50 protein-coding genes and 2 pseudogenes are annotated in these 51,101 nt (G+C 48.5%); 44 read left to right on the top strand and 8 right to left on the bottom strand.

All coding sequences use genetic code 11. The annotated features are described in order from the left end of the window. The 7 genes from AZ66_RS31190 to coaD all read left to right on the top strand — a co-directional run. The coding region (locus tag AZ66_RS31190) for a hypothetical protein (protein ID WP_231586708.1) at positions 1-211 on the top strand (211 nt) is incomplete at its 5' end. Between the two features lie 116 nt (positions 212-327). Then, a complete protein-coding gene (locus AZ66_RS31185; RefSeq protein ID WP_044353497.1) occupies positions 328-1,044 on the top strand; it encodes a hypothetical protein in 717 nt (238 codons plus the stop codon). Continuing rightward, positions 989-1,519, top strand: coding sequence for an accessory gene regulator ArgB-like protein (locus AZ66_RS02820; RefSeq protein WP_044353496.1), 531 nt, complete (start codon positions 989-991; stop codon positions 1,517-1,519). The genes AZ66_RS31185 and AZ66_RS02820 overlap by 56 nt, the downstream gene beginning before the upstream one ends. Further along, positions 1,503-1,631, top strand: a complete 129-nt coding sequence (locus AZ66_RS33255; RefSeq protein WP_269433049.1) for a hypothetical protein — start codon at positions 1,503-1,505, stop codon at positions 1,629-1,631. Before AZ66_RS02820 ends, AZ66_RS33255 begins: the two co-directional genes overlap by 17 nt. A 504-nt stretch (positions 1,632-2,135) precedes the next feature. Next, positions 2,136-2,720 carry an NAD(P)H-dependent oxidoreductase gene (locus AZ66_RS02815; protein ID WP_044353495.1) on the top strand — a complete coding sequence of 195 codons (585 nt, stop codon included), beginning with the start codon at positions 2,136-2,138 and terminating at the stop codon, positions 2,718-2,720. 239 nt (positions 2,721-2,959) lie between these two features. Beyond that, complete coding sequence (gene rsmD, locus AZ66_RS02810; RefSeq protein ID WP_044353494.1) at positions 2,960-3,550, top strand: 16S rRNA (guanine(966)-N(2))-methyltransferase RsmD; 591 nt, start codon at positions 2,960-2,962, stop codon at positions 3,548-3,550. A gap of 75 nt (positions 3,551-3,625) precedes the next feature. Then, positions 3,626-4,141 (top strand): pantetheine-phosphate adenylyltransferase, encoded by a 516-nt coding sequence (gene coaD, locus AZ66_RS02805; protein WP_021256607.1) that lies wholly within the window; start codon positions 3,626-3,628, stop codon positions 4,139-4,141. Between the two features lie 53 nt (positions 4,142-4,194). Here the strand turns inward: coaD and AZ66_RS02800 are convergent, their stop codons facing one another. After that, a complete protein-coding gene (locus AZ66_RS02800; protein ID WP_044353493.1) occupies positions 4,195-5,463 on the bottom strand; it encodes a nucleoside recognition domain-containing protein in 1,269 nt (422 codons plus the stop codon). Positions 5,464-5,509: 46 nt separating this feature from the next. Between AZ66_RS02800 and AZ66_RS02795 the strand changes: the two genes are divergently transcribed. After that, complete coding sequence (locus tag AZ66_RS02795; RefSeq protein ID WP_231586707.1) at positions 5,510-6,664, top strand: YlbL family protein; 1,155 nt, start codon at positions 5,510-5,512, stop codon at positions 6,662-6,664. Between the two features lie 224 nt (positions 6,665-6,888). On the opposite strand, the gene AZ66_RS02790 is transcribed toward AZ66_RS02795, so the two are convergent. Next, positions 6,889-8,151 carry a nucleotidyltransferase gene (locus tag AZ66_RS02790; protein WP_044353492.1) on the bottom strand — a complete coding sequence of 421 codons (1,263 nt, stop codon included), beginning with the start codon at positions 8,149-8,151 and terminating at the stop codon, positions 6,889-6,891. Positions 8,152-8,408: 257 nt separating this feature from the next. On the opposite strand from AZ66_RS02790, the gene AZ66_RS02785 reads away from it, so the two are divergent. The 12 genes and pseudogenes from AZ66_RS02785 (at position 8,409) to ftsY (ending at position 21,223) form a co-directional block, all read left to right on the top strand. Beyond that, positions 8,409-8,924, top strand: coding sequence for a YceD family protein (locus AZ66_RS02785; RefSeq protein WP_044353491.1), 516 nt, complete (start codon positions 8,409-8,411; stop codon positions 8,922-8,924). A 48-nt stretch (positions 8,925-8,972) separates the two neighbouring features. After that, positions 8,973-9,146 (top strand): 50S ribosomal protein L32, encoded by a 174-nt coding sequence (gene rpmF, locus AZ66_RS02780; protein WP_019424932.1) that lies wholly within the window; start codon positions 8,973-8,975, stop codon positions 9,144-9,146. 269 nt (positions 9,147-9,415) lie between these two features. Next, positions 9,416-10,036: a transcription factor FapR gene (gene fapR / locus AZ66_RS02775; RefSeq protein WP_028531217.1), complete on the top strand. Its 621-nt coding sequence runs from the start codon at positions 9,416-9,418 to the stop codon at positions 10,034-10,036. After that, complete coding sequence (gene plsX, locus AZ66_RS02770; protein WP_044353490.1) at positions 10,020-11,018, top strand: phosphate acyltransferase PlsX; 999 nt, start codon at positions 10,020-10,022, stop codon at positions 11,016-11,018. The genes fapR and plsX overlap by 17 nt, the downstream gene beginning before the upstream one ends. A 10-nt stretch (positions 11,019-11,028) precedes the next feature. After that, complete coding sequence (locus tag AZ66_RS02765; protein ID WP_021262506.1) at positions 11,029-12,015, top strand: beta-ketoacyl-ACP synthase III; 987 nt, start codon at positions 11,029-11,031, stop codon at positions 12,013-12,015. Between the two features lie 81 nt (positions 12,016-12,096). Then, entirely contained in the window at positions 12,097-13,026 is a 930-nt protein-coding gene (fabD, locus tag AZ66_RS02760; RefSeq protein WP_044353489.1) for an ACP S-malonyltransferase, read from the top strand. Positions 13,027-13,149: 123 nt separating this feature from the next. Further along, positions 13,150-13,896 carry a 3-oxoacyl-[acyl-carrier-protein] reductase gene (gene fabG / locus AZ66_RS02755; RefSeq protein WP_044353488.1) on the top strand — a complete coding sequence of 249 codons (747 nt, stop codon included), beginning with the start codon at positions 13,150-13,152 and terminating at the stop codon, positions 13,894-13,896. Positions 13,897-14,098: 202 nt separating this feature from the next. Continuing rightward, the gene (acpP, locus tag AZ66_RS02750; protein ID WP_021262503.1) at positions 14,099-14,335 is read left to right on the top strand and encodes an acyl carrier protein; all 237 of its coding nucleotides are present in this window, start codon (positions 14,099-14,101) and stop codon (positions 14,333-14,335) included. Positions 14,336-14,457: 122 nt separating this feature from the next. Then, positions 14,458-15,696, top strand: coding sequence for a beta-ketoacyl-ACP synthase II (gene fabF / locus AZ66_RS02745; RefSeq protein WP_021262502.1), 1,239 nt, complete (start codon positions 14,458-14,460; stop codon positions 15,694-15,696). A gap of 12 nt (positions 15,697-15,708) precedes the next feature. Then, positions 15,709-16,407, top strand: coding sequence for a ribonuclease III (gene rnc, locus AZ66_RS02740; RefSeq protein WP_021256596.1), 699 nt, complete (start codon positions 15,709-15,711; stop codon positions 16,405-16,407). 210 nt (positions 16,408-16,617) lie between these two features. Beyond that, positions 16,618-20,191 (top strand): annotated as a pseudogene (smc, locus tag AZ66_RS02735) (chromosome segregation protein SMC). A 15-nt stretch (positions 20,192-20,206) separates the two neighbouring features. After that, a complete protein-coding gene (gene ftsY, locus AZ66_RS02730) occupies positions 20,207-21,223 on the top strand; it encodes a signal recognition particle-docking protein FtsY (RefSeq protein WP_044353487.1) in 1,017 nt (338 codons plus the stop codon). A gap of 141 nt (positions 21,224-21,364) precedes the next feature. Here the strand turns inward: ftsY and AZ66_RS02725 are convergent, their stop codons facing one another. Both AZ66_RS02725 and AZ66_RS02720 read right to left on the bottom strand, forming a co-directional pair. Further along, positions 21,365-23,134: a SulP family inorganic anion transporter gene (locus tag AZ66_RS02725; RefSeq protein WP_044353486.1), complete on the bottom strand. Its 1,770-nt coding sequence runs from the start codon at positions 23,132-23,134 to the stop codon at positions 21,365-21,367. Between the two features lie 156 nt (positions 23,135-23,290). Further along, on the bottom strand, positions 23,291-23,626 hold the full coding sequence (locus AZ66_RS02720) for an ArsR/SmtB family transcription factor (protein ID WP_021256592.1): 336 nt from the start codon (positions 23,624-23,626) through the stop codon (positions 23,291-23,293). Between the two features lie 287 nt (positions 23,627-23,913). On the opposite strand from AZ66_RS02720, the gene AZ66_RS02715 reads away from it, so the two are divergent. The 4 genes from AZ66_RS02715 (at position 23,914) to AZ66_RS02700 (ending at position 27,616) form a co-directional block, all read left to right on the top strand. Next, positions 23,914-24,894: an ABC transporter substrate-binding protein gene (locus AZ66_RS02715; protein ID WP_044353485.1), complete on the top strand. Its 981-nt coding sequence runs from the start codon at positions 23,914-23,916 to the stop codon at positions 24,892-24,894. Positions 24,895-24,987: 93 nt separating this feature from the next. After that, a complete protein-coding gene (locus AZ66_RS02710) occupies positions 24,988-26,001 on the top strand; it encodes a FecCD family ABC transporter permease (protein WP_044353484.1) in 1,014 nt (337 codons plus the stop codon). Between the two features lie 126 nt (positions 26,002-26,127). Next, entirely contained in the window at positions 26,128-26,997 is an 870-nt protein-coding gene (locus tag AZ66_RS02705) for a FecCD family ABC transporter permease (protein WP_331436881.1), read from the top strand. Positions 26,998-27,079: 82 nt separating this feature from the next. After that, positions 27,080-27,616 carry an RNA 2'-phosphotransferase gene (locus AZ66_RS02700; protein WP_044353483.1) on the top strand — a complete coding sequence of 179 codons (537 nt, stop codon included), beginning with the start codon at positions 27,080-27,082 and terminating at the stop codon, positions 27,614-27,616. 75 nt (positions 27,617-27,691) lie between these two features. On the opposite strand, the gene AZ66_RS02695 is transcribed toward AZ66_RS02700, so the two are convergent. Beyond that, positions 27,692-28,927, bottom strand: a complete 1,236-nt coding sequence (locus AZ66_RS02695; protein WP_021262494.1) for an MFS transporter — start codon at positions 28,925-28,927, stop codon at positions 27,692-27,694. Between the two features lie 339 nt (positions 28,928-29,266). Continuing rightward, entirely contained in the window at positions 29,267-29,953 is a 687-nt protein-coding gene (locus AZ66_RS02690; protein ID WP_044353482.1) for a FadR/GntR family transcriptional regulator, read from the bottom strand. A gap of 215 nt (positions 29,954-30,168) precedes the next feature. Here AZ66_RS02690 and AZ66_RS02685 point away from each other — a divergent pair, with 215 nt between their 5' ends. The 10 genes from AZ66_RS02685 (at position 30,169) to trmD (ending at position 39,199) form a co-directional block, all read left to right on the top strand. After that, positions 30,169-31,584 (top strand): FAD-binding oxidoreductase, encoded by a 1,416-nt coding sequence (locus AZ66_RS02685; protein WP_044353481.1) that lies wholly within the window; start codon positions 30,169-30,171, stop codon positions 31,582-31,584. Next, positions 31,581-32,948 carry a (Fe-S)-binding protein gene (locus AZ66_RS02680; protein WP_044353480.1) on the top strand — a complete coding sequence of 456 codons (1,368 nt, stop codon included), beginning with the start codon at positions 31,581-31,583 and terminating at the stop codon, positions 32,946-32,948. Before AZ66_RS02685 ends, AZ66_RS02680 begins: the two co-directional genes overlap by 4 nt. A gap of 111 nt (positions 32,949-33,059) precedes the next feature. After that, on the top strand, positions 33,060-34,016 hold the full coding sequence (locus AZ66_RS02675; protein ID WP_156159877.1) for a GNAT family N-acetyltransferase: 957 nt from the start codon (positions 33,060-33,062) through the stop codon (positions 34,014-34,016). 571 nt (positions 34,017-34,587) lie between these two features. Beyond that, positions 34,588-35,223 (top strand): PAQR family membrane homeostasis protein TrhA, encoded by a 636-nt coding sequence (gene trhA, locus AZ66_RS02670; RefSeq protein WP_044353479.1) that lies wholly within the window; start codon positions 34,588-34,590, stop codon positions 35,221-35,223. Between the two features lie 153 nt (positions 35,224-35,376). After that, a complete protein-coding gene (locus AZ66_RS02665) occupies positions 35,377-35,736 on the top strand; it encodes a putative DNA-binding protein (protein ID WP_044353478.1) in 360 nt (119 codons plus the stop codon). A 19-nt stretch (positions 35,737-35,755) separates the two neighbouring features. Then, complete coding sequence (gene ffh / locus AZ66_RS02660) at positions 35,756-37,138, top strand: signal recognition particle protein (RefSeq protein ID WP_021262488.1); 1,383 nt, start codon at positions 35,756-35,758, stop codon at positions 37,136-37,138. A 71-nt stretch (positions 37,139-37,209) separates the two neighbouring features. Continuing rightward, positions 37,210-37,482, top strand: coding sequence for a 30S ribosomal protein S16 (rpsP, locus tag AZ66_RS02655; protein ID WP_005551911.1), 273 nt, complete (start codon positions 37,210-37,212; stop codon positions 37,480-37,482). A 23-nt stretch (positions 37,483-37,505) separates the two neighbouring features. Next, positions 37,506-37,736: a KH domain-containing protein gene (locus AZ66_RS02650; protein ID WP_005551913.1), complete on the top strand. Its 231-nt coding sequence runs from the start codon at positions 37,506-37,508 to the stop codon at positions 37,734-37,736. A 154-nt stretch (positions 37,737-37,890) separates the two neighbouring features. Beyond that, on the top strand, positions 37,891-38,409 hold the full coding sequence (rimM, locus tag AZ66_RS02645) for a ribosome maturation factor RimM (RefSeq protein ID WP_044353477.1): 519 nt from the start codon (positions 37,891-37,893) through the stop codon (positions 38,407-38,409). A gap of 1 nt (position 38,410) precedes the next feature. After that, positions 38,411-39,199 carry a tRNA (guanosine(37)-N1)-methyltransferase TrmD gene (gene trmD, locus AZ66_RS02640; protein WP_021262485.1) on the top strand — a complete coding sequence of 263 codons (789 nt, stop codon included), beginning with the start codon at positions 38,411-38,413 and terminating at the stop codon, positions 39,197-39,199. Between the two features lie 142 nt (positions 39,200-39,341). Here trmD and AZ66_RS02635 read toward each other — a convergent pair whose 3' ends face one another. Beyond that, positions 39,342-40,121 carry an alpha/beta fold hydrolase gene (locus AZ66_RS02635; RefSeq protein ID WP_052648351.1) on the bottom strand — a complete coding sequence of 260 codons (780 nt, stop codon included), beginning with the start codon at positions 40,119-40,121 and terminating at the stop codon, positions 39,342-39,344. A gap of 401 nt (positions 40,122-40,522) precedes the next feature. Here AZ66_RS02635 and thpR point away from each other — a divergent pair, with 401 nt between their 5' ends. The 10 genes and pseudogenes from thpR to AZ66_RS02590 all read left to right on the top strand — a co-directional run bounded on the left by thpR (position 40,523) and on the right by AZ66_RS02590 (position 49,128). Beyond that, positions 40,523-41,101, top strand: coding sequence for an RNA 2',3'-cyclic phosphodiesterase (thpR, locus tag AZ66_RS02630; RefSeq protein ID WP_044353476.1), 579 nt, complete (start codon positions 40,523-40,525; stop codon positions 41,099-41,101). A gap of 136 nt (positions 41,102-41,237) precedes the next feature. After that, positions 41,238-43,025: a hypothetical protein gene (locus AZ66_RS31180; protein WP_156159875.1), complete on the top strand. Its 1,788-nt coding sequence runs from the start codon at positions 41,238-41,240 to the stop codon at positions 43,023-43,025. Further along, positions 43,009-43,146, top strand: coding sequence for a hypothetical protein (locus AZ66_RS32355; protein ID WP_156159874.1), 138 nt, complete (start codon positions 43,009-43,011; stop codon positions 43,144-43,146). Before AZ66_RS31180 ends, AZ66_RS32355 begins: the two co-directional genes overlap by 17 nt. A 140-nt stretch (positions 43,147-43,286) precedes the next feature. Further along, the gene (gene rplS, locus AZ66_RS02620; protein WP_005551919.1) at positions 43,287-43,628 is read left to right on the top strand and encodes a 50S ribosomal protein L19; all 342 of its coding nucleotides are present in this window, start codon (positions 43,287-43,289) and stop codon (positions 43,626-43,628) included. A 121-nt stretch (positions 43,629-43,749) separates the two neighbouring features. Then, positions 43,750-44,376 (top strand): signal peptidase I, encoded by a 627-nt coding sequence (lepB, locus tag AZ66_RS02615; RefSeq protein WP_021256573.1) that lies wholly within the window; start codon positions 43,750-43,752, stop codon positions 44,374-44,376. A 32-nt stretch (positions 44,377-44,408) separates the two neighbouring features. Continuing rightward, positions 44,409-45,287, top strand: coding sequence for a ribosome biogenesis GTPase YlqF (ylqF, locus tag AZ66_RS02610; RefSeq protein ID WP_021262481.1), 879 nt, complete (start codon positions 44,409-44,411; stop codon positions 45,285-45,287). A gap of 144 nt (positions 45,288-45,431) precedes the next feature. Further along, positions 45,432-46,091 (top strand): ribonuclease HII, encoded by a 660-nt coding sequence (locus AZ66_RS02605; protein WP_044353475.1) that lies wholly within the window; start codon positions 45,432-45,434, stop codon positions 46,089-46,091. Positions 46,092-46,224: 133 nt separating this feature from the next. Continuing rightward, positions 46,225-48,231 carry a hypothetical protein gene (locus AZ66_RS02600; RefSeq protein WP_044353498.1) on the top strand — a complete coding sequence of 669 codons (2,007 nt, stop codon included), beginning with the start codon at positions 46,225-46,227 and terminating at the stop codon, positions 48,229-48,231. A 143-nt stretch (positions 48,232-48,374) separates the two neighbouring features. Then, positions 48,375-48,659: pseudogene (locus tag AZ66_RS32350) on the top strand (EscU/YscU/HrcU family type III secretion system export apparatus switch protein); the annotation flags it as partial. Next, positions 48,649-49,128, top strand: a complete 480-nt coding sequence (locus AZ66_RS02590) for a YraN family protein (RefSeq protein ID WP_231586706.1) — start codon at positions 48,649-48,651, stop codon at positions 49,126-49,128. The pseudogene AZ66_RS32350 and the gene AZ66_RS02590, both read left to right, overlap by 11 nt. 9 nt (positions 49,129-49,137) lie before the next feature. Here AZ66_RS02590 and AZ66_RS02585 read toward each other — a convergent pair whose 3' ends face one another. Continuing rightward, complete coding sequence (locus AZ66_RS02585; RefSeq protein ID WP_044353474.1) at positions 49,138-50,685, bottom strand: YifB family Mg chelatase-like AAA ATPase; 1,548 nt, start codon at positions 50,683-50,685, stop codon at positions 49,138-49,140. Positions 50,686-51,101 lie beyond the last annotated feature (416 nt).

The raw sequence follows: 51,101 nt of genomic DNA, 5'->3' as shown, positions 1-51,101 counted from the left end.
GTTTTTTCATTGGGTATACTGGATAAAAAGGAAGGGTGGTCAAATGAAGGTGCTTGGGATTCCAGTAGATGGTGTAAAGACCGGCGAGAATGATCCTTATGTCGAACTCGATGTAAAAGATGTGTATAAGATAAAGGAGAATGAAAAAGGAATTGCGGTGTTTTACACAGCGTTTGGGGAGTTTTTTGGATTGGCATTTTCAAATGATTGATCTAAGCTCTAGGTCATCTAGGGCTTTTTTTGTTGGTTCATAATGTCAATTAACATTACCATACTCTCAGATACTATCTTATAATAATCTTATATTACTATAAAGGGTGGTGCAAAGTGAGTCAGTCTTTAACTTACATATTATTTAGTACCCTCGATGCTGCAGTTGTTAATGCTTTGATCCTAAAGATATATAAGCAGCCTTTATTAAGGTACAAGTATAAAATACTTGTTTTATCCGTAGCATTAGTAATATGTTCATTTTTAATGAGGACTGTAATTAAATTACCTGCTTTGGATTTGCCCTTGCAATATATCATATTTGTAATGTTTTACTATTCCGTGTTGGAATACCGGCTGCATTATGCAGCATTTATTATCGGATCAGGATTATCGGCATACATATCGATCCAAATGATTGCATACTACTGTTTGGCCGCCATAGGGATAGCTGATAAATCAGTAATATTTGCATATACGGGGTTCCCTGTTAACGCTATTCAATTATGTTCTATTGTTGTTGGTGCAGCCATTGCCTTATTCCTATGGATGACGGGAAGAGGATTTTCATTCATCATCGTGCCGCCTCATGATACATTCAGAATTAAGTATTCGGAGTATAGTCATCGAATTGTTGTTATTTCGGGAATAATATCGGCAGTAACGATATTCCTGACTTTATTAATAATCCTGTCTCAGAATTACATATTGCTCATGATACTTTCATTAGCAAGCTTTGGCATTGCTTACTATTACTCGGATCGGGGAGATTACGAAAGTGTTAGAAGCGATATCGAGATACATTGCAATAAAATTGAAGAAGAACAACCCTGAAAGTGATGTTGATGTAGAGGTTTTAGAATATGGAATTGCAATGAAATTAAATAAATATGGAGTAATCTTGATCACAGTTACTTTAGGGACTATCTTCGGACATCTATATGAATCTATACTAGCATTAGTGGCATTAGCTGCTAGTAGAAGGTTTTCTGGTGGGGCACATTTTTCTTCACTAACTGCGTGTATGATCATATCCTCATTATTTTGTGTGATAACGCCTATGATACTCCTATCGAAAACGACTGCTGTTGTTTTGACTTTGGTATCCGTTTGTATCTATTATTTTCGAGCTCCAAATTGGTTTGAGGAACTTACTGTCCCCAAAAATGATATACTGTATAAGTACATAGCAATGTTGATAGCAAGTGGTAACTTAATCCTGCAATCTAGTGTGATAGCGATTGTTTTCTTTGTACAAGCCTTAACATTACTACCGAAAGGAGGTGTCAAGGATGAAAAAGAACATTGAAATGTTTCTCATGAAACGATTGGAGAAAAGTGCTGAAAAAGAAGCGAAAAAAAGCAAAGATCGTTTTCGGTGCGAAGAAACTCCCAACAGCTTTGAAGAACGTAAAGCATGAAAATTAAAATGGTACTCTGAAAAGTTCATCATATCCGGCAATATAATGCTTTAGCAGCCGTATACATCACTTCAGTGAAATTAGTGACGGTGAAGAGCATAGTTGGATATTGCTTGGACAGAGCATCCCTTTTTTGGCAAGTCCCCATTAAATCCTCACCAAGATAATCTCGCTGAATAAATCAACATGTAAAGAACGTCTAAAATCTTAATGTAATAAGGGTTTTGCGCAAATTAAAACGGGTGCCCTATTGCTAGGACACCCTCATGGGAGAGGAGAAACCGGACGAAGAGCTTATGGGGAAACGTAAGTCTTCTCCGCGGTTGTCTACGACATTCGATGATGTCGATACTTTAATGATTGCCCGATTGGGCAGAAATATACATGTCGAAAAAAAATTGTAGGGCTCGATAAATGATGCCGCTTTCTCACATCCTATAACCAAATGGACCTGCCCGGCTGTATAAGCAGGGTTGATGGTCACATAGGTAGGAGGAGATCGAGTTGAGGCATCTGATTATATACGCACATCCCAATCCGAACAGCTTCAATCATGCCATTATGGAAATGGTACAAGCTGAATTGGAGGATCAGGGACATGCCGCATTGGTTCGCAACTTGTATGAAATGGAGTTCAATCCGGTGCTGTCGGCCAAAGACTTCGAATTGTTCGGACAGCATGAGCTGCCCCCTGATATTGAGGAGGAGCAGGGTCATATTACGTGGGCAGATCATATCATCATGATTTATCCAATCTGGTGGGCAAGTATGCCTGCTATTATGAAGGGGTACATCGACCGTGTGTTTTCGTATGGCTTCGCCTATAAATATGGTGCTGACGGCATAGAGAAGCTGCTGTTAGGGAAGTCGGCGCTGCTCTTGTCCACACATGGCAACACGCATGAGCAATATGAGCAGAGCGGCATGTATGAGGCCATGCAGAAGACGACAGACAGCGGCATTTTTGAATTTGTCGGCATGAAGGTGCTTGTACATCGGTTCTTTGCCTCCGTGACGACAATTGACGATGAAGCGCGCAAGCATATGCTTGTTAGTGTAAAGGAACTGCTGCAGAAACTGCATCGATAAGTTGACATTAATAGGTAAGGCTTCTTATCGGGAACCCTATTTCCGGATAAGGAGCTTTTCTTTTTATAGAGGGATCGTGTGATTAAGAATGCTAAGTCTGAACGAGGACACGTTTTCCTTTTTCAAATTAGGAGAAAATGTGGTACGATAAACGTCGAAATACAAGAAGTTTACCGTTACATACCATCATGATTATACGGATAAGCCGCGCTGAGGCGCATAAGAATGGGTGGAGTGAATTGAGAGTTATTTCAGGAACAGCAAGAGGTCGCTCGTTGAAGCCGGTACCCGGCATGGGGACGCGGCCGACGACAGATAAAGTCAAGGAAGCCTTGTTCAGCATGATCGGGCCGTATTTTGACGGCGGCTGTGTGCTGGATCTGTTCGCAGGAACAGGCGGACTTGGCATCGAGGCACTAAGCCGTGGTGCGGAACAAGCGATATTCGTGGACAAGGATCCCAAGGCTGTCGAAGTTGTGAAGCACAACGTTCAGGCGGCAGGGGTCGCGGAGCAGAGTGAAGTATACCGCAATGATGCCAAACGGGCGATTAAGGCATTAACGAAGCGTGATATTTCATTTGAACTTATTTTTCTTGATCCGCCTTATCGATTGAAGGATGCGGACGAACTGCTGGAAGGCATGTGGAATGACGGGTTAATCTCGAAGGATGCGACGATTGTCGTTGAGCATGACTCGAAGCACGAATATCCCGAAGAGATCGGTCCTCTCTACGTATGGAAGAAAACAGAGTACGGAGAAATTGGAATTACGGTATATCGGGTCAAGGAACAGACAGAGAAGGAAGCTGAGCTTGAACAGGACGCATAAGCTTCTAACCATATGTGGAAATGAAACGTGCAGAAGAATTTAATCTGCTGTAGGGCATAAGGAGGATCCATTGTCATGACGGAACATACAGAGCAAGTGCATGAGCCGCGCATTGCGGTGTATCCGGGAAGCTTCGATCCGGTTACACTTGGGCATCTTGATATTATACAACGAGCGGCTAAGCAATTTGATAAGCTCATCGTAGCGGTGTTGAACAATTTGTCGAAGCAGCCAACGTTCAGTGTAGAGGAACGGAAGGAGCTTCTTGGGCAGATTACTCAGCATATCCCGAATGTGGAAATTGACAGTTTCCGTGATTTGCTGGTCAATTATATGGAGCAGAAGCAGGGCCATGTGATCGTGCGCGGCATTCGCTCTGTCACAGACTTCGAATATGAGCTGCAGATGGCTTCCACGAATCAGAAGCTTAACCCACGAGTGGAGACGATCTTTATGATGACGAATCCGAAATATTCCTATCTAAGCTCAAGCATGGTCAAGGAAATTGCGAAATTCAATGGTGACGTCAGCGAATTGGTGGCACCTGAAGTAGAATTGGCACTGCGTGATAAATACAAAGATACAAAGTAAGCAGCAGGTCCATGTCGCCAGTATGAATCAACGGTCGATATGGACTTTTTTGTTTAGCCTCGGGTGAACAGCCGTCCAACGGTTTGTGCCAGTACGAATAAAGTGAATAGGAATAGACAGGCTACGGGAATGAGCATGGAAGCTTGAGCCCATATTGGCAAATGACTAATGAAAGTCAATAACGGAAGCAGGCTGCTTGCTTCCGCGATCACAGGCGCATCATAGGCATTTGATGGGGTGGTTGTGAGCGTACATAATGCTGACATTGCTGAATCTGATGATTGGAGCAGGGAATGAAGTGGCGACCATAGCATATAAGTAAGCAGAAATGCACATAAGGCATGAAGCAGACGGGATAGTATAAAATGGCCGAAGCGAAGATCCGTCGTCTTCATAATGCTGTGAACTTGAAGAAGAGCACTGATGCCGCTCCAGGCAATAACGGAACTGAGCAGCGCTGCTTGAAATACAGGAGATGAGAACGCTGCTGAACCGAGCGTATACGCTGCTAAATTTACTTCAAGCAATCCGTTCAAGATATACTTGCCAAGCTCCTGCGGAATTGCGATGCGCAGCACTTGAATGATAACGGAGAATATCATCATATAGCCGCCGACCATCATTAAGGTTTGGACAGCTGAAGTAACGGACTCGCCCAGCATTCTGCCGAAGGGACGGCCATCTTGACGATGGGCGCCTTCCATCTGCCCAATGATCCGTTGGTAGAATTTCTGGTGAGATTTCGATAGTGAAGCAGATGTGCGTAATGGTTGCGACTCAGGGCGCATGCGATGAATGAAGCGCAATAGAAGTGTAGTTAGGATAGAGGAAGCCCAGTGAATTATTGCGATGATTAGCCCAAGCTCAGGCTTCTGCATAAACCCAACACCTACGACTGCTATAATAAAAAGGGGACTGCTCGTATGGGACAGACAGAGCAGCCGCTCAGCTTCCTGACGAGATAGAACCTGTTGATTGCGCAGTTGGGCAACAGCCTTGGCTCCTGCTGGATAGCCGGCCGTCCAGCCGACCGCCCACGCCCAGCCGCCAACTCCAGGCAGACGGAACAACAAACGCATAAGGGGATCCAACAAGGAACCAAGTCCATGGACGAATCCATAGGCATAGAGCATTTCAGACAATACTAAGAACGGCAGTAATGCCGGGAATATAATGTTCCACCATATTTTCAAGCCTTGAAGTGATGCTTGGAATGCTTGATCTGGATACGATACAATGCAAATAACGAGAAGAACTGCCGTACTTCCCATCAACAGCGTCGTTAACGGGTGTTGGGATAGCGGCGTTCGAAATGAAAACATGATGTTCACCTCTTGCAACAGTATTGGAAGTAGGGTACTTCCACATATGTACGTACCAAAGACAGGCTTTAGACCAGTTTGTACAACGAAGCAGGGGCGAGCGGAAGCAGCAGGAGGGAATGCAATAATGGAAGAAGAAGCAATACGTGACAGCCAAGGCTCGAAGCGTTGGCGATTAGGCAGTTGGAAATGGTTCTTTGCAGCACTTTTGTTCTTGTATGTCATGGTGTATATGCCGACACCATATGTAATATATACACCGGGCAGTGCCGAGCAGGTGAAGCCGATGGTAAGTGTCCAAGCTGGAGACGATACAGAAGAAGGGACATTTATGCTTACCACGGTGCGCCGCACATATGCGAACCTTGCATTGCTATTATGGAAATCATTTGACCCGCACGCCGAGTTTGGGAAGAAGGCGGATTCCCTACAAGGAAGAAGCGAACAGGAGTATGTTACTGAGCAATTGTTCAACATGAGTGATTCCCAGCTAGGTGCGGTACTGGCTGCCTATAATCAGTTGAAGATTCCGTACCAATTGAAGTCCGAAGGCGTGTATGTTATTTACAACTACCCGAACCTTGCGCACAATGAGTTCGAGACCAATGATCGTATCATCGAAGTCGATGGTAAGCCGGTCAATGATTTCGAAACATTACAAGCGGTTATGAAGGGCCGCAAAGCGGGAGAAACGGTGCAGGTCAAGGTCGAGCGTGACAAGAAAGAGAAACTTGTAAAGGCGACATTGGTGGAGCTCATGGATCCGAATAAGAAAGAGGAGAAGCGAGTTGGCTTTGGTCTTCGATACGGACAACGCAAGGAAGCTATACCTGAGGATATAGGGAAAACCATAACCTTCAAAGACAGTGACATTGGCGGTCCATCCGCTGGGCTTATGTTTACCTTAGAGCTGATAAACCGCTTAACCCCAGGAGACTTAACTGAAGGCTATCGGATAGCAGGAACAGGAACGATTGAACCTAGCGGGAATGTAGGCGTGATTGGTGGCATTCAATTTAAGGTTGTGGCTGCTGATCGTGAGAAGGCGGCACTGTTCCTTGCTCCAGAAGGCAATTATGCGGAAGCGAAGGCGAAGCTCGAAACGATGAATACGAAGATGAAGCTGGTATCGGTACGTACGGTGGGCGATGCACTGGACGCAATTCAGAAGTTTGGCGCCGAGCAGAAGGCTGCTCAGTAATCGTATAGAGTCAAGCGAAGGGCTCGTGGAATAGGTAGCGGCGAGCTCTAATAGCATGAAGCACAGCTTGTCTGATCATGGAGTGGGCAACTATCATGCTGCCGATAAGAGGGTATACAGGCTGATATCTTCTCAATATGAAATAAGGGCTAGATAGACAAAAGATCGAGGTGGGGGACAGATGCTCCCATGCTCGATCTTTTGTGCTTATTCTTCCCTTAGTTTCATTGATGTCGCCGAGGTGACTCGTAATAGTCCCGATAAGCATCACGAGCATTCCAACGCCCAAAGGCGTTCGCATACAGCGATGTTGCTCGGATATCAGCTTCCAGGCCGCAATAACCTCCGAGATTGATGTTATCGCGATTCACGCTTAACACAATCGGCAGTTCTGCGCTTTGCTTCATTCGCTTCAGCAGGGCGCGTCCTCTGTCCGTGAACCCAAGAACTCTAATGTACCAGGGCCCTTTCTTCAAGCCATCGGATCCAAAATGGAACTTGTCATGGTGAAGCAAAATATGCGCTAGCATCCGCTGGAGCTTCGTTCGGGTATAGCGCTTCGTCTTGAGCTGCTCAAGCAGGGATTCCACGCGTTGTGCTGTCATTTGGCCGAGTGCCTGTTTCACTCGGTGCTCGAGCCCTTCCGTGACCTCTAGATGACGTGAAATGGCTTCAGGAGACAACTGATGAAGCCGATATATCAGCTCACGCGTATAACAATCCCAGCTCATTGGTGCTCTGCCGAAGCGATGCTCCTGTTCAAGAATACGCAGTGTGCTTGGCGGCAAATATTGTGCACATGTCTCGAGAGTGCCTTCTTCCGTCCATAATCGTCTAATAGCAGTTGCGCTCGCGATTGAGCCTTCTGGTGCTTCCGTATCATGGTAGCCGGCCTGTGAGCGAGCAATCGTGTGCGGTTTGATAGTGCTATTCAATCGGCGTAGTGCCATTACATAGTGCAGGCCTAGGGAATTGTTGGGCTGCGCCATCCAGCCTGCAGCCTGGGATGAAGAAGGGCTGGTGCGGCTTGCCGTCATTGCTTGTCCTGCTGCCGCGGCATAAGCAGCTGGGTAGGTTAAACCTGCCTTCAGATGCTCCTGCAGCTGATCTGTGAAGCCCGAAGGCTCGTTGACGAGGATATCTGCTGCACGTAAGAACGGTTCTACATCACCAAGCTCGCTGCCGAAGCAGAGAGCGTCAACTACGCCTGTTGCTTGCAGGGTGGCAACTGCGCCGTAGGCGAACCATTCCGCAGGCTGAACAGCATAGGCAACAGGCAATTCAAGGACAAGGTCGACGCCATTTGCAAGTGCCATATCCGTTCGTGACCATTTATCAGTCAAGGCTGGTTCGCCACGCTGTAGGAAATGTCCGCTCATGACAGCGACCACCGCATCGCAATTTGAAACTTTTTTCGATTGCTGGAGATGATATACATGACCGTTATGCATCGGATTGTATTCAACGACGATTCCGAGCGTTCTCATTCACGTCTCTTCCTTTCAGGCGCTGAATGCGGTAATATGGTATCTCAATAGTATCTTTAGTAGATGCAATGAATGCTTATTGACGGATCTCTTTCCCAGACAATCCGCGGGTAATGATAATCAAATCATACCATGATTGAATGGTTTTCCATAGGAAGGGGAATCGCGCTCCGGCTCTGGCAAACTGTCAAACGAATTTGGTTGACAAAGCATGACGTTAATCGCTATAATTAATTTTGTTTGTTTGGAGTGATAGTATGGAATTTCGATTTCGAGACATAGTTGCTGGTAGAGGGGAAACGCAGATTGATACGGCATTTCGTGCCGATGAGGTAGCGCGTGAGCGCTCTGATGTTGCCATTTCTGAACCGGTTCATGTCGAACTGTCGGTAAAGGCGGAAAGTGATGGGTTCGCTCGAGCTCATGGCAAGCTGACCGCTAAGATGGAACTGCAATGCTCGCGTTGTTTAACATCGTTTACCGAGACGTACGTTATTCCGTTTGATGAGCAGTTCAAGCTGAAGGACTCTACTGATCTTCCCGCTGAAGGAGATGAGGAGGACGTCACTACGGTGGCGGACGACCTTGTCGACTTGAAGCCTTACGTGGAAGAGGCGCTCTTAATGAACTTGCCGTATGCGCCGCTATGCGACGAGGCGTGCAAGGGTTTGTGCCCGACTTGCGGCACGAACCGCAACGAACATCCATGCGGATGCTCGAATGAGCGAATCGACCCGAGACTGGCGGGGTTACAAGATTTCTTTAAGAAATAGAAAGCTGACAGTAGAAATAACACGTAACTTGGGTAAGGAGGTGTAAACATGGCAGTACCTCAAAGAAGAACGTCGAAAACACGTCGTGACAAGCGCCGTACGCACTTCAAATTGTCCGTACCGGGCATGGTAAAATGCGAACAATGCGGTGAGTTGAAATTGGCGCACCATGTATGCAAAGTGTGCGGAACATACAAAGCTAGAGAGATTATCAAACAATAATCGTATATCTATGCGGGAAAAGTAGTACTTCGTGATCTCACGGGTGCTACTTTTTTTGTTCTCTTGTCCTGGATAATACTAGGAGGAATAGAGTGGGTATAAAAACTGGTGCTTTCCTTTAGAACCATTTTTATATATACTACTCTTAGTACCAGGTTCTAAATACCTTTTTTCAAATCGATGAAAATGATCTATGATATACATAAGGGTTGGACAGTCAGCAGTTATGCGGCAAGCCAAGCCTTTAGCATATTGGGCAACGAGCAAAGGTGGTGCGGGACATCGAGCGTTTACCTAAGAGACAGCGTCAGCAGCAGCTGGCCGCAATCATTGAAGAGAATCCATTCGTGACTGATCAGGAATTAACCCGCAAGTTGAAGGTGAGTATCCAGACGATTCGGCTTGACCGGATGGAGCTCGGGATTCCTGAATTAAGGGAACGATTGAAGCTAATGGCAGAGCAATCCTACGATCAAGTAAGATCCTTGCCGCTACATGAAGTTATTGGTGATATTGTTGACCTGCAGCTGGATCGCAGTGGGATATCGATATTTGAAATCCGTGATGAACACGTCTTCTCGAGAACACATATCGCACGCGGTCATCATCTGTTCGCGCAAGCGAACTCGCTTGCGGTTGCGGTCATTAATGACGAGATTGCTTTAACGTCATCAGCGGATATTCGGTTTCTTCGTTCCGTGAAGCTGGGAGAGAAGTGTATCGCGAAGGCGTATGTACGCTCAATCTCAGGCGAGCGAAGCAAAGCGAAGGTGGAAGTGTTTAGTTATGTGGGAGAAGAAATGGTGTTCCAAGGGAACTTTGTCATTTATCGTTCGGCAGGAACGGTGATTAGCAGCGAAGGAGGAGAACTGCATGAGAATCGCCATTGATGCGATGGGTGGAGATCATGCACCGAAGAGCAATGTAGAAGGTGCATTGGCGGCAGCGAAGGAATGGTCGGATGTTGAACTGCTGCTTGTGGGAGACGAAGCAAAGCTCACTCCGTACATGACCACTTCCCCATCTAATGTGCGCATCATTCATGCGCCAGATACAATTGAGGCGGATGATGAACCGGTTAAGGCAGTTCGTCGCAAGAAGGAAGCCTCGATGGTTGTTGCGGGACGTATGGTTCGTGAAGGTGAAGCGGATTGCATGATATCGGCAGGCAATACAGGAGCGCTGATGACGACAGGCCTTCTCATTGTAGGCCGTATGAATGGTGTGGAGCGGCCTGCACTGGCTCCGATGATCCCGACGATGGATGGCAGGGGCGTGCTAGCGCTGGACTTGGGTGCGAACATGGATGCCAAGCCTGAGCATCTTGCGCAGTATGCCTTAATGGGCAGTATTTATCGCGAGAAGGTACATGGCATGGCGAAGCCGCGCGTCGGACTGCTGAACGTAGGTACAGAGGCGATGAAGGGCAATGAATTGACGAAGCTGGTCTATCCGCTGCTCGCGGAGCTACCGATTCAATTCGTAGGCAATGTCGAAGCCAGAGACGTATTGGAGAGTACTTGTGACGTACTCGTATGCGATGGATTCGCTGGCAATGTCATGTTGAAATCGCTGGAAGGAACGGCAAGCTCATTATTTGGCGTGCTGAAGCGGGAATTCACGCGTACATGGTATACGAAGCTTGCGGCAGCGATGTTGATGCCAGCACTTAAGGGCTTGCGCAAGACGATGGATTACAAGGAACATGGCGGAGCTCCGCTGTTAGGTTTGAACGGACTTGTAATTAAGGCGCACGGCTCTTCAGATGCGCGAGCCGTTCATAATGCAGTTCGGCAAGCACGTTTAGCGCTGCAAAATGATTTGATCGAGACGATTTCTATGGGAGTCGGCGGAACTAACAGTGGGAAGTGAGTGATGCGTGATGAGCTTACGGTCAGTAGGTATCATTGGGACAGGTAAGTACGTACCCGAACGTGTGTTGACTAATGCGGACATGGAGAAAATGGTCGATACAAACGATGAGTGGATTGTATCACGAACGGGAATTAAGGAGCGCCGGATCGCGGCAGAGCATGAGGCAACCTCTGACTTGGCTTTTTATGCGGCGGAGAAGGCCCTGCAAGCGGCAGGCATTTCAGCAGAAGAATTGGACTTGATTGTCGTAGCTACTGTTACACCAGATATGTCCTTCCCGTCCACCGCTTGTCTTGTGCAGAAGCGACTTGGAGCGACGAAGGCGGCAGCATTCGATTTGTCGGCAGCATGCTCTGGATTTGTATATGGACTTGCTAATGCAAGCAACTTTATTGCAATGGGCACATACAAGTATGCACTTGTAATCGGTGCAGAATGCTTGTCGCGCATCACGGATTACACGGATCGCAATACTTGCATCCTGTTCGGAGATGGTGCGGGTGCAGCGGTGCTTGGTCCAGTACCAGAAGGCCGAGGATTCCAATCCTTCGTGCTTGGCGCGGACGGCAATGGCGGTGAACTTCTGAAAATTGAAGCCGGCGGTTCGCGTATGCCTGCGTCGGCAGAGACGGTTGAAAACAAGCGCCATTATCTTTATATGAACGGGCGCGAAGTATTCAAGTTCGCTGTTCGCATTATGGGAAATGCGGCAGAAGAAGCGCTTGAGAAGGCTGGGAAGAAAAAGGAAGATATTAGCTTGATGGTCCCACACCAGGCGAATACGCGGATTATCCATGCAGCTCTGGAGCGGCTGAACCTGTCGGAGGACAAATGCGTTATTAATTTGCCTTACTATGCGAATACGTCGGCAGCTTCCATCCCGCTTGCACTTGCGGAGGCTGCAGAGCAAGGCCGCATTCAAGAGGGAGACACGATCCTGCTCGTTGGCTTCGGCGGCGGCTTGACATGGGGAGCTTCGGTTATCGTTTGGTAGAGGGATGTCCTTCTCCGTGATTAAGGAAAACACAGTTCTGATTTATACTCATTCATGGATAAGATTAAGGAGTGGACAATCTTGGGTAAAATTGCATTCGTTTTTCCTGGACAAGGTGCTCAAGCGGTTGGTATGGGCAAGGACGTCTATGAGGCCGTTCCTGCTGCACAGCAGGCTTTCGATACAGCAGAGCAGGTACTTGGATTCCCTCTGAAGGAGCTCGTATTTAATGGGCCGGAGGAAGACTTGAAGCAGACAGCAAATACGCAGCCAGCGCTTCTTGTTACAAGCTATGCACTGTATCGCGCGTTTGAAGCGTCTGGTGTTCGCCCAGACTTCGTCGCAGGACACAGCTTGGGTGAATATAGTGCGCTTGTTGTAGCGGGGGTCCTATCCTTCGAGGATGCAGTCGCAATTGTGCGGCAGCGCGGACAATTCATGGAGCAGGCTGTTCCGCATGGACAAGGTGCCATGGCGGCTGTATTAGGTGCAGAGCGCGAGCAGTTGGGAGCGCTATGTGATGATATTAGCCGAACAACAGGTTCCGTAGAGATGGCGAACGTAAACTGTCCTGGCCAAATCGTTGTATCAGGTACAGCAGAGGGTGTAGCGGCGGTTGCCGAACGTGGGAAGGAAGCTGGCGCTAAGCGTGTGAAACAACTGGAGGTTAGCGGGCCATTCCATTCGCTGTTGATGAAGCCAGCAGCAGAACGACTGGGCGAAGTCTTGAAGACCGTTGCCTTCCAAGATGCTTATGTGCCGGTTGTGGCCAATGTATCTGCACGTCCAGAGGAAGCGGGCGAGCTACTTCGTGAGCTGCTCGTAGAGCAAGTGTTCTCGCCAGTATTGTGGGAAGACAGTGTACGCTATATGATCGAGCAGGGCGTTGATACATTCATTGAGCTGGGTTCAGGCTCCGTTCTTGCTGGACTGATTAAGAAGATAGACCGTTCGGTGAAGATTGTATCGATCAATAGCCTGACAGCCATAGAAGCGTACCTTGCAGAATAATAGCAGTATTCATGCAATCGATTTATTCTTTATCTATCTTATGTCTGCAATTATCAATCTAGTGATGCTGGGCGTAACCCGCTGCGGTATACGCCCGGGCAAGTATAAGGGAGGAACATGACCATGTCGAGCTTTGAAGGCAAAGTGGCGGTTGTCACAGGCGCTTCTCGCGGCATAGGACGAGCAATTGCGCTAAGTCTAGCTGAGGCTGGTGCAGATGTTGTTGTGAACTATGCAGGCAGCGAAGCGGCAGCTAAGGATACTGCAGCTGCGATCGAGGCAATGGGACGCAAAGCCATCACCGTTCAAGCAAATGTGGGCAAGACAGAAGAAGCGGATCTCCTTGTAAAGACAGCGTTGGATCAATTTGGCCGTATTGACATATTGGTGAATAATGCCGGAATTACAAGAGATAATTTAATTATGCGGATGAAAGAAGAAGAGTTTGATCAAGTCATTGAGACGAATTTGAAGGGCGTATTCAATTGCGTGAAGGCAGTGACTCGCCCGATGATGAAACAGCGCTCTGGCCGTATTATTAATATCTCGTCCGTCGTGGGTGTAATTGGAAATCCGGGTCAAGCCAACTATGTAGCAGCTAAGGCTGGTGTAATCGGCCTTACTAAGGCGTCTGCGCGCGAGCTTGCATCCCGTGGCATTACCGTCAACTGCGTGGCGCCAGGCTTTATTGAGACAGATATGACGGATGCACTGTCTGAAGAGATGAAGGGACAGTTGCTTAGTCAGATCCCGCTTAATCGACTTGGTCAGCCAGAGCATATTGCGAAGGCGGTCCGCTTCTTGGCATCTGATGATGCGGAATATATGACAGGCCAGACGATCCATGTGGATGGCGGCATGTACATGTAGGAGGCTTCTCCGTTCATGGCAGCATGAACGTTAAGCGATATAATGGGTGGATGTGCATAAGTGTTGAGCAATCAGCAATGAACACCTCTCTCCTAATAAGTGGAAACGAATGTGAGAGATCAGGTCGTTTCTACCAGCAAGCCGTTTTGATATGGCAATTTACAATGTTTTTTCGTATAATACCAAAGAGGAGGTGAACCGGATGTCAGCAGAAGTGTTGGAGCGTGTAAAGCGCATCATCATTGAACGCCTTGGCGTTGATGAAGCAGAAGTAACGCTTGAAGCATCTTTCAAAGAGGATCTTGGCGCTGATTCCCTCGATGTTGTGGAATTGGTGATGGAATTGGAAGATGAGTTTGATATGGAAATCTCTGATGAAGACGCGGAGAAAATTACTTCGGTTGGAGAAGTAGTGAATTACATACAATCTCATACCTAAGTTACCGAGTCCCGTTCTTCGTTAACGGGACTTCTCCTCATTATTGCAATATCTGAATGTGGCGGTGTGCCGCATTCTCCATCATATAGAAGCTCGAACTGCAGAAGTAGAGGTGATTCTGATTGAAGCACAGAGTTGTAGTGACCGGCATGGGTGTTGTAACCGCGCTCGGCTCGGACATTGAGACATTCTGGAATAACCTGTTGGAAGGGAAGTCCGGAGTATCTCACATAGAAGCGTTTGATGTTACCGATTATCCGACGCAAATTGCCGCTTCCGTGAAGGATTTCAATCCAGAAGATTTCATGGATAAGAAAGAAACAAGGCGTATGGATCGATTCGTTCAATTCGCAGTAGCTGCGAGTAAGAACGCCTTGGAAGACGCAAAGCTGGACGTAAGAGAACAGACGAATCCAGATCGTGTTGGCGTTATCGTCGGATCCGGTATTGGCGGTCTTGGTACATGGGAAGATCAGCATACGATATTGATGGAAAAAGGCGTTAAGCGCGTTAGTCCATTTTTCATTCCGATGATGATTGCGAACATGGCATCTGGCCAAGTCTCCATCACAGTTGGAGCTCGCGGACCGAATACAGCAGCTGTATCCGCATGTGCGACGGGAACGCATTCCATCGGCGACGCTTACAAGATTATTCAGCGCGGCGACGCGGATGTAATGATCTGCGGCGGAGCAGAAGCGACGATCCGTCCGATCGGTATGGCAGGCTTCTGCGCGATGCGTGCGATGTCGACTCGCAACGATGAGCCAGAGCGCGCTAGCCGCCCGTTCGATGTAGACCGTGACGGATTCGTTATGGGCGAAGGAGCAGGCGTACTTGTTCTGGAGTCGCTGGAGCATGCTCTAGCACGCGGCGCTCGTATCTATGGGGAAGTTGCCGGCTATGGGATGAGCGGTGACGCTCACCATATGACAGAGCCTGACCCGACAGGAGCAGCATTGTGCATGAATCGTGCGCTGGCGGATGGCGAATTGGCACCAGAGCAGATTGATTACATCAACGCACATGGCACCTCGACTCCAGTAGGAGATCGTTCGGAGACGAAAGCGATCAAGTCAGCGCTAGGCGACCATGCGTATAAGACAGCAGTGAGTTCAACGAAATCCATGACAGGGCATCTTCTCGGTGCAGCAGGCGGCGTAGAGGCAGTCATTTGCAGCTTGGTACTGCAGCATGGCATGATTCCGCCGACGATCAACCTGGAAAATCAGGATCCGGAATGTGACCTCGATTACGTTCCGAACGTAGCTCGTAAAGCTGATGTTCAAGTAGCGATGTCCAACTCATTTGGCTTCGGCGGACATAACGCTACAATTGTCTTGAAGAAATACGAAGCATAAGGAGTCAGACAGTTGAGTGTAGAATTGAAGCAGTTACAACAGAAACTGAACATTCATTTTCGGAACAGACAGCTGTTGAAACAAGCGTTCACCCATGCTTCCTATGTGAACGAACACCGCTTCGGCCAGCACCAAGACAACGAACGCCTTGAATTCTTGGGCGATGCTGTGTTGGAGCTGACGGTGTCAGAATTTTTGTATCATCGATGTCCGACACGGCCCGAAGGGGAGTTGACTAAGATGCGTGCTTCCATCGTCTGTGAGCCATCTCTTGTCAAATTTGCTAACCAGCTTGGTTTCGGCAAGTATGTTCTGTTAGGCAAGGGAGAGGAGCTGACGGGAGGACGTACGCGTCCCGCATTGTTGGCGGATGTTTTTGAATCGTTCATCGGCGCGCTTTATTTGGATCAAGGCTTGGAGGTGGTGCGGGATTTTCTGCGTGAGCATATCTTCCCGCAAATCACGCTTGACGGCAAGCTGCAGACGAATGATTACAAGACACAGCTGCAGGAATTGACACAGCATCACAATCTGGGTTCGCTCGAATATCGAATTATCGAAGAGCGCGGCCCAGCACATGAACGTGAATTCGTATCTGAAGTATGTATGGGTGACGAATGTTTAGGTCGCGGAGTTGGCCGTTCGAAGAAAGAAGCGGAACAACAAGCCGCGGCACAGGCGCTCGAGCAATTAGTCATTCCGAAATCATAACGTACTGTAAGGCCGGCGCGTGCGTCGGCCAGTTTCGCAGAAAGAGCAAAGAACAGCGCGCGAAGCGAGCGGAATTGGGGCTGCTTACAGGCTGGTTTTTGCTCTTTCTTTGTCCGAAGCTACGTTACCGCGCGGAAATTTGACAGCATGTCCATGCGACGATTCGGATTCGCGATATGGTACAATAATCGTTGAGGTGATCGTAGAACGATGTTCTTAAAAAGGTTAGAACTGGCGGGCTTTAAATCGTTCGCGGATCGGACGGAATTAGAGTTCGTCCAGGGAATCACCGGCGTTGTCGGCCCAAACGGCAGCGGAAAGAGTAATATCTCTGACGCAATCCGTTGGGTGCTCGGGGAACAGAGCGCCAAGTCACTTCGCGGCGGCAAGATGGAAGACATTATCTTTGCAGGCAGTGATGCGCGCAAAGCAGTGAACTATGGAGAAGTGTCCTTAACGCTCGATAACAGCGATGAGACGCTTCCGCTTGATTTCAATGAAGTGACGGTGACACGTCGTGTGCATCGAAGCGGCGACAGTGAATATTTTATTAATAAGCAAGCTTGTCGATTGAAGGATATTACCGAACTGTTCATGGACACAGGAATCGGGAAAGAAGCATATTCCATTATCGGACAAGGCCGAATTGAAGAAATCCTCAGTACTCGTTCAGAAGATCGTCGTGGGATATTTGAAGAGGCGTCTGGGATTGTGAAATACAAGTCTCGGAAGCGAGACGCGAAGAAGAAGCTGGATGAGACCGAGCAGAACTTGCTCCGCATTCACGATCTTGTGGTGGAACTAGAGGATCAGATCGGGCCGCTTAAGGAGCAGTCTGAGAAGGCTAGACACTATAAGCAGCTTCGTGAATGGTTGAAGAACAAAGAAATTGCAGTCTATGTTCATCAAATTGAGGAGCTTCACGTCACTTGGCAGCAGGCGAACGAGAAGCTAGGACAGTTGAAGGAACGTGAATTGTCCTTGTCAACGGTAGTGAGCGAGCATGATGCCAAGCTGGAAGTGCACCGCATTGAGCTTCGCAAGCTGGAAGAGGAGCTCGAGAAGCTCCAGGCAACGCTTCTTCATTACAGTGAGGAATATGAGAAGTGCGAAGGACAAGGCGAGGTACTGAGGGAGCGCAAGCGGAATCTGACGTCCAATGAGCAGCAGATGAAGACAACGCTGACGACGACTTCGGAACGAATGCGTGCGAAGCAGTTGGAAGTGCAATCAGTTCGCGAGAAGCTGTTGGCCTTGCAGACTGAACTGGCTGAAATTCGCGGACTTATCGTTGCCGAAGAGACACGGCTTGCTGGCGTAGCTGGCGGGACAAGCTCAGACGCGGAAGAGAGCTTGAAGGGTCAGCTGCTCGAAGTAATGAATCAAATGGCGCAGCAGCGCAATGATATTCGCTACTATGACCAGCAGAAGGAATCCCTGCAAAAGCGTCTCGATAAAATGAATACAGCACGCAACAAGCGCGAGCAGGAGCAGAAGGATCTTCAGAAGAAGGTCGAAGATGCCAAGCGCCGTAGTGAAACGCTAACGGAAGATTTGGCGTACATTCGTAATCGTTATCTTACAGAGAGTGAGCAGTTGAAGCAGGATGAGTCGCTTCTCGCCGAGACGGAGCAGGCTGTGCGCAAATGGCAGCAAAAAGCCGATGCAATGGTATCTCGTCGTGATACGATGCAGGAGCTGCAAAATGACTTTGACGGCTTCATGCTCGGCGTACGGGAAGTGCTTAAGGCTGCACGTCGACCGAATGGATTGCAGGGCGTACACGGTGCGGTCGCGGAATTGATCCGTGTGCCAGAGCAATTGGAGACGGCGATTGAGACTGCACTTGGCGCAGCCTTACAGCATATCGTTATGGAGAATGAGTCGGTATCGCGAAATGCCATCATGTTCCTGAAGCAGCGTCAATTAGGACGTGCGACATTCTTGCCGCTGGATGTTATTCGACCACGCTCCTTACATGAGACAGACCGTCGTATTGTGAATGGTACGGAAGGCTTTGTAGGTGTAGCGGCGGATTTGGTAAAGTCGGACGACATGTATGCAAGTATTGTCGGCAGCTTGCTCGGCAATGTGGTCATTGCGAAATCGCTGGAAGATGCGAACCGAATTGCGGCGAAGCTGCAGTACCGTTATCGTGTGGTGACGCTTGAAGGCGATGTTGTCAATGCCGGCGGCTCGATGACAGGCGGAAGCTTGAATAAGAAGAGCGCGAACCTGCTCGGACGCCAGCGTCAATTGGAACAGCTGGAAGCAGATATTAAGGAAGCTGATAAGCAGCTTGTCAAGCTGACGGAGACGTATACGGAGCTGAAGCAGCGCACAACGACGGGGCTGAAGCGGCTCGATGACCTTCGCGAGCAAGGCGAAACGAAGCGCATCAATGAGCAGCAGCTGACGAGCGAGATTGCGCAGCTGGAGAAGGAAGAACGCCAGTTGGCAGAAGCGCTCGAGATGGAGCAGCAGGAGCTTACGCACGCTGCGGAGGAGATGTCCACGCTGGACGCTGGGCGTCGTACAGCGGAGGCTCGGCTTGACGAGTTGAAGATTGATGAGGATCGTCTGCATGTCTCGATTGAGTCAGCGGAATCTGCACGCAAGGCGAACGAGTCAGAGAAGGAAGTGCTGCAATCGCAGCTTACGGACTTGAAGGTTCGCCAAGGGAAGCTCGATCAGGAATCATTCTCGCTGCAGGAGCAGCTGACACGCTCTGAGCAGGAAGCCAAGGCGTATGAACAAGAGTATACGCAGTTGACGCAAGGGTTGATTCAGGTACAGATTGATCTGGAGACCGCTGAGCGTGAGACGATGAAGCAGACTGAGGACTTGAACCATTTCCATGTGAAGAAACAAGAAACGGGCAAGCAGATTGAGTTCAAACGTGCGGATCGTGCGCAATGTGTGGCAAGACTGGAGCTTGCAGAAAGCGATACGAAGGAGCAGCGTACGGAGCTGAAGCAAGTGGAGGAGTCGATGCGTCAGACGGAGATTCAAGCTAATCGCCTTGACGTAGAACTGGATAACTTGCTGCGCAAGCTGAGTGAAGAGTACGAGATTAGCTTTGAACTAGCCAAGCATCGATACGTAGTACCAGAGAACATTGAGGAAGCGAAGCTGGAAGTGCGCGATCTGAAGAAACAGATTGCAGCGCTTGGTGAAGTAAACCTTGGTGCTATCGATGAGTTTGAACGTGTGAATGAGCGCTATCAGTTCCTAAGTGAACAGAAAAATGATCTGATCGAAGCGAAGACGACGCTCTATCAAGTCATCCGTGAGATGGATGACGAGATGTCGAAGCGGTTCAAAGCAACATTCGATGCGATCCGCAAGCAGTTCGTTGTCGTGTTCTCCAAGCTGTTCGGCGGTGGACGGGCTGATCTCGTTCTGATTGATCCAGAACATATATTGGAAACGGGGATTGACATTGTGGCACAGCCACCAGGCAAGAAGCTGCAAAATTTACAGCTGTTGTCCGGCGGTCGAGCGTGCCTTGACAGCAATGGCGCTGCTATTTGCGATATTGCACGTGAAGCCAGTGCCGTTCTGCGTGCTTGATGAGGTTGAAGCGGCACTCGATGAAGCGAACGTTACACGCTTCGCCCAATATTTGCGTGAATTCTCCGAGCAGACTCAGTTTATCGTCGTCACGCATCGCAAAGGGACGATGGAAGAAGCTGATGTACTGTACGGTGTCACGATGGAAGAGGGCGGCGTATCAAAGCTCGTATCCGTGAAGTTGGAAGATGACGAAGCAATCATTGCATAAGGGGCGGGGAAGGACATGAGTTTTTTTAAGAAGCTGAAGGAAAGCATTGCGGCAAAGACCGAGTCCGTAACGAACATTTTCAAGGAAGGCTTGGAGAAAACTCGCAAAGGGCTCGTGGAGAAAGTAACGGAGCTTATTACGCGGCGCAAAAAGATTGATGAAGCTTTCTATGAAGAACTTGAAGAAATCTTAATCGGTGCCGATGTTGGCGTGGCAACGGTTATGAACTTGATTGACGAGCTTCGCGAAGAGGTGAAGAAGCGTAAAATTGAGGACGCAGCTGAGCTGCAACCGGTATTGTCCGAGAAGCTTGTCGGGCTTCTGCGTGGCGATGATACAAGCAAGCTGAATATGAATCCGAATGGCATGACGGTTATTTTGTTCGTCGGTGTCAACGGTGTCGGCAAGACGACTACGATCGGAAAATTGGCACATCGGTTCAAGCAGGAAGGTAAATCTGTCCTTCTCGCTGCCGGAGACACATTCCGTGCCGGGGCAATTGAGCAATTGGAAGTATGGGGCCAGCGTGCAGGAGTCGATGTCATTAAGCAACAGGCAGGCTCTGATCCTGCTGCGGTGATGTTCGATGCGGTGCAGGCTGCGAAGCAGCGCAATGTTGATGTACTGCTATGTGATACGGCGGGTCGCTTGCAGAACAAGTCGAACCTGATGGAAGAACTGAACAAGATCTTCCGTGTCATTCAGCGTGAAGTACCTGACGCTCCACATGAGGTGTTGATGGTGCTTGATGCAACCACAGGGCAGAATGCTCTCAATCAAGCGAAGCTATTCGGCGAGAAGAGTGGAGTTACCGGTTTGGTGCTCACGAAGCTTGATGGTACAGCAAAGGGCGGTATCGTCATAGCAATCCGTCAAGAATTGAACTTGCCTGTGAAGCTGGTCGGACTTGGCGAGAAGATGGGGGATTTGCAGGAATTCGATTCCGAGCAGTTCGTCCATGCCTTGTTCGCAGGATTGATTGCAGAAGCAGAGCAAGCAGAAGATGAGCAAGCGGATGATCAGCAAGCTTAAATCGAATCTGAATACGGATAGAAGGCGTCCCATTTTGGGACGCCTTTCTTTGCAAGATGATGCTGGTTGAGAAGAAGGAATGGTTTCTTTTACCTCTTGTTATCCACAGGTATTTTGAATATGAGCTTGTGCATAGCGATATCAAATTTGTAGAGTGCTGCGCTGCGAAAGCGGCTGATTGGACAAATCAGGCAGAGCCTGAGCGTTTGATAATTGCCTGCATTCCCGAAATGCAAAATGCGTACAGCCCTGGCATTGAACGTTAACAATACGAGTCAGTGCATAATCTATGGCAATTCCAGTACGTTGGAAGAAATGTTCAGTCCCGATCATCGTTGCCAGACCCGTTTTGTTCATGATCCCTTCAGGTTGGGGAGCAATGCCGGTTATCAGCACGATTCCTCCATGCTGGCGGATGCGACTAACGAATGTAGATAGATGCGCAGCGGCTGTTGTATCCATATACGGCACGCGACCCATTCGCAAGATTAGTACACGAGGAGTTTCCTCGAATTGTGATGCGAGTGATTGCTCCAGCATATGAGCAGCACCAAAAAACAGCGTTCCTTCGATGCTTACGATACTAATTTGCGGGCATTTTCGTCCATCATTTACGACTCTCGCAGATACTTTGGCTTTGTGATCCTGCGGATCGGGCAGAACTTTATTCACCTTCACTTCTTCACTCATTCGTTTGATGAACAAAATAATGGACACCGCGAGACCTGCTTGAACGGCGACTGTCAGGTTCGTGAACACAGTGAGCAAAAAGGTAATACATAAAATAAGTGAATCTGCCGTTTTGGTACGTGCAATCTTCGCAAATGTTTTACGCTCGCTCATGTTCCAGGCAACCATCATCAATATCGGTGCCATTGCAGCGAGTGGGATTGCCGAAGCATAAGGAGCAAGGAATAGCAGCACGAGCAGTACGACGATGGCATGCACCATCCCGGAAATCGGAGAAGCGGCTCCGCTGCGTATATTGGTTGCCGTACGAGCAATTGCTCCGGTTGCAGGAATTCCCCCGAACAATGGTGCAATCATATTCGCAATGCCTTGCCCGATCAGCTCGCGATTGCTGTTGTGTCTTTCACCTGTCATGCTGTCGGCAACAAGCGCGGATAACAGAGATTCCACTCCGCCGAGCAGTGCAATGACGAATGCAGGTTGAAGCAGCAGAATGATACGATCCCAGCTTAGCGCTGGCCAGTGGAAAGCTGGAATGCCGCTAGGTATCGTACCGAACGTCGTTCCAATCGTAGCAACCTGATCAGGATACAACCAGGCTGCTGCCAAACTGGCTAAGAGTAGACCGACTAGAGAAGCCGGGATCTTCGGTATATACTTCGGCACGAGAAGGAGGGCAGCAAGACAAATACAGGATGTTAGAACACTGTAGATGTTGAACGCTGGGATATGATTGAGCAGCTCGCGCATATTGGCGATGAAGCTGTCCTGCTTCTCTAGATGAAGCCCTAAAAAATCGGCAATTTGACCTGTAAAAATAATGACGGCAATCCCTGAGGTAAAACCGATGGTTACTGGCCGCGGGATGAAACGTATTACGGCTCCTAAGCGCAGCAATCCCATCAATACAAGCATAATACCTGCAAGGAAGCCAGCGATTAGCAGGTTCTCAAATCCATATTGCATGACAATGGCGAACAAAATCGGGATAAATGCCCCGGTAGGGCCTCCGATTTGAAACTTGGATCCACCAAGCAACGAGATAAAAAATCCGGCGATTATGGTCGTATATAAGCCATATTCAGGCTTGACGCCGGAGGCTATGGCAAATGCCATGCCTAATGGGATGGCAACCACACCGACAATTAAGCCTGCAATCATATCTTTCTTGAATGATTGGAAGCTGTAGTTGGCATAGCGTCCGCACCACAACGGTTTCATGTATAATACCCACCATTTCTAAATATTTGATTATTTGAATATTTAAAATGATAAAGGTGTTTCGCATACCTGTCAAAGCGTATAGGAAGGGGTGTGGCATGCTTTTATACAAAAAAGAGAGGAAACAGGAGTCACGGACTCATATTCCTCTCTTTTTTAGGACGATTCTTGGTTTTTCATGTTTTTCAGCATGGATATGGAATTGACTAGGTGATTGTTGAATATTTGCTTCGCGACTTCAAGTAAATCCTTGATCATTGGGTCACGCAAGGAATAAATGACAGAGGTTCCATCCTTAACGCCGTACACCACGTTTTTATTGCGCAGAACAGCCAACTGCTGCGATACAGAAGATCCTTCCGTGCCAAGTATGGCTTGTATCTCGTTAACCGTTTTATCCCCTTCACATAAGATCTCAAGTATCTTAATTCGAAGAGGATGCGCTAAAGCTTTGAAAAACTCCGCCTTAAAATGCTGAATATCCGGATACATGATGGCTTTCTCCCTTATTCACAATAAAAGATTCAAAATAGGTTAGTGTTAGTTTACCACAAAACGAACGTTCGCGAAAAAGGGATTGCAAAATCAAGTTCGAATGAAGATGTATTGAAGATTGAAATATAAGCGAGATTTATACTACCATAAAATACTATAACTTATATTTTCAGATTATATTGACAGTTAGATCAAATCTCAATATGATGTACAGGTGATAATGATTCTCAGTGATGATGTGAAGTGTATTTAGCTTTATGTTGGACACCAGGGGGTAGTAACTTTTGAAAAAGAAATATCAAGCAATACTAGCGATTTTATTCACAGTGCTTCTTGTTGCGGGATGCGGCTCTCAAGTAAGTGAGGGCAGCCAAGCCGGTGGAAATCAATCAGCCGCTAAGGAGACAGAAGCCGTGCAAGAAATTAAGCATGAGCTCGGTACAACAGAAGTGAAAGGATCGCCCAAGCGGGTCGTTGTGCTCGAATATTCATTTGTTGATGCACTTGCATCACTTAATTTGAAGCCTATCGGCATTGCCGATGACGGAAATAAAGATCGAATTTTGAAGAGTCTGGCGGATAAGATTGGAGATTATACGTCAGTTGGAACTCGCAAGCAGCCAAGCCTGGAGGTAATAAGCTCCCTGCAACCGGATTTGATTATCGCGGATTGGAAACGTCATAAAGCGATTTATGAAGACTTGAAGCAAATTGCTCCTACAATCGTGCTGAAGAGTCTAGAAGCAAGCTATGAAGACAATTTGGCTTCCTTCCAGACGATAGCGGATGCCCTGAACATGAGTGAGGAAGGGAAAAAGCGGTTGGAGCAGCATAAGGATAAAATCAATGCTTTGAAGGCTCAAGTGCCACCATCAGACGAGAAGCAGACCGTCATGTCGGCTGCTTTGCGCAAAGAAAGCTTCAAGGCGCATACATCTTCCTCCTATGACGGAGCCGTATTGGAAAAGGTCAGCCTGATGAATGCAATACAGGATGCGAAGGAACCCTATGCGGAGCTAACATTGGAGCAGTTGCTGAATATCAATCCCGATATTTTGTTTCTGATGAAGACAGACGGAGAGCAAACGATCGTGGACGAGTGGTCCGTCAATCCGTTGTGGCAGGAGCTCAAGGCCGTGAAGAACCAAAAGGTCATTGAAGTTGATCGCAATTTATGGACACGCTGGCGTGGCATCGTTGCCGGGGAATTAATGATGGAAGAAGCAATTTCGAAACTGTATGGCAGCGGGAAAGCGGAGAAATAATTTGTGCGACAGGAAGCGGGCGAGGTAGGCGTTACTTGTTAACGCCTACTTTTTGTCTGCCTAGGAACGAGAAAAAAGGAGGCATTGTAAGGCATGACGGGATTACATCGCGGCGGAAGGCGCAAGGCGTTCGGCCTGTCACTGCTGCTTGGCTTCGCATTATTATCGGCAGGGGTCATGATTAATGTGTCACTGGGCTCTTCCTCGATTTCATTACCTACTTTGCTGAAGGCCTTGTTCTTCGCGGACAGAACGAAGGAGATGCTCATTGTGCAGGAGATCCGATTGCCACGTGCGCTAATCGCGATTCTGATCGGTGCGAGTTTGGCAGTTGCGGGTACGATTATGCAGGCGATGACGCGCAACCCGCTTGCTAATCCACAGGTGTTCGGCGTCAATGCGGGCGCTTCGCTCGTAGTCGTAGCATCGACGGTATTCCTGCCGGAGTTGACGCAGCAGCAGCTTGTTTATTCTGCATTTGCGGGAGCGGCTCTGGGCGGCTTTATCGTGTATTTCATCAGCGCAGGTGGGGATTTGAAGCCGGCTCGACTCGCCATTGCCGGAATGACCATCCATTTTTTCCTTTCGTCCATAACACAAGGATTGATCTTGTTCCATGAGAACACGACGGACAGCATTCTCTATTGGCTGGTTGGCGCGATAGGTAATCGGAATTGGCACCATGTCGGCGTGCTTCTTCCATGGGCATGCATCGGCTTGTTGGGTGCTTTGGCTCTGTCGAAGCCGTTAACGATGCTGAGTATGGGGGATGATGTGGCAAGGGGGCTCGGGGCAAGAATCGAGGCAACGCGATTCGCTGGCGGTCTGCTCGTTATTATTTTGGCGGGAGGATCCGTGTCTGTTGCCGGCCCAATTGGCTTCGTAGGTCTACTGGTGCCGCATATCGTTCGGCTGATGGTCGGCGTTGATCTGCGTTATGTCCTGCCTTGCTCCGCCCTGTATGGATCAGTTCTGTTGGTGTATGCGGATATTGTTTCGCGCTATATATCGTATCCATATGAGGCGCCAATTGGGATTGTTACTGCCATGCTGGGGACACCATTCTTCTTGTACTTGGCATATGCGGGAGGGAAGCACAATGAATAAATCTGCAAATATGGCGCGCCGCCATCGGCTCGTCGTGCTCGCATTAGTTGCACTGCTTCTCATCGTGGGTCTGATCAGTCTTGGAGTGGGGCGGTCTATATAACGCCGAACCAAGTGATCGAGACAATGTTGGGGCATAGCAAGGAACATGCGTTCATCCTTGGCAAATACCGTTCGCCCAGAATCGTATTGTCCGTTCTTGTGGGTGCCGGGCTTGCTATATCAGGAGTTGTCCTGCAGGGCGTACTGCGGAATCCGCTGGCCTCTCCGGATGTGATCGGAATTACGAAGGGGGCAGGCCTGGCGGCTTGTGCAACCATTATTTTATTTCCCGGGTCATCGGCAGTCGTACTACCTTTATCCGCTTTTGCAGGAGCGGCTTTGGTAGCCCTGCTTCTATTTGCATTCGTATACAGGCGCGGAGCTCGTCCCACGACGCTGGCACTGACGGGCATAGCGCTTGGAGCGATGTGCGATGCAGGCATCCAGTACTTCATGTTCAAATATCCGGTCAGCGTCAATGCAGCACTTATTTGGCTTACCGGAAGCATATGGGGCAGAGGCTGGGACGAGGTGATGGGTGTGCTGCCGTGGATACTGACACTCATCTCGCTTGCGCTGCTGCTGTCTTCAAGGCTGGATGTACTGAGCCTGGGCGATGATGTAGCGACAGGCCTGGGAGAACGGGTGAAGCGTATTCGTCTTGCGCTGATGGCAGTTTCCGTATCCTTGGCAGGAGCATCGGTGGCAGTTGTCGGAGCGATTGGCTTCGTGGGCTTGATCGCTCCGCATATGGCGCGCCGGCTTGTTGGCGCCAAACATGGCATTCTATTGCCCGTATCAGGCTTGTTAGGCGCTATCTTGGTGTTGACGGCCGACACGCTTGGACGCGCTCTCGTTCCGCCAATCGAATTCCCGGCGGGGTTAGTAACTGCCGTAATCGGGGCTCCGTATTTCCTCTACTTATTGCGCAGAGAACGTAAGATTCGTTCCTAGCTATCGTTGTCTTTCATAGGCGAAATATGGAGGCGGATGATATAATAATAAGCATATCGTTCCAGTTTAGGATGGTGAGCCTGTGGATTACGCGAGTTTAAGTAAAGAGGTTTCTTACGCGCTTCGTCATGCGCCATGGGAGTATGAGTTGGAGATGGATGAAGAGGGTTGGGTGGGGGTTGAACAACTTTCCCATGCACTTCACTTCAGCCATCCAGAGCGAAGTTTGCTAGAGACAGACTTTGTAAGAATGATTGAGCTGTCAGACAAGAAAAGGTTCGAGGTGCTGGATGGAAGGATTCGAGCATTGTATGGCCATTCGATACCGCACAAAATAAAGAAAAGCGCTGCTCATCCGCAAGACCTGCTGTATCACGGAACGTCTCGGCGCATCGTAGACCAAATACGGAGAGAAGGACTGCACCCCATGGCGAGACAGTATGTTCACCTGTCTGCGGATCAAGAGACGGCCATGGTTGTAGGAAGACGAAAGGACAGTAGCCCTGTAATACTTGTCATTGATGCGGCGAGAGCCGCGCATGAAGGAACTTTGTTCTATCACGGCAATCATACGATCTGGCTAGCTGATTTCATTGCACCGCAATATATAAGTGAATAAATGTGGACGTTGCAAAGACGGGGAGCCTGAAGTGGCTCTCCGTCCTCTTCATTATTGACAGCATTTTTTTGCGAGTTAGGTGGAGTAAGGAGTATTGTCCTCCGAGATTGAAGCTCCTTGCTTGCGCCGCAATAAAAATCCTGTAACGGAAGACAGCAGATACATCGTGCCGCCAACGATATATACGGCCTGTGCTCCCCAAATATCGGAGATTGTTCCGGCGAACAGCACGGAAACTCCGAACAATATGTATGAGATGGTGCTCTGAGCAGCAAAAACATGCGGCTGCTCATCAAGTGGGGTGATGTGCTGCACATAGGTACGCTGGGCAATATCTCGAAGCTGGTAAAATGGACCCATCAGAACTACGATAGCTAAAGCGACGAATGCTTGCGTATTCCATGCATATCCGTATACAAGCAAGCTAACTCCAAATGATCCGATCAGAATCGTGCCAACTAGATGTTTATGAATGCGTGCAGACAGTTTCAGCGTAAGGAGTCCGCCGAGAATCGTTCCCGCGTAATAGGCTGCATTAATATATCCCCACCAGGCTTCATCCTTATGAAGCACCTCTTGCGCAAAGACGAGTGTCACACCGCCAATCCATATTCCGCCTGCAACGCCCTCTAAGATGTCCATCCATGTAATGACGCGCAGCTTTGGATGTGTGAACAGGTACGTCCAGCCGGCCATAATGGAATGAGATTTCTTATCTGCGCCTACACTTGATTCTTGATTATGCGACAATCGCAAGATACAGAGACAACCAAGAAAGAGAAGGCCTGCGGACAATTGAAGAACAAGGGAATGTCCAAGCTTAGCAACGAGAATTCCTCCCATAGTCCATCCAAGCAGAGACAGCATTTGCATGCTGGTCGAAACCAGGCTGTTGGCGTGAACTCTCTTATCCTCTTCAACTAGGCGTGGATATAAGGCGTTTGCCGCTGCAGAAGCACAGCCTTCTACGTATCCGATACCAACTATGGCACAAAAAGAATAGGCGAGAAACTGTGTTGTCGATAACATTGTTGCAAGCGGCGATATAGAAAAGGCGACAACAGCTGATAATGCGAATTGCAAAAGCAAAAACAATCGCGTAACATGAGCGATACTCATGCGGCGGTACCAGATTGGCAGCATGAAGCTGCTCGCCAGAATCGCCATTGAACGGACAAAGGACACGGCTCCGGCAAAGGCAGCTGAATCCGTCATTTGGTAGACTGCTGCAATCAATGTCATCATGTACAGAGATCCTGCAAGATTAGCGAAGGATCTGCTGGATAGAAGCGAGTAGAACGAACGATTCAATGCGTCTCACATCCTATGCAATTTCATAATTTTAACATTATAGCATGGATGATCTTTCTTTTTAATAACTATTTTAAAAAAATAATAATACTAGACTGGATGAATTGAAGCTCTCATCATTCCGTTTTGTTTCTCTTATGATGGAAGGTCGCTTTCAATAACATCTTGACGTCCTTCGATGCTTTCAAAATGTCAAATACCTTCACTTTGCTAAACGCTCCTTGTTAAACTCGAATGCGCCCATCACTGAATATGTAATGTGCTTCATCTCTTTCCTATCACTAGCATGGCTGTCTAGCTGATTGCGTATGGCAATATGATTGTACAGCCCTCTTGCCTTCAATCAAATCGCGCTTCGATTTTGGATAGATGCTCGAGCATGCGGTGAGACGCGAGATTGTCATCCTGCGCGTCGATTGCCTCGTAGATTCGCCGATGTTCTTCCAGAAGCTGAGTGGTGGAGGAACGCTCTCCGAACAACCACATGCGTCTAGTCTCACCCATATGCTCAGCACATTTCTGATGGAACATTTGCAGCATCGGAATAAGTACTTCATTGTGACTGGCCTCAGCCAGCAGAACATGGAACAGGAAGTCATCATGCTGACTAGCTTCTTCATCCTCCAGATGCTTCTCCATACGATGCAGACACGCGGCCATAGCCTGCAAATCAGCGGAAGTACGTCTTTTGGCTGCGAGTCCGGCTGATCCAACCTCTATCATCTTACGAACCTCGATCAGTGACTTCACAGACTCTACATCGGTAAGCCATCCTTGCAGTTGCTCAGATGGTGTTTGCTCATACTTACGTACAAAGGTTCCGCCGCCGTGACGGATATCAAGCCAGCCCATTGCCTTAAGTGCGCTGAGGGCCTCACGTATGGTAGAACGACCTACAGCATATTGTTGAGCAAGTGCTTCGACAGAAGGCAGCTTGTCGCCGGGCATATAAATTCCTCCACGCAGCTGCTCTAGTAAATATTCTTGAATGAGCTCTGAGCCTTTTTTTAATCGAAATTCGGTCATGTTGCTGTGAGCCTCTCTTTCTGAAATATTAAATCAAAAATAATAAATATTATAAAATTATTTTTTGAAATCGAGTGACATTTGTCTCAATCATACGTTATAATATGCCAAAAGTCATCAGATGACCTGAACAATTCAGCAGATGTGGAGGAGACTGTTGAATCGTTCACTTCAGATGTTGACTTGGATCCAAGACACCAAGGAGGAGTTCATTCATGATAACGATTGAAGCACGCGAGCGACTGCTCAAGCTGCTTGGGCCAGAGCGGTATCGCGATGATAAGGAGAGCTTGGTCACGCATTCTTATGATGCTACACCGATGATGCAGTCTCTGCCTGATGCTGTTGTATATCCGGAATCGACAGCAGACGTGCAGGAGATCTTGCGCACGGCGAACGAATACCGTATTCCCATTGTTCCTAGGGGCGCTGCAAGCAACCTATGCGGCGGAACTGTCCCTGTAGCAGGGGGAATCGTTGTAGCCATGACTCGTATGAATAAGCTCATTGAAATGGACACCGAGAACCTTACAGCAACCTTCCAGCCTGGCTTGAACACGAAGACGTTCCATCGGGAAGTGGAGAAGCGTGGACTGTTCTATCCGCCTGACCCAAGCAGCATGTCCATCTCAACCTTGGGCGGCAATATCATGGAAGGGGCCGGCGGCCTGCGCGGTTTGAAATACGGAACGACGAAGGATTATGTGATTGCACTCGAGGCGGTACTGCCGAATGGCGAAGTGATCCGGACGGGAGGCAAGTTGTACAAGGATGTCGCAGGCTACGATTTAACGAAGCTGTTAGTAGGCTCCGAAGGAACGCTCGCGTTGATTACAGAGGCAACGGTTAAGCTGCTGCCCGCACCGGGTATCCGCAAGACAATGCTCGTATCCTATAAAGATATTTATGCTGCTGCCCGCAGCGTGTCACGTATTGTAGGCGCTGGCATCATCCCAGCAACACTTGAATTCATGGATCAGCCAACGATTCGCGTGGTTGAGGAGTATAATCATATCGGGCTTCCAACAGACATGCAGGCAGTTCTGCTTATTGAACAGGACGGTCAAGATGAGAATGTTGTCATGCGAGATATGGAAGCGATTGCAAAGATATGCAGTGAGGAAGGTGCAGATCGCGTTCAGACTGCGAAGGATGAAATCGAGGCTGAACAGCTGATGAAGGCACGCCGCAGCGCATTGTCCACATTGGCGCGTATTCGCCCAACGACAATTTTGGAGGATGCGACCGTACCGCGCTCGAAGATTGCAGAAATGGTATTGGCCATCAATCGTATTGCAGAGCAATATGGGGTAAATATTTGTACGTTCGGTCATGCAGGAGACGGCAATCTTCATCCGACCTGTCCGACAGATGCGCGGAATGAGGATGAGATTCACCGTGTTGAGCAAGCGTTCGCGGATATCTTCGAGGAAGCGATTCGCTTGGGCGGTACGATTACGGGTGAGCATGGAGTCGGTACGGTGAAGGCTCCATATCTTGAATGGAAGGTTGGATCTACAGGCATCGACGTGATGAAAGGCATTAAGCAAGTGTTCGATCCAAATGGAATTATGAATCCAGGCAAAATATTTGCTAAGGCTGCTCGCAAGAGGCTGGTGGTTTCCCGATGAGTCAACAACAACTAGAGAAGACAAACAATCCGCTGCAGAAAGAACTCGTGAAGACGCTCGATTATGAGCAACTGATGAACTGTATGCGCTGTGGTTTTTGTCAGCCGACTTGCCCGACTTATCAAGAGACTGGATTGGAAGCTGCTTCCCCTCGTGGACGAATTGCACTCATGAAGGCAGTAGCAGATGGCATTATGGAACCGGATGAATCTTTCCAGAAACAGATGAACTTGTGCTTGGGCTGTAGGGCCTGCGAGCCTGTATGTCCGTCGGATGTGAAATACGGTCAGCTGCTTGAGCAGACGAAAGAAGCCATGCATACGCACAATAAGCCGCCGGTTGCAGTGAAGGGATTGAATCGCATCGCGCGACCTGTATTTATGAAGCATGCACGACTGCTGCGCATGAGCAAATTGCTGCAAACGTATCAACGCTCAGGATTGCAGCGTTTTGCACGGAATAAAAACTTGCTTCGCTGGCTTCCTCCACAAATGCAAATGATGGAGCGCATCCTGCCTGAAGCGGACAGCCAAGGTGTAGTGAAGCGGGCTGGTGGACGTCACTTCCTGGCCAAAGGCGAAAAGCTTGGCACAGTAGGGTTATTCCGTGGGTGTATTATGGACGTCTTGTTCACTGAGACGAATGTAAATACAATCCGATTGCTGACCGAATCCGGCTATGATGTAATCATCCCTGAATCGCAGGGCTGCTGTGGCGCTTTGTTTGCTCATGGCGGAAGTGATACGGCTACGGCTAGGGATTTGGCTAAGCAAAATATTGATGCGTTCCGTGACGCGGGTGTTGATTACATTGCCTCAAATGCAGGCGGATGTGGAGCGTTGCTTGTAGAGTATGATCATTTGCTGAAGGAAGAGTCGGAATGGGTGGAGCCGGCTAAGAAATTCGCAAAGCAAGTGAAGGATATCAGTGATTTGCTTATGCGTTCACAGCGTTGGAGCAATCTTCCGGTAATGCCGCAAGGCAACTGTGGGACTGCTGAATCATCCGAACCATCTGAAACGGTAACCTATCAGGATTCCTGCCATTTGCGGAACGTTATGCGGGCTTCCAATGGTCCGAGACAACTCATTCGTCGTATTCCTGGCATTCGTTACAATGAGCTGGAAGGCGCGGACGTATGTTGTGGATCCGCAGGTATTTACAACATAGTACAGCCAGACATGGCGAATTCGATCGTAGATCGGAAGATGGATGCTGTTCGCGAGACTCACGCTTCGATTATCTTGACTAGCAACCCTGGCTGCTTAATGCAAATGAAGGTAGGCGTAGAACGGGATGGCGTAGCTGAGCAAGTGAAGGTCATGCATGTCGTAGATTATTTTGCGGAAAAAATGTTGAAGTAATATTTCAGGTTATCTATAATAATCTTGTAATTATATTTTAATAACATACTAATTGACATCCATGGAGTCAATTCTCGGGGAAGATTGACTTCATCGTAGGAGGGGTTAAATGTGAACGTCATTCCACTTAATGAAGCATGGGCGGAGCCGATGTGCGAGTTGTGGAACCGTGAACTGGGCGACCTGTTCCCAATGAGACAACAGCTGTTCGTGCAAAATAGCTTCCAAGATGCAAACGTTTACTTGCCTGGCTCCTGGATCGCCCAAGATTCAGACGGCAGCATTCTAGGATTTGTCATCGCGAAGAAATGGCAGGAAACGGAGCGTGAGATGAAGCTAGGAGAAGGAGGAGGCTGGATTCAGGCACTTGTCGTTCGTTCCGAAGCAAGAGGGAAGGGGATAGGCTCTGAATTGCTCGGTCGGGCTGAAGAGGCATTGCGTGAAGCTGGCGCATCTCAAGTCTTCATTGGGCGTGATCCGTGGCATTTTGTTCCGGGTCTCCCGAAAGCTCTGTCAATGCACCGTCCATGGCTGGAGAAGAGAGGATTCAAGCAGCTCTATGAAGTTAGCGACATGCTGTCTTCAGAAGCGACAGAGCTGCAAACGACTCCAGACTTTGCAGATGGAGCGATCGTGAGGCTGCTCATGCCTGAGGACAAGGAAGAAATGTTGACATTTTTCCGTCGCTGCTTCCCGGGCAGATGGTTGTATGAGGCACAATGCTATTGGGAACGCGGAGGACGGGGAAGAGAATTCATCGGATTGTTCCAAGGCAGTGAAATGATCGGCTTCTGCCGGGTCAATGACGAGCATTCTCCGCTGATTGCGCAGAATACGTATTGGGCACCATTGTTCGAAGAGCCGCTTGGCGGTATTGGGCCGCTTGGTGTTGATGATCAGTACCGCGGCAAGGGATACGGTCTTGGTCTGGTCAAGGCGGGAATCGCTGAATTGCAGCAGCGCGGCATGCGCCAGCTAGTCATTGACTGGACGGAACTGGTTGACTTCTATGCGAAGCTTGGATTCCATACGTGGAAGAGCTATGACCTTATGAGCAAGGCCCTGTAAATAAATTGTGAGTTCAAAACGATGAACCAAAAGATAGTACGGTGAACAATGAAGCGCGTGGAAGACGGATTGAAAGATATTGATAAGAATCTTTGATCTTTGCTGCTCGAGCCTCCACTAGATCAATTTCGCTCAGACGAGGTTGAGAAAGTCTTTGGAACAACGATAAGCAACCCCGGCAGAACCATACGTGCCGGGGTTTTTGTCTATAATGGGATGATAAATATGACATATTACGTAATCCTTGCGGGCTCTTCTCCCTTTCTCTATCTTTATTTCTACCCAATTCCAAGCAGGCAGGGCAGCTTCTTCTTCGCGGCTCGTGCAGCTGCACATTATTGACGTATTGTTCATTAATGTGGCGTCCAATCAATATGATGCGGCCGTTCAGTATTTGGATGATACAAGAGAAAGTATTCGATTTATGAAGAGTCAGCGCAAATAAAATAGGTAAACTCGCTTAAGTCCTTCCTTTTCACCGACACTATCTGCTATGCATATAATGTGATCCGCCGTGAAATATGGGCGTATGCACAGCTGGCAGCTAGGAATGCCGCGGGGAGGGATGACTATGAAGTGGAGCCGCAATATATCCGGTGAGGAGCGGGCAAGCGTGATTACCCACGCAGTTGGATTATTGTTCAGTATGTGGGCATTAGGCGTGCTAATTAGTGCCGCACGGGAGCACGGGACGTCGGCGCATATGATCGGAGCTTCAGTATACGGGATTACCTTGATTATGATGTTTACAACCTCGACGATTATGCACGGTTTGCCAGAGGGGAGATTGAAGTACCGATTTACGATCCTTGATCATATGGCAATTTACTTGTTTATTGCGGGAACGTACACTCCCTTCCTGCTCGTCGTGCTGCATGATGAGTTCAGCCAGCAGCTGCTAGGTTTAATATGGGGGACTGCGATTGCAGGAATTATATACAAAGCATTCTATACAGGACGTCATATGTGGTTCTCTACGATTGCCTATGCAATTATGGGGTGGCTGATGGTAACGGTATGGGACAGCTTGGTGCAGGCGATTCCTTTTGAAGGTGTTATGCTGCTGATGATTGGAGGAGTATGCTATACGGCTGGCATCCCATTCTTTGTGTGGCACCGGCTTCCCTATCATCATGCGATTTGGCATCTGTTCGTATTAGCCGGCTCTGTCCTGCACTTTGTATGCATTTACCGCTATGTCGTCTAGTTAGAAGGCAGGCTGAAACACTGAAATCTGGGTCTCAAAAAAATAATTCCACCATGTTAAGGTTCAACCCTTGACATGGAGTTGTGATTTCGGTATGATAAGAAACGTCGATGGGCTGTAAAGTGTTTTTCCTTTACGAAAGGAGTGGCCCGTATGAACGAGGAACAGGTACTGGCTAAGACGAACCGAATTAATATGCTGTTCGACTTCTATGAACCGCTGCTCACAGAGAAGCAGCAGACGTTCCTGAAATGTTACTTTCAAGATGATTTTTCACTAGGCGAGATTGCAGCCGAATTCGGCATCAGCCGCCAAGCGGTGTATGAACATATTAAGCGGGCGGAGCAGACGCTCGAATCTTATGAGAGCAAGCTCGGCTTGCTGTCGAAGTTCGAACGTCGGACAGAGATCGTAATGGCGCTGCAACGTGCATTGGACGATATGGATAGCATACCCGACCCGCAGCGCGCGGAACTGCAGACGATTGTCCGTGAACTGCAGGCGTTGGATTAAGGGAACGGGGTGAGATAATATGGCATTTGAAGGATTAACGAACCGATTACAGAATGTATTCAGCAAGCTGCGCGGCAAAGGCAAGGTTGGTGAAGATGACGTCAACGAAGCGATGCGCGAGGTACGCCTTGCGCTGCTCGAAGCGGACGTTAACTTTAAGGTCGTTAAGGAATTCATTGGCAAGGTGAAAGAGAAGGCCGTTGGTCAGGAAGTGATGAATAGCTTCACACCAGGCATGGTCATTATCGACATCGTCAATAAGGAATTGACGGAATTGATGGGTGGTACAGCTGCGAAGCTGGCCAAGGCCAACAAGCCGCCAACTGTCATTATGATGGTCGGTCTCCAAGGTGCTGGTAAGACGACTACTTCAGGCAAGCTTGCGAAGATGCTGCAGAAGCAGAATCATAAGCCGCTTCTTGTCGCTGCCGATATTTATCGACCAGCTGCGATTAAGCAGCTTCAAGTAGTAGGCGAGCAGATTAAGGTTCCGGTGTTCGCGCTTGGTGACCAAGTGAGTCCGGTAGAAATCGCTCGTCGCGGATTGGAGCATGCGAAGGAGAATAACCTTGATTATGTCATTATCGATACTGCAGGCCGCCTGCATATCGATGAAGCATTGATGGAAGAGCTGAAGCAAGTTCATGCTACAGCGAAGCCAGATGAGGTGCTGCTCGTCGTTGACGCGATGACAGGTCAAGATGCGGTCAACGTTGCAGAGAGCTTCAACCAACAGCTTGAGCTTACTGGTGTTGTGCTGACCAAGCTCGATGGCGATACACGTGGTGGTGCGGCCTTGTCTGTTAAGGCAGTTACGGGTTGCCCAATCAAATTCGCTACACTTGGTGAGAAGATGGACGCGCTTGAACCGTTCCATCCAGAGCGGATGGCATCACGGATTCTCGGCATGGGGGACATGCTCTCCTTGATCGAGAAGGCGCAAATGAACATCGACACAGAGAAAGCCAAGGAAATGGAAATGAAGATGCGCAACGCAGCCTTCACATTCGATGATTTCCTTGAACAGATGCAACAAGTAAAGAAGCTCGGTCCTATCGATCAGATTCTGGATATGATTCCAGGGATGAATAAGGTGAAGCAAAATGCGAACCTGAAGGTGGATGAGCGTCAAATGGGTCGAATCGAAGCCATTGTCCGTTCGATGACGAACGAAGAGCGCCAAGATCCAGACCTAATTAATCATAGCCGTCGCAAGCGGATTGCAGCGGGCAGTGGAACTGCGCTGGCTGATGTGAACCGTCTTATCAAGCAATTTGATGAGATGCGCCGGATGATGAAGCAGTTCTCTGACATGATGGGTCCGAAAGGCCCTAAGATGATGAAGAACTTGAAGAGCAAAGCGGGCAAGGCAGGCAAAGGAATGAGATTTCCTTTCCGTTAATGCATAAAGAAGTGCAGCTGTAAAGCTCGCATTCCAATTCTTACTCGAATTCCGTTAAGGAGGTGAATTTCGTGGCAGTACGTATCCGTTTGAAACGCATGGGTGCTCATAAAGCACCATTCTATCGTGTCGTTGTATCCGATTCCCGTTCCCCGCGTGACGGTCGTTTTATCGAGGAAATCGGTCATTACAATCCGGTAGCTCAACCAGCAGTCGTTAACATCGACGAGGAAAAAGCTTTGAAATGGTTGCAAACTGGTGCTCAAGCATCTGACACGGTTCGCAACTTGCTCAGCCAAGCTGGCGTAATGAAGAAGTTCCATGAACTGAAAAACCAGAAATAATCTAGCCGTTCGGAGGGTCGCGAATGGAAGAGTTAGTGTCAGTAATTGCACGCGCTTTGGTCGATCATCCGGAGGAGGTCCGTGTGGACGTCGTGGAGAAGGACCATGTCATCGTGTATGAGCTTCACGTTCATCCCGACGATGTCGGAATGGTTATCGGGAAGCAAGGTCGTATCGCTAAGGCGCTTCGCACGGTCGTCACGTCGGCAGCAGTCAAAGTTCCAAAACGAGTTGCCGTGGACATTATTTCATAATTGTACGCAAGAGGGTTAGGATGGAATCCTAGCCCTTTTTCGTATGCATGAGGCTAAATGTGTTACACTAGAAAGAAGATGTTCGCAGGCTGGGCTTCCGAATATTTACGATAGATTAAATGAATGGTGATTACCGACGGTAGGAGGATAAGGCATGGCTCAAAGAATGTTTAATGTCGGCAAATTAGTCAATTCGCACGGCATTCGTGGTGAAGTGAAAATTATCCCGACAACAGATTTCCCGGAGGAACGCTTCGCTCCAAAGAGCGAGTTAGTTCTGCAGCAACCGAACTCCAATAACAGTGTATCCGTTACCGTTGAGCGGTCGCGTTTACATAAAAATATGTACATCATTAAATTTGTGCAATTCGACAATATCAATGAGGTTGAGAAATATAAAGGTTGGATACTGAAAGTAAGCGAAGAGCAGCTGGATGAGCTCGATGAAGACGAATATTACTACCATGAGATTATTGGTTGTAAAGTCGTGACAGACGAAGGCGAAGATCTTGGAATCATTGACGAGATACTGTCTCCAGGCGCGAATGATGTCTGGGTTGTGAAGCCTGCGAAAGGAAAATCAATCTTGATTCCGGTCATTGATGATGTTGTGCTTACGGTTGATGTTCAGGAGAAGGTCGTAATGGTTCATATTATGGAAGGACTTATTTAATATGCGTATCGATGTGTTGACCCTTTTCCCAGAGATGTGCGAAGGGGTATTCGGATCCAGTATATTAGGGAAAGCGCGTGAGAATGGACATGTTGTTATTAACACGGTCAACTTCCGCGATTATTCTGATAATAAGCATCAAACTGTTGACGATTATCCGTATGGCGGTGGCGGTGGTATGGTGTTAAAACCGCAGCCGATCTTTGCGGCGGTCGAAGACTTAATGGTGAAGGCAGCGGAAGAGCGGGCATCAGGAATAGCAGAACCGATGGATGGTCACGAGAAAGCAGCGAAACCACGAGTTATTTTAATGTGCCCGCAAGGAGAGCGTTTCACGCAGAAGAAAGCGGAGGAGCTTTCACAGGAGTCCCATTTAATATTCGTGTGCGGCCATTATGAAGGATATGATGAGCGCATTCGCGAGCACTTGGTGACGGATGAACTATCAATAGGGGACTATGTATTGACAGGCGGTGAATTACCCGCAATGACCGTGGTTGATTCTGTTGTTCGTCTGCTTCCTGGCGTGCTGGGCAATGAGATGTCTGCTGTAACGGATTCGTTCAGTACAGGACTGCTCGAATATCCGCATTATACCCGTCCTGCTCAGTTCCGCGATTGGAAGGTTCCTGATGTACTCATTAGTGGCCATCATGCCAATATAGAGATATGGAGACGCGAACAGGCTCTGAAGCGGACGCTGGAACGGCGTCCGGATTTGCTGGAGCATGTGGAGCTGAGTAAGGAAGACCTGAAAATATTGCAACGCTTGAAAAGTGATACAGAGTGAAGCAAGGCTTAATGAGAGCTAACCGGTTCAATGAGTGGATTGGTGATTAGGCTGCTCCACCATAAATGACTGAGATTCTATGTACGATGGACGTAGAATCTCAGTCATTTTTTTGATCTAACGGATGTCGAGAAGTAGCTCCTTATTGGAGAGAAGTTATAAAAGATGCGATAGACGAAATGACCTTATCGGGTGCATCATGATGAATGTAGTGTCCAGCTTGTTCAAATTTTATTTGCTGGCTGTTGTTTGATAATTGAATTAATTCATTTTGCGTATTAGCCCAATTTGGATAACCGTTGTTCGGGGCACTCAATACGAGGATCGCTAGATCTCCAAGTGAGCCACCACGTAGTACTGCAAGTCCATTTTCTTTCAATCGTTGTCGTTCTTCTTTCATATCTGGATTGTTGGCATTTCTGAGTGCCATTATTATTTTCAATTTCTTAAGTTCTTCAGGCAAATCATCGATATCGACAAACATGCCATTGATGAGATTCATATCTGACAGAGCTCGCAACAAACCAATATGTTTGGCGGTTGCAATGGCATTCCAACCTATATCCGCTACCCAGTTCGTAGAGAAATCCCTAGCGTATTGAGGGCTGGTTCCATCCAGGAAGATGAGACCTGCAACTTCTTCTGGGTACAATTGTGCGAATCTAATGATTTCAAGCGCTCCCATAGAATGACCTAATAAAATATAGGGGGGCAATTCTCCAGATGCTGCAAGCAAGTGATGAAGCTCTTCCGCTATCGTATCTACATCACGAGGCGTGTCCGCAGCTTCGCTCCAACCGTATCCAGGTCGTTCATAGAGGACGACTCGTCCATGTTGTTGTAAACCTGGCATGATCGGATAGAAATCAGCATAGGGAGTTGTCGTCCCGCTGCCTGCCGTCATGACTAGCGTTCCTGTCAAAGAAAGCACTTCCATTTGCGATAATGTGCATGGCGTGACCGTTCACGGACATCATCTTCCCAACAGGGGGATAGAGGGAGCGCTGTTGATACAATCCATATTGCTGATACGAGACACCAAGCAAGGCAATAAGGATGAACGCACAGATTAGAAGTATAATTTTTTCTTTTTGATCATGTTGACCCCCGTTTCTCTTAGTTGTTTCGCTTTGTTCATTACCTGACCTAACCCTATTAGACGGGCATTGGAATAATGAATATCATATATTCATTATTGTTCAGGCATAAATTGGATAGCAAGCGATTTTTGTGGTTACGAAAATAATAATAATGGGGACAATATTGTTCATAGGTTGCACGTGTCATGAGACAACATGAATTCCAATGAAGTGAGGCAAAATTATGAGTAATGAGATTCGTAAGAATGGATTGCGGTTGTTTATTGCGATGCCGCTGCCGAGGTCTGCTGTTCAAGTATTGGAAGAGTGGTGCGCTGCTGGGAAGCAGCACTGGCAATTTGCAAAATGGGTACACCCGCAGGATCTTCATATTACACTCCAATTCCTTGGAGCGGTAGATGAGCATGTTATTGAGCGGATTGTACAGGTATTGAAGGAGGTGTCCAGAGAGGCCGCCCCAATTGATCTACAATTCGATGGCGTAGGAAGCTTTGGGACAAAAGAAGCGCCCCGTGTACTATGGGCTGGTCTAGGAGGAGCAATCGACAAACTGCGACAATTGAACCACAGCGTGACAGCCGCTACTTCGCCTTTAGGATTCGAACCGGAGGAACGCCCTTATCGCCCGCATATTACGCTGGCTCGCAAGTATCGCGGAGGGGAAGGCCAGCCCTTCACCATGGACAGCGAACCACTTCCTCCGATTCTATGGACGGGTGATGAGATCGTACTGTTCCAGACACATATGAATCAAAGTCCTATGTATGAGCGTTTGCATACTTTCACTCTGGGTCAAGCATAGTCTAATGTACATGTACTGCAATCGTTGTGTCATGCCTTGTTAAAACGACGTCTTGAAAAACAGGTCTATCCTCACGTATATTTTCCAATCTTACACATTTATAATGGAGTCACCATTTTGAGCATGTCGAAAATGGTTGAAAAAGCAATATAAATTGTGGATGGAGGGATTTCGTGGAGAGATATGCTTCGCGTATCGGAACGCTGCTGCTTCTGATTACGACCATGCTTTTGGCGGTTTTTCAAAGCCGGAGGATACGCGAAAGGCGACGTGGATATGGCAGGCGGAGAGAATAGAGACAGAATCGGAGCAACTGATTGCTTTTGCCAAAAAGAATCGCATTAATGTGATGTATCTGCATGTGGATATGACGATTCCAGAAGCATCATATCGGCACTTTCTGAAGCAGGCAGGTCAAGCAGGAGTTGAAGTGCATGGCTTGGCAGGGCATCCCTTATGGGCTTTGCGTGAATATCGGGACAAGATGATGAAGCTGACAGAGTGGGTTAGTGCTTATAATCAGTATTCTGCTGCGGATGAGCGTTTCAAGGGGCTGCATTTGGATGTTGAGCCCTACGTGCTTCCAGATTGGGAAGATGATCAGCCATCGATCATTCGCTCTTGGACGGCGAATATGAGCGATTGGCTGAATGCTGTCAAGAGCCGCAGCGGTTTAGAGCTCAGCGTCGACATGCCGGTATGGTTCGACTCGATCACGGTTCCAGATGCACAAGAGACTTCGTTGTCGGAGTGGATCATTCGCCGTTTCGATCATGTAACGTTAATGGCGTACCGTCAGCAGATAGAAGGCGGGAACGGAATTTTGGAGCTTGTCCAGAATGAAATGGAGATCGCAGACCGTGTCGGGACACCGATATGGATTGGGGTCAATACGAAGCCAATGAAGGAAGCTCACACTACCTTCTATGATGCGGGTGTGCAGGAAATGGAGTCGGTATTGAATCAGGTTCAGGAGCGGCTGCGGCATCATTCCTCCTTCACAGGAGTTGCCATCCATGATTATCGTTATTGGAATCATATGCTGGAGAGAGATGGTGAACCAGGGGATCCCCCAGGGCCAAAACCAGACCCAAAACCAGACCCAAAACCAGACCCAAAACCAGACCCAAAACCAGACCCAAAACCAGACCCAAAACCAGACCCAAAACCAGACCCAAAACCAGACCCGAATCCTGATCCTGGGGAGATTATTGTCCCGATGCCGCCTCCAATTGATCGTACTGGAACCATTATTGGAACCTATGTATGGCAAGCGGAGTTAGCGATAAATCAGTCTGATGACATCATTGCATTTGCGAAGGAAAAGGGAATCAACTTTTTGTATGTTCGCTTGGATCTTCAGCAACCGTTTGAAGCGTATCGTGAATTTGTGAAGAAAGCGCATGATGCTGGAATCGAGATGCATGCTATGGGTGGACACCCTGGCTGGGCGTTGACAGAGAATAGACAGCGGATATCGAAGCTCGTTGATTATGTCAAACGCTACAATCGCGCTGCTGCCCCTGAAGAGCGCTTCTATGGCATTCATTTGGATGTAGAGCCTTATGTACTTCCGCAATGGCGCGGTGATAAGGACGAGGTCATTGCACAGTGGGTGGACAATATGGCGTTTTTTGTCGAATCGACCCAGGCTGATTCTCAGCTTGAGACGAGTGTAGATCTCGCAGTGTGGCTGGATCGAACCTTTATTCCGGGTAAGTCAGAACTGTCAGTTAGTGAATGGATGATAGGGCGTATGGATCATGTGGCATTGATGGCGTTCCGTAATATGGCTGGGGGCAGCAATGGAATTGTTGCTGTGGTGAAGCAGGAGATGCAGATGGCGGATCGGTTAGGCAAACGTCTTGTAGTTGCAGTGGAAATAAAGGAGAGTTTTGAAGGCGCGCATGTTTCGTTTTTATGAGAAGGGTGCTGAAGAGATGTTGAAGCAGTTGGACAAGCTTCCAGAAATGCTTGCAGATCACCGTTCTTATACCGGTTATGCAGTGCATGCCTATGATTATTGGAAAGAAGCCAAGCCTTGAAAAGGCGCTTGTGTTCTATTCGTTCATATGCTACAATTAATTTCGTTGTTTGGAATACGGTGGTCCTCTGCATACGATGAGGCGAATGCACTAAGCATGCTGAGATGCAAGAACACCTGTGTGGAAGGAGGGAGTCCTAGATGAATATCGTACAAGCGATTACGCAAGAACAGCTTCGCAAGGATATTCCAAGCTTTCGTCCCGGCGATACTTTGAAGGTTTATGTTAAAGTTATCGAGGGATCTCGCGAGCGTATCCAGTTGTTCGAAGGTGTTGTTATTAAGCGTCGTGGTGGCGGAATCAGTGAAACGTTTACTGTTCGTAAAATTTCCTACGGTGTAGGTGTTGAGCGTACGTTCCCGCTTCATACTCCGAAAATCGATAAAATCGAAGTGGCTCGCCGTGGTAAAGTGCGTCGTGCGAAGCTGTACTATCTTCGCAATCTTCGCGGTAAAGCAGCGAGAATCAAAGAAATCCGTTAAGGAACAACCGGGGGGCTTGCTTGACTGCAAGCTCCCTTTTGCTATTTGTATGGATTGGAGTGCGCAATGCGCATGACGTGAACTTCAAATACGCATCCTAGGAGAAAGCGGGGCACAGCGAATGGATCAAAACGACCAATTGATGGAACCGAATACGCCGGAAGAAACGGCTGAAAAGCCGGCCAGCCCGAAGAAAAACGAATTGTTGGAATGGATTAAAGCGATTGCGATAGCTGTTGTCCTTGTCGTTGTCGTAAGATGGTTGCTGTTCGCTCCGTTTATAGTTGATGGTCCTTCGATGGAACCTAACTTCTGGACGGGTGAGAGGCTCATCGTGAATAAGATCTTGTATGAGTTCAGACAGCCTAAGACAGGAGAAGTTGTTGTATTTCACGTTCCACAAGAGAACCGCGATTTAATTAAGCGTGTAATTGGTGTTGCCGGTGATACGATCGAATATCGCGGTGATGATTTGTACGTTAACGGCAAGAAGGTAGAAGAGACGTACATACAAGAAGCAATAGATCAAGCTCATAAAAATGATATGTTATATAATGACCGTAATTTCCCAAGTGATTCGACTCAGCCGAACAAAGTTCCAGAAGGACATATTTTCGTCATGGGTGACCATCGGAGCAACAGTACCGATAGCCGCATGCTCGGATTTATTCCGTTGAAAGATGTCATTGGACGCGCAGACGTCATCTTCTGGCCAATCTCGCATGTTAAGTTGATTCAACATCATTAGTTGAGTTACGGCTGCCAAGGAGGTGGATAGCGATGTCAATCCAATGGTTTCCGGGTCATATGACGCGAGCGCGACGTCAGATCCAGGAGAAGTTAAAACTGATAGATGTAGCGATCGAACTGTTGGACGCGCGCCTGCCTGTGTCGAGCCGCAATCCAATGATTAACGATATACTCAGCAATAAGCCGCGCCTTATTATTATGAACAAAAGCGATCTTGCAGATCCAGACGTAACGGCGAAGTGGATGAAATATTTCCGCAATGAAGGTCACGCTGTAATTGCTGTCGATGCGTCGACAGGAAGCAATGTATCGCAGATTCCCGGGGAAGCGCGCAAGTTGCTCGAAGAGAAGTTCCAGAAACAAATTGCAAAGGGAATGAAGCCGCGTCCAGTACGTGCATTGATTGTTGGAATTCCAAACGTAGGGAAATCTACACTCATTAACAAGCTGGCTGGTAGATCGGTAGCTGCAACTGGCGATCGTCCTGGCGTTACTAAGGGTCAGCAATGGATTCGTGTAGGCTCCGAAATGGAACTGCTCGATACACCAGGGATTTTGTGGCCTAAGTTCGAGGATCAGGAAGTAGGTTACCGATTGGCGACAACCGGTGCAATTCGCGAAGAAATATTGAATGTGGAAGATATCGCGTTTTACGCGCTGAAATATGTTGCATCCCATTACTGGGATCGACTGTCTGAGCGGTTCGGCATGACGGACGAAGCCATAGATGTGGACAATCCAGACGAAGTTGTGCGTTTGATGGAGGACATTGGACGCAAGCGCGGGTGCTTGATGGGTGGCGGAAGAGTCGACTTAGAGAAGGCATCTGGCATTATTTTGCGTGAGCTGCGCTCTGGCAAGTTGGGGCGTCTTACGTTCGAAGAGCCTTATTCATTTATGGTGAAATAGCTGTTCGGCAGATATAGGTAGGATGTTTGGAGTATGAGGATAGCGCCGTTAACGCCGGAGTGGTGTACGGCGCTATTTCTTTAGGTACAGCCGTTACTAGATATGGCAGTGAAGTAAAGACAGGTTGGGGAGGATCATGTTCGCATGGGGAGAAAGAAGCAAGAGGAAACAGCAGAGCCCGTTGACTTATTAGCTTGGGAACGAGAATATTGGGAACGCAGCGTTCAGCATATTGCAGGTATTGATGAGGTCGGCCGCGGCTGCCTATTTGGTGATGTTGTTGCAGCAGCTGTCATATTGCCGCAAGGTCTTATTATTGATGGGATCAATGATTCGAAGAAGCTGTCGGAGAAAAAGCGGAATGAGCTGTATGACATTATTATAGCAGAAGCGATAGCATGGTCAGTTGCACATGTAGATGCCGCTACTATCGATCAGATTAATATTAAGCAGGCGGCTCGTCGTGCTATGAAAGTAGCAGTTGAAGGGTTGGTGACTCAGCCAGAAGTGCTGTTGGTCGATGCGGAGAAGATAGATTTGCCATATGCACAAGAGGCGATTATTAAAGGTGATGCCAATAGTCAATCGATCGCAGCCGCTTCGATCGTCGCTAAGGTAACGCGTGACCGTCTATGTATTGGTGAATGGAATGACCGATATCCAGAGTATGGCATAGCAGTTCATAAAGGGTATGGAACGAAGCTGCATCGGGAACAGCTGCTCCTTCATGGGCCAACGCCGATGCATCGCAAGAGCTTCTTGTCCTCCTTATTTCCTGAAGAGGAGCAGTTGACGCTGTTCTAGCACCATCTGATAAACGGTAAAGTGATTATCTATTATTCTGTTCTAGTGAACGATGGCTGCGGATAAATACTCATTATTCGTCTGCTCTATGCCGATATATAAGATAGTTATTTGCAGAGGACGTGGGATGGACATGAATATATCACAATTGGTACGGAGCTTGGCTGGGGAGGCGAGACCCGGCGAGCAGCGTTCATTGGAGCTAAAAACGGGCCAGGTCGTTCGTGCGACAGTAACGGAAGTGTCTGAAAACGGGCGCGAGGCCGTCGTATCAGTAAATGGTGTTCCTGTACGTGCAGTGCTGGATGCGCCGATGCAGCCAGGGCAAACGACGTGGATGCAGGTACAGGGACAGCAGTCGGATGGATTGGTTATATTGAAGCAGACAGAGGGCCCTTCTGTCGGCACATTGCCATCAATGGAAGAAGCACTTAAGCAATCCGGGTTGCCGGATGAAGCATGGGCACGCCGCTTACTGCAAGATTTACAGCGGGCTGGTTTGCCGCTAACGAAGGAGCTTGCAGCCAAGCTAAGCCAAGCGATGGCCTCGAAGCCTCCTGGAGTTGCAGCATCGGAATGGATGCAAGCAGCAGGTCTTGCGCTTCGTCGGCAATTGCCGCTTACAGCAGATACATTAAGCGGTCTGCGGCAAGCACTGTTCGGCAAGCCGCTGACCGATATGCTTGCAGGATTTATGCGCGCTGGGGATGAGTCTCTGGTCTTGGGCAGCGGCTCGCTTGGCAGTAGCGGGGCCAATACTGGAAACACAAGTACACTGTGGACACAACCGCTGCGAGAGGCACAAGCACTCGTACGTGCACTGCTTGCAGAGGGGCTGCAAACATCAGGTCAGCAGACTAACGGAGGAGCCGGGGCGGCTGCAGGTGCGAATAGTGGCGCCACAAGTTCTCCTATTGGTCAGACTTCTGCCTCTCCTATGCCTGAGGCACTTAATAGGAGTACTAGCGGCGCGAGTATGGATTCGACATCAGCTGCGGGCAGAGGTGTCCAAAATGGAGAACAAGTACGTTCTATCCCCCTTCAGAACGGCAATTTGGGCGGAAACGTTGCTTCAGGTACTGCTGGAGCTTCTGGAACATCATCTTCTCCTCAAACGATGGTACAGAGTGGTGCATGGATTGGTAAAGTCCTTCAATTGCTCGGCGTGTCGCATGAACAGCAGGCTCATCGAGCTGCAGTCATGGAGCTGACGTCTCAGCCGCAGCAGACAGTGGGTGAAAATGGACAGCCTGCTGTTGGCGGCGGTGGTAGTACTGCTGCGGCATCAGGCAACTCAAGCGCATCAGGAAGTAGTGGACTAATGGGAAGCGGCAGCGGAAACACAGCACCGCAATACGGGACTCCCGCACAGTCTGCATCGGCAGCTGTGCATGCTTCAGCATTGGCTGCGGATGATGCAGCAGCGGACAAAACATCTGTTATGAATGGAGGAACGGGGCGCAGCGCGGCTTCTCAAGAAGTGATGTCTAGCGGGGCAGCAGCGAAGGCAGCGGCACCAGTTGTATCTGGGATGGCACAGCTAGATATGAACCACCTGACAGCCAGTGCAACACAGCAGGGAGCTGCAGTTGGAGAGTCGCTGAAGAGTGCCCTACTTCAATTGCTGCAAGCGGATGGAGTCCCGCATGCACTCCGTGAGGCGGCCCAACAGCTTGTACAGCATGTCACCGGCCAACAGCTGCTGCTCGCGTCTGATCGCCAAGCTCCATTCTCCCATATTACATTGTTTGTCCCGCTTGTAACGCCGGAAGGCAAGCAAACTGCGGCCGTTCACATTCAATCCCGTCAGAGCAAGCGAGGAGAGCTTGATGCGGGCAATTGCCGACTCTGGTTCGATTTGAATATGAAGGTGCTCGGGCGTACACTCGTAGATGTTCAAGTTGTAGATAATGCGGTTGCGTTGCATATCCATCATGCTGATGAACGGCTCGGTGAATGGATGGATGGGTTGCGTGATGAAGCGGAAGAAGCGCTGGAGCAAATCGGTTACCAGCTGTCCGCTTTCCGAACACTACCGCTCCCTGAGAAGCGTTCTGATGCAGCGTCAGTGCCATCTTCAGAAATCAGCATGGACGATTATGCCGCGAAGCCTTACAAGGGGGTGGACATGAAGATATGAATAACAAACCGTCTATCCCTCGACCAGCTTCCGTCGAGCCTGTACAGCCATCACCTAACTCGGGAACGAGTTATTGGAATCAGCAAGAAGCACGTCACGGTGTTAGAGAAGAGACGCATGCGTCTGCGAAGTCAGGTGGCGCCACACCACGCAAAAAGGCAGTTGCACTTACTTATAATCCCGAACAAGGGGAAGCCCCAGTTGTTGTAGCTAAGGGACATGGTCAAATAGCTGATCGCATTCTCGAAAAGGCGAAGGAGAGCGGAGTCCCTATTCAAGAGGACGCTTCCTTAGTTGAAGTATTGTCTAAACTAGATATCGATCAGCAAATCCCACCTGCCCTTTATCAATTGGTTGCAGAGGTGCTCTCCTTTGTATATAAAGCGGATCAGCGAGCGGATAAGGGGTGGATCAATCGTGGAACGTAATCATCATGGGAAGGCATCACATAGGAACAATCAACAGATGTCATCAGTTGATGCGGGTACTCCAACCCATATGGCAGGTAGCCGGAAGAGGAGTGTGCCGATGAAGCTTAATCGTCGTGCGCGGGGAACTGAGGCAGAGCAGCTTGCGATTGCTTATTTAGAACGTAGAGGCTACCGCATTATTGATGTGAATTGGCGTTGTAAGTTAGGTGAGATTGATATTGTTGCGAACGATGGCGATGTGTGGGTGTTTGTCGAGGTTAGAAGCCGCACCGCGGGATTGCGTTATGGCGGTGCGGCAGAGGCAATCGATTGGCGCAAGCAGCGCAAGGTGCGAGCAGTGGCAACGGCGTATATGCATCGACATCGCTTAGATGAGGTTCATATACGCTTCGATGCAGTCGCGATTACCTACTCGACTGATCTTGGAACTCCACCCGAAATTGAACTATTTCAGGGAGCATTCTAATTCGTTCATTCAGGCATGATTCCGCTTGTCCAATGTACGGTACTGGATCGCTTCCGCTACGTGTGCAACCTCGATAACTTTACTTCCTTCGATATCCGCGATCGTTCGGGATAGCTTCAAGAGGCGATCATGTGCTCGTGCACTCATGCCTAGCTGATCATAAGCCTGCTGCAGCATATTCTTCGCGCTGTCCGACAAGCAGCAGTATGTCTTCAAATAAGAGCCTGAGAGCTCGCTGTTGAATTGGATATTCAGTCCTTCATAGCGCTTAGCTTGTATCCGTTGTGCTCGCACGACCTGTTTGCGCATTTCCTCTGAGCTTAGATTGTTGCTGGACCAATCGGAAATAGGGGAACGAGGTACTTCAACCTGTACATCAATCCGATCGAGCAGTGGGCCTGACAGCTTGCTTCGATATTGCTCAAGTCGTCCATGTGAACAACGACATTCTTCTGTACGGGAACCGGCATATCCACAAGGACATGGATTCATGGAGGCGGCCAGCATGACGTGAGCAGGGAAACGGAAGACGGCGCGTGCTCTGCCGATGGTAACGCTTCGTTCTTCGAGTGGTTGGCGGAGCACTTCAAGCACTTGGCGTGGGAACTCGGGCAGTTCATCCAAAAAGAGGACGCCGCGGTGAGCCAAGCTGATTTCACCTGGTTTCGGGATCGCACCTCCACCAATAAGTCCAGCAGCAGTGATGGAATGATGGGGGGAGCGGAAGGGGCGCGTCATCATAAGACCTGTACCATAGTGGCTCCATTTCCCCGATACACTATAGATCTTGGATACCTCGAGAGCTTCAGCTTCATTCATAGGCGGTAGGATTGTAGGAAGTCTCTTGATAAGCATTGTCTTGCCAGTGCCCGGCGGGCCGCTCAGCAGTACATTATGCATCCCTGCTGCTGCAACGATTAACGCACGTTTGACATGCAGTTGACCGTTTACGTCGGCGTAATCCTCTAAATTCCTTGCTACAGTTTCCTCCTTTTTCATTTCACTACTATCTCTGTTTCTCGCTTCTCTTGAAGCAATCGGCATATCATCTACACAGTGGATATCCCGCAGCTCACTTAGATGGCGGAGCGGGAATACTTGGATTCCTTCTACAAGTAATGCTTCAGCAACATTGTCTGCAGGAACCATAACACGGGTGAACTTTCTTCGGCGCGCTTCGTCAACAAGAGACAGCACGCCTGGAACCGAACGGGTAGAACCATCGAGTGCCAGCTCTCCTATGAGGAGCATCTCCTCAAATGGCTGGTTTGGAATCTGTCCGCTCGTACATAACAGTCCTATCGCCATGGCGATGTCAAATGATGTCCCTTCCTTGCGCAGATCAGCAGGTGCCAAATTAATCGTGATCCGCTCTAGTGGGAACTTCCAGCCGCAGTTCCGAACAGCGGCTCGCACTCGTTCAATGGATTCGCGAATGGCGGCATCGGGGAGGCCAACAATCGTCACCTGAGGCAGCCCGGGCGAAATATCAATTTCCACATGAATGAGTCTTCCTTCTACGCCGTACACAGAAGCACCCCATAAATTTCCGTACATAAAAAACACCTCTCAATCGTTATTCTCAGTCCGAAAACTGGAATACGAGGGAAAGGTGCTTCCTTATCTACACTCGTTATATAACTATAGCGTCTACGATAGCAAGCGTCTACGATAGCATTTATCAAAAATTCGTATTTGCAATCTCCTCAATCTACTAATCCCCTTAATCTACCTAATATATTGGAATAGGTTCTTGCAAGCAGTTTAGGTGCAGGTAATGATTATTATAGCTGTAGGCAGCACTTGCGTCAACTTCGGTGGTGATATCGAAGAGTTGTTCCCTATTAATCTCAAAATGAGATGATATCAATATCAAAAAAATGTACGTTCTTGACGAAAATGAGAGGAAAGCGTTTTAAAATCATGATACAATGTGTTCGGATTGTATATATTTTCCGTTATTGTGAGTAGCG

Source organism: Paenibacillus sp. E194, assembly GCF_000935845.1.
Lineage (GTDB): Bacteria > Bacillota > Bacilli > Paenibacillales > Paenibacillaceae > Paenibacillus_B > Paenibacillus_B alvei_B.
The sequence above is the reverse complement of the archived record's forward strand: the minus strand, read 5'-3'. Positions and strand labels throughout refer to the sequence as shown.

Bases quoted from the DNA above. Each gene is read 5' to 3' on its own strand.
- AZ66_RS33255 (WP_269433049.1), top strand. From the start codon at position 1,503: ATGAAAAAGAACATTGAAATGTTTCTCATGAAACGATTGGAGAAAAGT.
- coaD (WP_021256607.1), top strand. From the start codon at position 3,626: ATGACGGAACATACAGAGCAAGTGCATGAGCCGCGCATTGCGGTGTAT.
- AZ66_RS02800 (WP_044353493.1), bottom strand. From the start codon at position 5,463: ATGTTTTCATTTCGAACGCCGCTATCCCAACACCCGTTAACGACGCTG.
- AZ66_RS02795 (WP_231586707.1), top strand. From the start codon at position 5,510: ATGTACGTACCAAAGACAGGCTTTAGACCAGTTTGTACAACGAAGCAG.
- AZ66_RS02790 (WP_044353492.1), bottom strand. From the start codon at position 8,151: ATGAGAACGCTCGGAATCGTCGTTGAATACAATCCGATGCATAACGGT.
- AZ66_RS02785 (WP_044353491.1), top strand. From the start codon at position 8,409: ATGGAATTTCGATTTCGAGACATAGTTGCTGGTAGAGGGGAAACGCAG.
- rpmF (WP_019424932.1), top strand. From the start codon at position 8,973: ATGGCAGTACCTCAAAGAAGAACGTCGAAAACACGTCGTGACAAGCGC.
- plsX (WP_044353490.1), top strand. From the start codon at position 10,020: ATGAGAATCGCCATTGATGCGATGGGTGGAGATCATGCACCGAAGAGC.
- AZ66_RS02765 (WP_021262506.1), top strand. From the start codon at position 11,029: ATGAGCTTACGGTCAGTAGGTATCATTGGGACAGGTAAGTACGTACCC.
- fabG (WP_044353488.1), top strand. From the start codon at position 13,150: ATGTCGAGCTTTGAAGGCAAAGTGGCGGTTGTCACAGGCGCTTCTCGC.
- acpP (WP_021262503.1), top strand. From the start codon at position 14,099: ATGTCAGCAGAAGTGTTGGAGCGTGTAAAGCGCATCATCATTGAACGC.
- ftsY (WP_044353487.1), top strand. From the start codon at position 20,207: ATGAGTTTTTTTAAGAAGCTGAAGGAAAGCATTGCGGCAAAGACCGAG.
- AZ66_RS02725 (WP_044353486.1), bottom strand. From the start codon at position 23,134: ATGAAACCGTTGTGGTGCGGACGCTATGCCAACTACAGCTTCCAATCA.
- AZ66_RS02720 (WP_021256592.1), bottom strand. From the start codon at position 23,626: ATGTATCCGGATATTCAGCATTTTAAGGCGGAGTTTTTCAAAGCTTTA.
- AZ66_RS02710 (WP_044353484.1), top strand. From the start codon at position 24,988: ATGACGGGATTACATCGCGGCGGAAGGCGCAAGGCGTTCGGCCTGTCA.
- AZ66_RS02705 (WP_331436881.1), top strand. From the start codon at position 26,128: ATGTTGGGGCATAGCAAGGAACATGCGTTCATCCTTGGCAAATACCGT.
- AZ66_RS02690 (WP_044353482.1), bottom strand. From the start codon at position 29,953: ATGACCGAATTTCGATTAAAAAAAGGCTCAGAGCTCATTCAAGAATAT.
- AZ66_RS02685 (WP_044353481.1), top strand. From the start codon at position 30,169: ATGATAACGATTGAAGCACGCGAGCGACTGCTCAAGCTGCTTGGGCCA.
- AZ66_RS02680 (WP_044353480.1), top strand. From the start codon at position 31,581: ATGAGTCAACAACAACTAGAGAAGACAAACAATCCGCTGCAGAAAGAA.
- trhA (WP_044353479.1), top strand. From the start codon at position 34,588: ATGAAGTGGAGCCGCAATATATCCGGTGAGGAGCGGGCAAGCGTGATT.
- AZ66_RS02665 (WP_044353478.1), top strand. From the start codon at position 35,377: ATGAACGAGGAACAGGTACTGGCTAAGACGAACCGAATTAATATGCTG.
- ffh (WP_021262488.1), top strand. From the start codon at position 35,756: ATGGCATTTGAAGGATTAACGAACCGATTACAGAATGTATTCAGCAAG.
- AZ66_RS02650 (WP_005551913.1), top strand. From the start codon at position 37,506: ATGGAAGAGTTAGTGTCAGTAATTGCACGCGCTTTGGTCGATCATCCG.
- rimM (WP_044353477.1), top strand. From the start codon at position 37,891: ATGGCTCAAAGAATGTTTAATGTCGGCAAATTAGTCAATTCGCACGGC.
- trmD (WP_021262485.1), top strand. From the start codon at position 38,411: ATGCGTATCGATGTGTTGACCCTTTTCCCAGAGATGTGCGAAGGGGTA.
- thpR (WP_044353476.1), top strand. From the start codon at position 40,523: ATGAGTAATGAGATTCGTAAGAATGGATTGCGGTTGTTTATTGCGATG.
- AZ66_RS32355 (WP_156159874.1), top strand. From the start codon at position 43,009: ATGTTTCGTTTTTATGAGAAGGGTGCTGAAGAGATGTTGAAGCAGTTG.
- rplS (WP_005551919.1), top strand. From the start codon at position 43,287: ATGAATATCGTACAAGCGATTACGCAAGAACAGCTTCGCAAGGATATT.
- lepB (WP_021256573.1), top strand. From the start codon at position 43,750: ATGGATCAAAACGACCAATTGATGGAACCGAATACGCCGGAAGAAACG.
- ylqF (WP_021262481.1), top strand. From the start codon at position 44,409: ATGTCAATCCAATGGTTTCCGGGTCATATGACGCGAGCGCGACGTCAG.
- AZ66_RS02605 (WP_044353475.1), top strand. From the start codon at position 45,432: ATGGGGAGAAAGAAGCAAGAGGAAACAGCAGAGCCCGTTGACTTATTA.
- AZ66_RS02600 (WP_044353498.1), top strand. From the start codon at position 46,225: ATGAATATATCACAATTGGTACGGAGCTTGGCTGGGGAGGCGAGACCC.
- AZ66_RS02585 (WP_044353474.1), bottom strand. From the start codon at position 50,685: ATGTACGGAAATTTATGGGGTGCTTCTGTGTACGGCGTAGAAGGAAGA.